We start from the raw sequence: 57,671 nt of genomic DNA on the forward strand, positions 1-57,671 counted from the left end.
TTCACACTGTTATTCCTTACCGTTATTCCAATCAGCAGGTATTCGTATTTTCCCGTTACCTGTCGATGAACATGGTATTAATCCGGATGATGTACAAGAGTTGTATAGAAAACATCGTATAAAAATGATCTTTTTAAATCCAAATTTCCAAAATCCTACGGGAACGATGCTGCATCCAAAACGTAGAAAAAAACTGTTATCACTTTGCGCAGATTTACGAATTGCGATTGTGGAAGATGATCCTTCTAGTTTACTTACACTAGAAAAGAAACAACCTTGCCCTACTTTAAAATCGATTGATGAAAATGGAACTGTCATTTATGTACATTCTTTATCTAAAATGATTGCACCAGGTTTACGAGTCGGCTGGCTTGTCGCTCCGCAGTCTGTAGTAGAAAGGTTATCAGACGCAAGGCACCAAATGGAATTAGGTATGAGCATTTTCCCGCAGTGGCTTATGCAACAATTTTTCGAAACTGTACCATTTCATTCTCATATCGTACCGTTACGAAAACAATTAGCAGAAAAAAGAGACGTTATCGTTCGCGCCCTAAACGAGCAACTTCATGATAAAATCTCTTTTTCAAACCCGACTGGTGGTATATACATATGGGGAAAATTAAAAGAACCAATAAATGAAAAGCAACTTATTATGCAAAGTTTAAAACAAGAAATCGCCTTTATGCCCGGTAGTATTTTCGGTGCGAAAGATGGTTATATTCGTTTATCTTATGGAAAAGTGAATATTGATCAAATTGAGGAAGGTATTTCTCGTTTGCGAGAGGCTATTTTAATTTGTGAAAAATAACTTTACATAAAGCTCTATCGTTTGACAAAAGAAAAATCTACCATTATTATCAACACGAACCTAGTTTTCCCGCATTAACGGGCAATAAAACTCCCACCTCAAAATTCAGCTGTAGCAAAGAAGTTAGGTGGGAGATCAACTGCCCGTAAATGCCCGATTGGTTCAATTAATAATCAGTGGAGGATGAACCCCCCACTGATTAAAGTTTCACTTTATAGGAGTGATAAAAATGAAAATTTACGTTGATGCAGATGCTTGCCCTGTAAAAGATGTAATTATTTTTGAGGCTACGAATGCAGAAATCCCTGTAACCCTCGTTACTAGCTTTTCTCATTATTCTAATGCTCAGCAACCTAAAGGTGTGGAAACAATATATGTTGATTCCGGAGCAGATGCTGCAGATTACCGAATTATGCAGTTAGCAAAAAAAGAAGATTTAATCGTAACACAAGATTACGGTCTTGCTTCGCTCGCTTTAGCAAAAGGCTGTATCGTTCTACACCATAAAGGCTATAAGTATACGAATGATAACATTGAACAATTGTTACAAACACGATATTTAAGTGCAATGGTTCGAAAAAGTGGTAAACGTACAAAGGGACCGAAACCATTTACAGCAGAAGATAAAGAGAAATTTAGAGAGCTCTTTAAAAGTATGATCGCACTTTAAAAATGAATCGTCTATTTGCAAGGAAAACTTCGCAAAACAAAGAAGAGAATATCGTAATGAACATTCTCTTCTTGAGGTTTCCCCTTTAAAATGAAGGTAAATTATCTAAGTTATTTTCTTTTATTCCATCAGGTTCACTACGTATAATATCTCTGCCATACTTATGAAATACGTCCACATGAGCTAACTTCCCTGATTTTGCTTCACTAAGAGCAGTCATATAATCTAACTCTCTCCCGCTACTTGTTTTAAAAGCAATCAAATCACCTTCATCATTTTTACGAACAGCAACAATTTGTTCTGCTCCTGAAGTAACTTCCTGAGCTATTTCAAATTGAGCTTGCTCTTCCCCTTGATGTAAATAATCATTATATACTTTTTCAAAGTCTTTTTTGTCCATTAAACTCACCTCCAAAACATTTTATTAGTATGGTTGGGAGGTGTTGGTTTTATGTAATTTTCTGTTAGAAAAACGAATTTTTAATACCTACGCAACCCCTTCAAAGTCTCCAATATATCATCTGTAAAGGCTGTACTACCTTCTGTCTCTAAAGCTCTGAAATAAAAACTTCTTAGGAAAGTTCTAATATTTTGTACTAAAATAGCATGCTGCGGATGTCGGATGTCTTCAACAGTTGCTATACTATGTAACCAGTTGCTCCACTCTTCTTCAGTTAAAAGATTTTGGTTACGTAAAGACATAATTGGCTTTACTAATCTCTCATCTTCAAAGTGTACATATACGTAATCACTTAATCGAACCTTTTGACGAACAGCTGCAAGAATCGCATACGAAAATTCACGATTTTGTATTGTACGTGCTAACGCATCAAGCGCATCTGCTGCATGTGCAGTAGAGTGTGCCCAGCCTTTTCCTTCTACGTAACCTCTTACATCTTCTTCTAAATATACATATTCCAGCACTTGTTCTGCTACACTGTACAGTTGTTCTTCGGATAACAACGGTTCTCTTTCATGAACAGATAAAATAAGTGGTGGAATTAATACGGAGAATGCACGTTTAAATACAGAGTCTGTTCCCTTTTCACCAATTTTATAAAATAAATAATCAGGACTAATTGCTTGTAACATTAATCCTCTTAACTCTTTTTGTCTAAATACATCATTTGTAATCCATGTGTGAAGCGTACTATAAATTAAATCATCACGTAATTCAGCATCAGGTGATCCGATATAATCTAGCATCCACTGCGCATATGGATATGCATCCACGTCTTCTGGTACAGCATAATTATTATTTTTAATTTGTAGTAGTTCTTCTTTTAGTTCTAGTACTTCATTCATTCTATTCCCTGTCCCCTTTTTACGTTTTTTTATTGCCTTATCCCCCGTTTTTTACTTTCTAAAGTTAATTTAATTATACGAGAATTATAACTATAAATAAAAGGCTATACATATAATTTTGATTATGTATTACTTTCGCTCTTGAAATATAACTTCTGGATTTGCTAAATCACTATTCCGAAATACAACATCCGCATAACTTTTTGGGTTATGCTCATTTATATACATTTTACAAGCCGCGTGATACCTGTTTAAAAACATCTTCTCTGCTTCTTCATAACTTCCAAAAGCTTCAGTTTCCCGCTTAGCACCACGTTTTCTCGCAATCTCAAAATTTGTATCTACAAAGATTTTGTAATCAAATAAATGCGCAACGTCTTTTTTCAATAGAAACGTTCCATCTACTATTAATATCATATTTTTCGTGGCCAATAGCGGCTCATTATGTACAGGCATATCCGTTATTAAGTTATGAGAAATCGTTTCATATTGTAAATTCCCGTTAGGTCCTAAAGGCATTAATAATCTTTCTTTGAAAGCTGTATAATCGTGTGCATCTTCATAATACCCTCTTGCAGATTCTTTTCCTTTTGCATAGCGAATCACTCTTGGATTATGAAAATCATCAATGCTGGCGCGTGTTACTGGTAATCCTCGTTTTTTTATTTCTTCCGCTAGTTCGTTTGCAAATGTTGTTTTTCCTGAGGCTGTAATACCGCTTACTCCAACTCTTATTGGATGGGTTAAGTTTAGCTTTACAATATGATCTGCAATTTCTTTGATTCGTTGTTTTCGGTTCATGATATCTCCCTTTATAATTAGTTGACATAATATAATTATAGATAATAATTCATGTCACTATTTGTCACTATTTGTCAGTAAATTGATATCCTTTCTCGAATCGCTGATATCTCGAAAAAATCATTGATATATTTTAAGTTATGATAGATATATTTGAAAAATCGTTGATATATTATTAGCTTACTTTCCCTTAAACCCTCGATATAAAGCAGTCCGTAATTCTTGTTTGTATTCTTCAATTTCTGGCATTTCGAGTTCTTCTGCTAGTCTGATAGCTAATTCAATATCATACGGTACTCGTACAAGTTGAATAGAAAAGCTCGCTGCTTCTTTTTCATTGTAAGTCCCTTCAAATATTAAATAGGAAGCTTGCGTTATTTCAAGCGGGTTTCCTACGCTACCGGCATTACATAACGTTTTCCCTCTGAAATTTTGAACGAACGCTTGGTGAACGTCACCGTAACAAACGACATCTGGTTTTCTTTCCCCTTCTATATTTTCCGTCAGATCACTATTTTCGAACATACTAATACGTTCTTCTCTTGAAGCGTGTGGTTGAATTCTTTCATATAAACTTCTCGGTGAAGCGTGAAACATACGAATGAATTTCCCACTCATATAAAACTCGATTGAAAATGGTAAGTTTCTTAAATAGTCATTTTGTTCTTCCGATAATTGTTTTTGATGCCATTTCAATGCTTCAAATTCAGTCGGCTTTGTAATAAAATCATCCCAGTTTCCCATTACGACTACTTCACATTCTTTACGAATGATTTCAATTGCTTCACTGGAATGAGGTCCTTTTCCTACTAAATCTCCAAGGCAAATAATGCGCTCGATCCCTCTTAATTTAATATCATTCAACACGGATTCTAATGCTTGAATATTACCGTGAATATCTGAAATTACTGCTATTTTATCCATATAAATTACTCCTTTATTTATTAAATTCGCTTGATTGATACCATTTTGGAATATAAGATGAAAAATGATTATGATCTTCTAAAATTCCATTTAATCTTTCCTTCATATCATCTACTAAATGCGGTGTACTTCGATTCGTCCAAACGATATCCGCTGGGAATGTCATCGCGACGTACAATGTATACAGTTTCCAAAAATGAAGCGATGGTTCGCCTCCGAAATAACCGTGAACTTGTCCAATCGCGAATGGTTTGCTTATATTCGTTGTAAATAGTGCTACTTTATGAAAATCATGAATAGGATCACCAATATCGAATCTAGCAAAATCAATGACAGCCCGAAACTCATTTTGGTCAATCATTATATTAGCCGGATGAAAATCGTCATGTAAAAATACGATGGGACGATTTTTTAATAAATCTTTATGATTTCCTACAAAATCTATCACTGTATTTAAATGAAAAAAGTCTACTTCATATTCTTTCAACGCTTCTAAGTATCTCTCATATTTACTCCATATAGACATTTCCCATGAATTACTTTTATCTTCTTTTTCAACTAAATGAATCTTTTTTAGTACTTCTCCAGCCTTTTTTCCAGCCCTATACTGCTCTTCTGTAGACAACGTTCTTAATATATCTTCACCATCTAATCCATCAATCCATTCAAAAACTTGTACACATTTATTGAATTTAGTAAGACTAATAAAATGAATTAATTTTGGCATAGGAATATGTAAAGAATCTAGCTGCTGCATATATTCATATTCTTCCTGCTTCCGTTCAAAATATGATGAATCGCATACTTTAATAAAATACGAGGCCCCACTCTCTAATTCAATTTTATATTTCTCATCGAATGAAAAGCCTTTTGAAATAACAGTCGCTTTTAACATGCGAGGCCATTCTAGTATTCTCTCTATCTCTCTAAGTATTTCTTCCACAACGTTCACCTCTATCAATATATGTACAAACTCCCTAGCACTTCATGCTCTCGTTTATTTCCCCCTTTAAACTCTACTGCAAATGGATATTCACCATTCTTATTCAAATGTTCTAGTACTAGCCCTTCTCCAATCGGTTCACAAAACTGCACATGAATATCTCCAAATACTACACTTTGACACTCGGCATTCCATTTTTCATTTTTCACAACTGAGCTTGTAGATAGCTCCATTACTTCTTTCCATTTCCGTACTATTTCTCGAACATTTTTTACTGCGTAATGAATCGTTTCAATTTGTTGCACTTTGTTTTTATGTTCAGTAATCGTCCCACTGTTACGTAAATCGTTTCTTCTTTCTTCGTCCGTTTCATTCCACTGTATAAAGAAAGGTAATTTCGGTCCGTTCTCTTCTTGCTTAACGAATAACATTTTCCATTCTAAAAGTCGGCCATCTTTTCTCATGCGTTTCCCTTCAAATGGCCCTATCGTATGTAAGCCGTACTTATTAAAGTTAACTGCTAGCTCCTCAATTGCATCTGTTCGGATTGCGATTTGTAGCATTCCTTCTCCATTTTGTAGTTTCACCACTGTTTCTTGTACTAATGGATTTTCTGCTTCTTTCGCTTTTTCTTCATGTTGAACTGCTAAAAATTCTATGTATGATAAGTCAAAATAACTTAAACTATTCCAAGTACCCCAATTCGTATGCTCTCCGCCTAATACAGTATGAAATCCAAGTTCCTGCATTTGTTTTGCCGCTTCCTCCGGTGTACCATGAACTGTGTGAACGAGATGATCAAATCGTAACATGTCTTTCTCCCCTTTCTCTCCATCCTTTTATTGTATATTTTATTTTTCTTTCATTCAATTCAAAAACTTTAAAACCTAGTTGATTTATACGATTAATATGTATTATAATGAAACAAATTTAATTATTGCTGATTGGAAAAACCAAAGGCACTTTTCTCATACGGGAAAAGTGTCTTTTTCATTTATTATTACAGGGGGATTATTTATGCAGAAATTAATTGTCTTTGCTATTATTGGATTTTTCGCTCAATTGATCGATGGGGCACTCGGAATGGCGTATGGGGTAACGTCTACTTCACTATTATTAATGTTTGGTATTGCACCGGCTGTAGCTTCCGCATCGGTTCATTTAGCTGAAGTCGTTACAACTGCAGCTTCTGGCGCATCTCATATCAAATTTGGAAACGTTGATAAATATACAGTTTCCAGGCTTACATTACCTGGGGCAATCGGCGCATTTATTGGAGCATGTTTTTTAAGTAATTTGCCTGGAGATGTAATCAAACCGTACATTTCCGTATTTTTATTTACTTTAGGAGTTTATATTTTATTACGATTCATCATTCAAAAACAAATTGTCACTTCAAATAAGCGTATGTCTGCCAAACAACTTGTGCCGCTTGGTTTATTCGCTGGATTCGTTGATTCAACTGGTGGCGGTGGTTGGGGGCCGATTACGACACCCGTTCTTCTAGCAAGAGGAAATGAAGCTAGAAAAGTTATTGGATCTGTAGATACGAGTGAATTTCCTGTTTCACTCGCTGCAACAATTGGCTTCTTCATCTCACTTGGCTGGGAACAAGTAAGCTGGGTTTGGGTATTTGCCTTAATGCTCGGCGGTATTGTCGCAGCTCCAATTGCTGCATGGTTAGTCCGCATCGTTCCGCCCCATTTACTTGGCGTATTAGTTGGTGGTCTTATTATCTTCACAAATATTCGTACACTGCTTACTACATTTAAAGTGGATCCAACTATTATTTCACTTTCTTACGTTGCAGTTGGTCTTGTCGTTATTATTTCTATTTTCATTGCTGTTCGAAATCATTCCAATCGTCCTAACGCATCAACGGCTGAGTATCCAAATGATCAGAAGCAAATGCTACCATAACTATAAAAAAATACCGCTCAATTTAGAGCGGTATTTTTTATTTTTCTATTTTCCAATTAATCATCGTTTCTGTAGCATTTACTCTCTTCATATGTAACTTTTCTAAAACACGCATCGAACTATAGTTATCTAGGAGTGTCTCTGCAATTATTGTTTCTACCTCTCCTGTTTTGAAAGCCCAATCGATTAGTTCTTTTACAGCTTCTGTTGCATAGCCCTGATTCCAATATTTCTCAATAAATCCATAGCCAATTTCTACTGTTTGATCCTCGTTTGGTTTCCCTTTAAATCCAATATCACCTAAAACGCTATCATCTTCTTTCCGAAAAACATACCACGCCCCCCATGGTAATAAAGCCTCATCTTGTTTCACATTCTCTACATGCCCTACAATATGCGGACCGCTATTATATCCTTGCTCGTTAGCGACTTGAATCCTCTCTTCTGTACACGGCACTATATAGAGCCTTTTTGTTTCTAATTTCATTTTGATTTCCCCTTTTTGCTTAAACGTTACTCTAATTATAACAAATAATATGACTTTATTATGAATGTCGAATTATATTTTTCTGAATTTTCTTTTTATTTAGAGGGTTTTTCAATATTTTTTGCGAAACATTTGTATAACAATTTTTTCTTTGCTTATTGCTACATAATAGTAGGTTCGGGTGGAGTTTTGCGAGCGTTTCCTATACAATAACCGATATTTTTTGACTTTTCCTAACAAAATATCTTGCAATATATTCAGAAAGTCATTACAATTGCCATATATTAAAAATCTTAGCAATATATAAATCCTCATCAATCCGATGAGGTAGAGGTTGCGACTTTTAATAGTAAAACGGACGAGACACAGAGAATGTCACCGACTCCGTTTGAAAGGAAAAGTTGCCGAAGTTTATATTTCTTCTCTGGAAATATGAGCTGGGGCTGTCTCCGAAAGGAACAGAACTGTCACGTTTACAAAATTACCGTGTAAACGTGGGGTGCTATCTTAACGGAAGGGTATGATGGGGTGGTTATTTGTGAAACGTTCCGCCAAATTCCTTTGGCGGTTTTTTGTATTTTTCTCCCCCGCTCCTTCCTAACCTACAAGAAAAGGAGTGTTGAACATGAATAGCGCAACAAATCAATCTACCTCTAAAACGCAAACTACACAAGGACAAGGTGAATTAAAACGCGGATTAAAATCGCGTCACCTTACGATGATTTCTCTCGGCGGTACAATTGGTACCGGACTATTTCTTGCCAGCGGTGGTGTCATCCATTCAGCTGGTCCTGGCGGCGCATTAATTGCATACGCCGCAATTGGAATTATGGTTTACTTCTTAATGACAAGCTTAGCTGAACTCGCAGCTTACATGCCTGTTACTGGATCTTTTAGTACGTATGCAACAAAATTTGTTGATCCATCACTTGGCTTTGCACTTGGATGGAACTATTGGTATAACTGGGCGATTACGATCGCTGCTGAACTTGCAGCCGTAACATTAATTATGAAATTTTGGTTCCCAGATACCCCTTCTCTTATTTGGAGCGGATTATGTTTAGCTATTATTTTCCTTTTAAACTATTTATCTGTTAAAGGGTTTGGTGAATCTGAATATTGGTTCGCACTTATTAAAGTAGTTACAATTATTATCTTTTTAATTGTCGGCTTTATGATGATTTTCGGAATTATGGGGGGCGAAACTGTTGGATTCAAAAACTTCACTGTTGCAGATGCACCATTTAACGGCGGTATCATGGCAATTATCGGTGTATTTATGGCAGCTGGTTTCTCCTTCCAAGGAACTGAATTATTAGGAGTAGCTGCTGGTGAAACATCTGATCCAGAACGTAATATCCCAAAAGCAATTCGTTCAATCTTTTGGCGTATTCTTTTATTCTATATCCTTGCGATTCTCGTTATCGGTTTATTAATTCCTTATACAACTGAAAGTCTTGCTGCAAGTGATGTAACAGTAAGTCCATTTACACTTATTTTTGAAAAAGCGGGCGTTGCCTTTGCTGCCTCTGTTATGAACGCTGTTATTTTAACGGCAGTACTATCTGCTGGTAACTCTGGTATGTACGCATCAACTCGTATGCTTTGGGATTTAGCTCGCCAAGGAAAAGCACCAAAATTCTTAGGCAAATTAGATAGCCGCGGTGTACCTGTAAACGCATTAATCGTAACGTCAATTGTCGGTAGTATCGCTTTCATTGCTTCTTTATTCGGTGACGGTGTTGTATACATTTGGTTATTAAACGCATCTGGAATGTCTGGCTTTATCGCATGGGTTGGAATAGCAATTAGTCATTACCGTTTCCGTAAAGCATATACCGTACAAGGCAAAGATTTAAAAGACTTACCATATAGAGCAAAATGGTTCCCATTCGGTCCAATCTTCGCATTTACACTTTGTATCATCGTAATTTTAGGACAAAACTACGGCGCATTTATAGGTGAATCAATCGATTGGAACGGCGTACTCGTTTCTTACATCGGTTTACCACTCTTCTTAGTACTATGGTTAGGATATAAATTTACGAAAAAAACAAAAGTGATTCCACTTGATAAATGTGAACTAAAATAAAGTGAAACGAGCAAACAAATTTGTTTGCTCGTTTTTTATTGCAAACCTCTTTGCTTCCCTATTACTCCTGTTTTTGCCATAATAGAAGAAATATAATTAAAGGTTGGGATACAATGAACATTCGCATTACTGATGAAGCAAAAGCAGCTATACATAGATTAGAACGTAAAGACAAAAAGATCATTCGCATTAGAGGGACAATGACAAACTCTTGTAGTATTTTCGTTGATGTCGATTTAATTTGGGATACATATAACGCAGATGATGTTGTATATGAAGATGCAGATCTTATCGTACAAATGGATTCATTCACGAAAGACTACACTGGTGATACGGTGAAACTTGATTATAAGACGACAGGTTTTAGTATTACGACTCCGAGTGAGACTTTAGTTTATGGATTGTCGATTAAAAAATAAAAATTGTTTTCATTTGACCACTGAGGTGAAAAAATGGGTAAATATGTTCCGTTAAAATTTTTATTTAACGAAGAATTAGCAGAAAAAATGGCTGATTCTATTTGTAAACACGATCCTACTTTCTCTAAAAGAAACTTTGTATCTTCTGTAACATGTAAAGTTGAAAATTTAGAGTTAAAGCATCGTATTGAAGTAATTGCAGATGAATTACACAATGCTTTACAAAAAGATTTTAATGCAGCCATACATATATTACTGAAAACATTAGGACCAGAAAATACAACAGAAGTAGGCACATTTACATGTATGAAATAACGAAAAGGAATACTGCTGAATATGCCATTCGGCCTTTTCTTCAAACATACCATGAAGACACACTAGACATATTGCAACAGTGGATTTATGACGAAAACAACCACATTAGAAGATTAGTTTCTGAAGGTACAAGACCAAGGCTTCCTTGGGCTAAAAAAATAGGAGCTCTAAAAGATGATTTTAAGTACAATTTACAGCTTCTTGAACCATTAATGAATGACCCTTCTAAATATGTTCAAAAATCTGTAGCCAATCATATGAACGATATTACGAAAGAAGATAAAGAACTCGTTTTTCAGTGGTTACAGCAATTACGTGATAAACAGCATCCTATTAATCCTTGGATTATAAAACATGGACTAAGAACAGTAATAAAAAGTGGTACTTTACCAAAAAATTTTTCTTTTTAAGTATTTTAAACAAAACCGCTTATGCTTCAAAAATGAAGCATAAGCGGTTTTCCTTTTGAATACAGAAATAACAAACATAAAAAGTACTTTAAATTTCTTCTTTATATCATTATTTTACTAACTCTTCTATGTTATTACTTTCCTTAATTTTTTCGGATGATAGCCAGAGTGAATAACTTGTTCCATCCTTGTTCCTTAAATATATGTTAAATTCCTTATTATATAGTTCTTCTTTAAGAATAGTGACTACCTTTCTCAAATCATCTATTACATATGGATCATTTCTATATTTTATCTCACTGTCATTGAAAACTAATGTCAATTCATACTCTAGACAATTGCCGTCTTTCGGGTGTGGACAAGTAATATCCTCAATTTCAAAACGATCATTTTGAATTTCATTTAACCTTACGCCTACTTTTGTTTCAGTTTGAACCAAATATGTCCAATAACCGCTTACTGTGTTTTTCATTGTTAAAAGCAGTTCTTCTTTCGTTATAGCTTTTTGCACATTTTGAAAAGGCAAGCCTATAGATTCACCATTATAATCCTCAATTTCAAGTGTTGTTATCTTTCTATTACTCTTCTGAATGAATTGGATTAGAGCATATAAACGATCTAATTCTTTTGATTCAAATTGACTGTAATCAATCTTGTCACTCATTTTTAAAGTTAATAATAACTTATCCGTTGGTTTCTCCTCTATATCATCATCCACTATATATTGAAAAACATTTTTATTTTCAGGTTCCACGTAACCTAATTTTTTAATTTCTTCTAGCATTGGTTTAAATTTCTTATATTCCTCATATGTTTTTTTCCGTATTGATATTCATCACCTTTTATTCTTGAATATAAGAAGCCATCTACCTCTACTCTAAATTGAATATTTTTGTTATTTTTTGCTTGAACAGTATGATATGTATGCCCCATATTCCCTTCGTTTATAGCACCCCAATGTGTTACAATCACATCAATTCCGTGCTTTTTTTTCACATATTTTTTCACCTGATCGTCATCTTTATAATTACACCCACTTAAACATAAGAAACATAACAATACTAACATTACATTTTTCATTCTTTTCATATAGCACCTTGCCCTCTTTTCGCATAAACAAAATATTCCATATATAAAGAATACTAAATCGCTGAATGTTTTCAAAGAATTAAAATATTTTTACACTCGGTTTATATATCTATTTCTTTTATTAATGGCTCTAATAAGTTTTAATATTGATAATCGAATATAATAAAAAGAAACCTAAATTTAAGGTTTCCCATTTTTACCAACAATTTAAATTTTAATAGATATTTTTTAGCCAAGTAATAATTCGTAGTACCCGAAACGACTCAAACCAAGTAATGAAAAACAGGACAACAAAGAAAGAGATAAGTGATATGAATTTTAATCTTCCATCTTCACGTCTAGCAATCGCTATAATACTCAGAACCACTCCAATTAAAAAAGAAATATACCCTAATAGGATAATAGGCTCAGAATAGCTATCTATTATCCTATTTAATCCAAATAATAACATTCCAAAAGTCATCAAGGTTATTGAAAATACACTAAATTTTTTCATAATTCAACCTCCAATATAATTTTACTATTTTATGGAGAGAATAATTTTTTTATGCGTATGAATGAACAATTATACTATAAAAGTAGATAACTCAATTTATTTTTTCATTAAACAACTGCCTTCTTTTATACCCTCAAAGGATTTTCACTCAATTAACCCGAATATATAAATAACAATTCTCACAAGGAGTAACTTTATATGAATCTATTCGAACACGAAACATAAAACCGTTCCACTTTAATAAGAGGTCCTCCCTTTTTCTTTTCTCATCATATCATCCATTAAAAAAATAGGAGGACATAATTATGAAACGTGATCCATTATTTTTAACTTTATTAGAAAGTGCAAATACACATTTTAGCGGCTGGGATTTTTCTTTCATTTCAGAAACAGGTCGAATGAAGAGCGAGCCTTTATCGTGGTCATACGGCAGTACTGCTTTTCAGCTTATGCAACGTGCAGAATCAATGCTCGATATGGGTACTGGCGGCGGAGAGTTTTTATCTATGTTACAACCGTTCCCGTCAACTATATTCGCTACTGAGGGCTACGCTCCAAATGTGCCAATTGCTCGAAAGAAATTAGAGCCTTTAGGGGTTACCGTTGTAGAAGTGACCGATGATACCGCTTTGCCATTTCAAGATGGTCAATTTAATTTAATTATAAATCAACATGAATCGTATGCTGCTTCTGAGGTAAACAGAATTCTTTCTCCAAGTGGCGTTTTTCTTACACAACAAGTTGGCGGTCTTGATTGCGCGGAACTTAATGAACAGTTTGGCTCACCACTAAATAGCGAATTTGCAAGTTGGTCTCTCGAAACCGCATGCAGTGAGTTAAAGCAAAATGGATTTACTATCTTAGATGCAAAAGAGGAATTCCCTTTCCAACGCTTTTATGACATTGGCGCTATCGTCTATTATTTAAAAGCGATTCCGTGGCAAATTCCTGATTTTACTGTTGAAAGGTATTGTGAGGAATTATATCGTATACATGAAATCATCTTACAAAAAGGTTATTTTGATGTGAAGCAACATCGTTTTATGATTAAGGCGATTTGTAGCTAACAAAAAGAGGTGGCAAAGCCACCTCCTTTTTGCTCCGTTTACATATGTTCTCTACTCTTTCATAATAAGAAAAGTTATATCATGCATATTACAATTATGACCAATGAATTGTATTTCTGAAACATATAATCACCTCGCATATATGATGAGAGCAAAAACGTGATTTTTCACTTTCCTCTTCTATTGAGAAACAAGTTGTTTTTCATATCGTTTGTTCGTATAATCTTCTGTCAAACATGCAGTTGTGTAATGAATAATATTCCGGTTATCATACGTAAACATATGTTCTAACTTATTTTCTTCTGTTAATACTGTCGGTAAGTATTTTGGTAAATTGCTAACTACTCCTCTATTATCACCATCTAATATCCAATCAATTTCTTTCCATTCTAATAAGCCTTCAGCCGTACGTAATGGTGTATTCATTTGCATTCCATCTGGTAAATCAGCAACGAACACATACATTCCTTCACTAGCCTGGGGCTCATCTTTACCTTTAAAACCAACAGTCCCTTTATACGTTACACTTGAAAGTTCTATGCCCGTTTCCTCAAACGTTTCTCTAATTATTCCTTCGTATGGCGTTTCATTATCTTCTATTTTTCCTCCAACACCGTTCCACATCCCCATATTCGGTTTTTTATTTCTATTTAATAGCAGTATTTTATCGCTTTTTCTAATAAAGCAAATTGTGTATTTGTACATACGATCATTTCCTTTCATTTTCCACATGAGTTATTTGGCTTATTTTCAAGTATCGACGAGTCTAAACATAAATTTTTCATATCATTTAATCCAAAAGGTTTTTTAAAGAAAATAAAGTGAAACTTTAATAAGTGGGGTTTTGCTCCTCTCCCACTTATTCTATTATTTTCATTTTTGAAAAAGGATAATATACAAATTCTACCTTGCCAATTATGTTATCTTCTTCAATATATCCTAAGCCATTTCGACTATCTCTACTTACTTCGCGGTTATCTCCCATTACAAATAACTTATTTGGCGGAATTTTTGTCTTTTGAAAGTTATAAAACACTTGTGTGTTGTTAAATAAATCTTTGTTTGTATATGGTTCTTCTTGCTTTTTATCGTTCACATATACCTTTCCGTTCGTTATGTTAATTACATCACCAGGAAGCCCTATTACACGTTTCACATAATATTTCGATTCATCCGCTTCCTTTATAATGACAATTTCTCCGTGTTGTAAATTAGAAAGACGTACTACTGCTTTATTTACAAATACGTAGTCTTCTTCATATAAAGTCGGCTGCATCGATTCCCCTTCCACCTTACATAAAGTAAAAGAATGGTAGCCTATGACTATCACCAATATAAATAGTATGTACTTTCCCCAGCCTCTCTTAATCTCCTTTTTCATATCCATTCCCACCTTATAAAGCGCTTTTTAACTCAAAAAATATATCACTGCACAATATGTTTCCATGCAGTGATACTATTTTTACTGTGCCTTGTTCGGTTGTTCTACTGGAATTGAATTTGTATTTGATCTATTTGTTTTTAATTCAAAATACGCATCCAAAATGTCTTTACCAATCGCAGAATTAATTCCTGATTTATCATCATTCACCCATGGTACAACAACTGAAAAAGCTACTTCCGGATCAGCATCATATGGTGCATAACCGGCAAGAGTTAAATTATAACATTTTTTCCGGTTGTTGTTCTCATCTCTTCCAATATCACTTTCTCCACCATATACTGTCTCAGCTGTTCCTGTTTTTCCCGCTGGTTTATATGGTAGACCTTTAAACGTTCCGGTACCTGTTCCGTCAGCTTCTTGAAAAACTCTTCTAAATCCTTCTTTTACATGATTAATGTACGAAGTGTCCATATCCACTCTATTTAATACAACTGGTTCAATCGACCGAACGACTTTTCCTACATCCTCTGGTCTATTCGGTTGCTCTCTAACTTCTTGTACAATTTGTGGCTTCATTCGGTAACCGCCATTTGCAATGGTTGAAATATATTGTGCAAGCTGAAGCGGCGTATATGTATCATACTGTCCAATCGCGTAATCAAGTAAAAATCCGGGTATGTTATCAGTTCTACCTACTTGACCAATTGATTCATTTGGCAGGTCAATACCAGTCGACACACCTAGGCCAAATTGTCTAAAATAGTAGCGCATTTTATTAAATGTTTCTTGTTTAATATCTAATGGATTGTTTGGGACATAATTAATGCCTGCCATTTTTAAAGCCGTATTAAACATATAAACGTTCGATGACACTTGCAAAGCTCTTAAATCATCAATATCCCCAAATTCTTTCCACGATTTCTTCGGCTTAGAACTTCCTTTAAAATACATTGGTGCATCAAAGAAATGTGTATACGGCTTAATCGCTTCTGTTTGATATCCAGTTAATAAAGTAGCACCTTTTACAGTTGACCCTAACTCATAAGAACTTGTCATCGTTCCTAATGCATAATCTTCTATTTGCATACCGCCATCTTTATTTACAATTTTCTTTCCTGCCATTGATAAAATTTGACCGTTTTTCGGATTCATCATTACTACGAACGCACGATCCATCATCGGCTCTGCAGCATGAAAGGCTCGTAAATTCTTTTCAAGACTTCCCTCTACTCTTTTCTGTAAATCCATATCCACTGTTAACATCAAGTTATTTCCACTTTTTCCTTCAGTCACTTTTTCTGTTCGAACAATCTTCCCTGCTTTATCCATAATATTTTTAGACTGTTCTTTCGTTCCATGTAGTGCATCTTCGTATTGTTTTTCAATGTAACTTTTACCAATACGGTCGTTTCGATTATAATCACGAACTAAATAATAATCTAATTGTTCTCTTGGCAACCCTTCATTTTCATTAGAAACGCTACCTAGTATAGAGCGCAGTATTTTATCATTTGGGTATTCACGTTCCCAATCTACTGTCGTATCTACCCCCGGTAAACTTGCCAACCTTTCACTAACGACAGCATATTCATTTTCACTTACATCTTTTTTAACGATTTGCGGCGTCATTTTATATCCCGCATTCATTTTGCTTTTAATGGCTAGTACTTCTAGGTCTTCTTTTGAAAGTTCACTTAATTCTTCTTGTGTAATTCTTTCCCGGCGCAGTTCTTCTACTTTTTTATCTAACTCTTTTCCTTCTATTTCTTGCTTTCTAAATTTACTCTCATCTTCTTTCGTTACTTTCGCCGCTGCCCGCTTTTCATTTAACTGCATCCAAAAATCCTTTTTATCTGTTTCTGTTAACTTGTCTATGTCCTCTTGCGACATTTCAATTAGTTTGGCTAAATCTCTTGCTACTTGTAAAACTTCTTTCGAGTCTACTCCTCTCATTTTCGTATATGTAACGGTTCGCAATGGTTTATTATTTACAATAACGTGACCTTGCCGATCAAACATTTTCCCTCTAGGAACGGGAGTGCTTACCGTTACATCTTCCTTTTTATTTACTTCATTTCTATACGTTTCTCCATCAATGATTTGTACTTTACCTAATTGAATTATAATAGCTGAAAATAAAAGAAAGACAATAAAAAATAGTACATTTAACCGAAATGGAATATGAGTCTTTTTCTTTTTCGATAGTTTTTTCTGTTCCTTTTTCTGTCTCATTTCGCTCCCTCGCTTCATTCTATTAACATTTCTACGCAAAGTCATTATGTATCAAATTTATTTATATGATATATATAGAATTTTATATTAATTATAAAAGAAATAAAAGATTTAATTTTCAGTTTTTTATTTTTATATCCTATTTATTACCATTCCCTTAATGCACAATAAAATGAATATTATTCTAAAAGAAAAATGGGGCAAATTGATTTTTATAAATTATAGAGATGTTGTTACTACATTATCGACCTGTTTTCATGTTGCTTAATACAGCGATTACCCAAATAAAAAACTGAGGTAGATACCTCAGTTTTTTCGTTAACTTATTTCATTGAAGATAACCCTTCAACAAACTCACCAATCTTATTTTGAAAAACAAAGTCAAAGTTATATTCCTGTCCTGTTAACTCTTCATTTACTAAAATAGTTGTTGCCCCTACTTCTCTCTTTGCGATTTCCGGGAATGAAGCGACAGGTTGTACTTTTAATGACGTTCCCATAACGAGAAGTACATCTGTTTCATATAAACGTTTCATCGCATTTTGATATTTAGGCAGTGTATCTCCGTATAAAACAACGTCTGGATTTAAAATGAAATTACACTTCTCACAGCGCGGCACTTCATGATCAATCATATACTGTAAATCATATCCCGCTTTACACTTCGGACAATGTGCTGTTTGAAGTGTTCCATGTAAATCAATGACATGTTCACTGCCACCTAATTGATGTAAACCGTCAATATTTTGCGTTAAAATCGTAATATCTTTCCCTTGTTCTTCTAGCTCAGCTAAAAAACGATGTCCACGATTTGGTTTATATTGATGGAACGTATTAATTTGAAAGATTTCTTTATAATGCTTCCAAAATTCTTTCGGACTTCGGTTATAGTACCCTCTTGATAAATACATCTCCACATTCGCATCAGCATACAATCCATTTGCTGAACGGAAATCTGGGATACCACTTTCCGTACTTGCACCAGCGCCTGTTAATACTGTAATTTTCTTCGCTTTTTCTAAAATTAAACGTACTTCTTCAAATTGTTGCACAAAAATCACCTCTATGTATTTTCCTATTCTTATTATACCAGTTGTTTACAGGAGGTGTTGTACAATTCATTTTACTTAATGCGTTGCGCCCCCAATCTCTACAATATCTACTTCAACTGTCATCGTTACTTCAATTGCCAATTCTATTCCCTTACTAATAGTAGAAAGTGACATACTCGGTTGCCCTGGATAATTACTCGCTTGTTCTGGTAAAAACGGAATATGAATGAATCCGCCTTTTATTTTCTTATCATGTTTCTCTAATTCATGCATAAGTCCATAGAATAAGTGATTACAAACGAATGTGCCTGCCGTCTGTGAAACAGATGACGGTATGCCCTCTTCGCGAAGTTTTTTTACGATTGCTTTCATCGGAAGTGTAGACCAATACGCAATCGCTCCTTCTTCTACAACCGGTACATCTACTGGCTGATTCCCTTCATTATCAGCAATTCTTGCATCATCAATATTAATTGCGACACGTTCTATCGTAATATCTGGTCTGCCCCCAGCTTGTCCGATACATATAGTAATTTCCGGCACTAGTTCTTCTATATACTCTTTTAATACGCTTATTGATTTATGAAATACAGTTGGTATTTGTTTGCTTATTATCTTGTATTCTCCAATTGTTTTTTCATGCAAACCTTTTGCTACTTCCCAAGCTGGATTGATATTTTCTCCGCCAAACGGATCAAACCCTGTTAATAATACTGTTTTCATAGTTTTATCCTCCTAATTAAAAACGATATACAAGGCCGTACATAATAAACATATTTATGATAAAAATTGAAAGAGCAATTGGTACTTGCGCTTTAATAACCGCATTTTTATCCTTTAGCTCTAAAAGCATCGCAGGTACGATATTAAAGTTTGCTGCCATTGGCGTAAGCAGTGTTCCGCAATATCCAGCAAACATACCGAGTGCTGCCATAATTGCTGGGTTTCCGCCGTGCATTTGAACTATTAAAGGTAAGCCAATTCCGCCAGTAATAACAGCAAACGCTGCGAATGCATTTCCCATTACGACTGTAAATAGCATCATGCCTAAACAGTACGCCATAACAGCAACGAACGGATACTCTGTCGGTAACACTTGTCCGACTAAATCAGAAACGACTTGTCCAACGCCCGACTTCGCGAAAATACCGCCAAGTGCCGCTAACATTTGTGGTAAAATAACAGCCCAGCCGACAGCTTGTAATAGTCTGCTTCCTTCTTGAACAGGCGTTGTTATTTTCGATTTTGTAATACGCATCGCCGCGACAAATGCGAGTAATGCACCAAGCGCTAATGCAACTAAAGTTACTTTATCTGGATCAACAAGAGAGACATTTCCCCATTTAATTTTCCCTAACGTCAACGTACCGATAATTGTAAAAATAGGAATTAATAGTGCAGGCATAAAAATTTTATTTTTTAATTTCTCAGCATGTTTTACACGTTCTTGTACTGGAACTTCTTTTTCCTCTGATTTTGTCACTTTATTTAGCGAGGCTAAAACGACCATAGCGAGCACGATACAGCCAACGTAAAACGAAGGAATTACATTTCCAAATAAAAATGTAACTGCAAACAATGCCCAAAATAAACTAGAACCGAATCTGTTTGGATGTTCACGATCGAATGCGATACGAACAGCGATAAAAGCAACAATTATCCCTAATACATAATAGATTGTATCCATTGTGATGATGTTCATATTAGATTGCCTCCTTCTCTTCTTTTCCTTCTGCCTTCATTGTTTTCTCTATATATTTATCAAACCTTCTAAATCTAATCCAGCTTACAATAAGTGCAGATATTGCTGTCGGAATGCCCCAAAGTGCCATATCCCATACACCGACATGCATACCTACTGAATCGAAGAATCCTTTCATTAATAAAATAGCACCAGTTGCGATGAAAATATCTTCTCCGAAAAACCAAGCTGTATTTTCCGCAGCAGCTGCGTTTGCTTTAATCTTTTCTCTTAATTTTTCAGGAAGTTTACCGTATTTACCTTGCGCAGCCCCTTCTGCCATCGGTGCAACGAGCGGTCTTACTGTTTGTGCATGACCACCAATATTAAGACCTAGTGCTGCTGATGATTCTCTTATCGTAAAATATGACATTAATACTCTTCCAGTTGTTGCTCCTTTTGATTTCGTTATAAGTGCTTCGGCTCTTTCTTTTAAACCGTAACGCTCTAAAATTCCGATTACCGGTAAAGTTAATATAATTGGCATAGACATATATCTATTTTCTATGAAAAATTTACCGAACATGCTGATCACATCATAAAAACTTAATCCTGAAACCATACCAGTAACAATACCTGCAACCATAACTACTAAAAGTGTATTTAATCTAAATAAAAAGCCCACTGCCACTAATAATATCCCGATTAATTTCACCAATTCCAACACTTCCCCTCATTTTTTATTTCGGTGCACATATAGAAATACCATTATGTTCGAATGTTCTGTATATTCTCCCTGCAAATTGCACTGCTTTTTCCCCATCACCGTGTAAACAAATCGTTTGCGCCTGAACTGCTACTTTCTCTCCATTGACCGCATTTACATGGCCTTCTTTCACCATTTGAAGTACTTGCTTTATCGCTTCGTCTTCATCTTTTATAAGCGCATTTTCTTCTGTACGGCTCGTTAATGTACCATCTTGCTTATATGTACGATCCGCAAAAGCCTCTTGTACGAGAGTTACTTTGTATTTTTCTGCAGCCTGTATAAATGCCACGCTATTTGCTAATCCGTAAAGTAATAGACTTGGATTTATATGATAAATTGCCTTTGCGATTGCATCTGCAATTTCCGGATTAGACGCCGCCATATTATATAAGGCACCGTGCGGCTTTACGTGCTGCATTTTCCCGCCTGCCGCTTTTACAAATGCTTCTAATGCGCCTGTTTGATATAAAACATAATCGTATACTTCACTTGCTGAAACATTCATGTTTCTTCTACCAAATCCAATTAAATCAGGAAATCCAGGATGCGCCCCTATTGCTACGTTATGCTCCAAAGCTTTTTCAACAGTTTGACGCATAATAGACGGATCACCCGCATGAAAACCGCAAGCAACGTTTATAGAGGAAACGAACGGAAGAATTTCATCATCATTCCCCATTTTATAAGCTCCAAAACTTTCTCCTAAATCACAGTTTAAATCGATTGTAGTCACAATGTATTCCTCCTAATTCCAGCTTCGTAAAGCGATGAATTTCTTTAATAGATTCATATTTATTTCTTGTTCTATGTACAATTGTTCCGCTTCTTCAAGCGTAATTTTCTCAAAAGAAACATAGTCCCCCGGCTTTAGCTGGGCAAGAAGAGGTAAATCTACTAAAATGATATTTCCCATTCTCGGATAGCCACCTGTCGTTTGCCTATCTGCCATTAATATAATCGGCTGTCCGCCATTAGGAACTTGAATGGTTCCAAATGTAACAGGACTCGATAAAATCTCTTTTTCTTCAATCCTATTTAAAACTTCTCCCTCAACCCTATAGCCCATACGGTCAGCATAATTAGATACCTTATACTCTTTCGTAAAAAATGCCTTTCTACTTTCTTCTGTAAATTGATCGTATTCAAAGTCAGCTATGACACGAAGCTTAGGATGTTTCTTATACTTTGGTAGTACGCTGTTGTTAATTGCCCATTTCGTTTTTATACGCTCATCTTTTTGTAAGTCTTGAATGAAACGATTCGCCATTTCTGGTTGTGCACCAATTTGGAAGTAGTCACCCTTTTTCAGCATTCTTCCTTCTATACCACCAATCGCAGCACGTATGTACGTACTTTTGCTTCCCATTGTACGCTCAATATGTATACCACCCGCAAAAGTCACATACGCTCTACAACCATTTTTCACTTTTCCAAAACAAAGCATACTACCTTCTTCCGCTAAAATGGGACGCCATAATGGGATACGTTCTCCATTTAACAACGGTTCCATATCAACCCCACCAATTGCGAGTAAAGTCGTTTTCTTTATTAACAATTTAGGACCTAAAATCGTCATTTCTAATCCTGCTTCATTCTCTTCATTACCGACTAACATATTGATGAGCCTAAGCGCATTTTTATCCATAGCACCCCCAACAGGTACACCAAACTGTTGATAATAAGATCGCCCTAAATCTTGGACTGTTGTAAACATTCCTGTATGCAAAACTTCTACATCCATTCTTTAGCCCCCTCAAGCGATACGTACTCTTCCTTCGTTATCGGGATAAATCGTAAATACATACCACTTTGAATATATGTTGGTATTTCTTCTTTCGGATTAAATAGAGTAATAGGTGTTCGGCCGATAATATTCCATCCACCTGGTGTTTCAAGCGGATAAATACCTGTTTGATTTCCGCCAATACCTACTGAACCAGGAGAGATTTGTAATCGTGGTGTTTCTTTTCTAGGTGTTTCTAATTCTTTTGATAGTCCTCCTAAATACGGGAACCCTGGTGTAAAACCAAGCATATATACAAAATATGTAGTTTCACTATGTATTCGAATCACATCTTCTACTTGTAAACCGTGATAATGCGCGACCTCTTCTAAATCAGGTCCATATTCTCCCCCGTAGCACACTGGTATAGAAATATGTTTCACATCCTGTTTTACTTCTTCTTTATAAGAATCACACAGCTCCTTTATATACTGGCGAACGTAATCATATGACCTTTCACTTCTCTCATTTCTCTTCCATACTTCGTATACATTGTAGTAAACAGCTAATGAAGTAAACGACGGAACACACTCAATCATTCCTGCAAACGGATGTTGCTGCAGTGCTTTAAATAACCGCTGTACTTTCTCATATATACCCATCTTAATTTCTTCACCAAATGTAACAATAATTGCTTGATCCCCTAACGCAGAAAATTTCATCCTACTCCCTCTTTCTATGCCAAAAAGCCGAGTTCTTTCGAAATGCGATGCGCTGTTTCTTTCACCTTCGCAATAAAATATGAAATGTTACTTTCGCTGTACTCAATTGCTAATCCTGAAATACTAATGCCTGCTACAACCGTTCCATCGCTCGCGAAAATGGGTGCTGCTATCGCGGCTGTATGATTTTCTAACTCAGAATAACTAATTGTGTAGCCTTCCTTTTTTGCCATTTGCAACACTTCTAACAATTGTTCCTTATCCACGATTGTTCCATCTGCAAACTGTTTTAAATCCACTTCCTCTATGTATCTCCGTTTCTCTTCCTCAGAGAAATGCGATAGTAAAATTCTTGGACATGCACCAGCATAAAGCGGTGCTCTTCTTCCAACCGCCGTATACACGCGTACCGGCTGAACACCCTCCATCTTTTCAACGTAAATTGCGTCATTACCATCTTGAATTATTAAATTAACTGCCTGTCCTAAACTATCTCTAAGTTCTTTCATATAAGGAATTGCTATATTTCTTACTGATAATCGTTGTGAAACAAGTTGACCGAACCGTAAAAATACGACCCCTAAACGATATTTCCCCTTTTCGTTTTTTTGTAAAAACGCCATCTCTTCTAACGAGCCAATTAAACGATAAACAGATGTTTTCGGCATATTTGTAAGCCGAACCATCTCAGTTAAACTTAGCTCTTCATGCTCATAAAACAACTCTAAAATATCCATTGTCTTAACTGCCGTTTTATTTATACTCATTCTATCTCCCTTTCGTTCCAAATTACGGAACTTAAATTCCATTTTTCGAAACAAACATATAATTTAAAATTATAAAATATTCTTTCAATTCAATCAATAGATTTTAAGCAAATAAAAAAGTATGGAAGAATATCTCTCCCATACTTCACCACACTTTATAACGCTCTTACTTGTTCCAACGGCCAGAAAACAGCTTGTCCTTTTCCGACAATTTCATCTTCTGAAATAAAGCCAAACATGCGACCATCCTTAGAAACTTCACGATTATCGCCTAAAACAAATACTTGGCCTTCTGGCACTTTCGTTTTCCCAGTGATTTGTTCTAACGTAAAGTCTGGAGTTAATACACGACCTACTGCTTTTTCTTTAAACTTTTTTAAATATGGTTCTTCCATCGCTTTTCCGTTTACATATAAAACATCATTTTTATACTCAACTGTATCGCCTGGCAAACCAATTACTCGTTTTACTAAATCGTATCCTTCTTTTCCGTGGAAGACGATAATATCAAAGCGATCTAATCCACTTATACTATAACCAATCTTATTCACGAGAACTCGTTCGTTATTTTTTAAAGTAGGCATCATTGATTCACCTTGCACTAAAGAAGGTGTAAATAAAACACCGCGAATAATAGCAATTAATACAAGGGTAAAACCTATCGTTTTAGCCCAAGAGAATAATTCTTTCTTCGTATTTTCCTTCATCGTTTCTCCTCTTTCTTAAGCACTTATTTTATTATTTCAACTAATTCTTGTACTAAATTAGGATCTATTTCAGAAAAACATGATTTTCCTTCTCTTACCGCTGTACCGACATGCGCCTGCGTGATTCCAGTTTCATCTAGCAATCGCTTTATATTTTCTTTCGTCACGCCAGCTCCAGCTACAAGCTGAATTTGACCATCGCTTACCTTTTGCATTTCTGTAAGCACCGGAATATTCTCTACTATATTTCCTTGTCCACCTGAAGTTAAAACGTGAGTCACTTTATGAAACTTCTTTAAAGTTCTCATCGCTTCTACTGGATTTTCTATATCATCTATCGCACGGTGGTACGTTACATTTATTCCATCTACAACAGATAGTAAGTCCGCTAATTTCTCTTCATCCACTTCATTTCGTTCATTTAATACGCCTAATACTACACCAGCTGCTCCTAACTTCTGTGCAACTATAATATCTTCTTTCATCATTTCAATTTCTTCTTCCGTATATGTAAAAGACTTCGCATGCGGACGAATCATAACATGAATTGGTATACTTACCGCTTCTACCGCTTTTTTTATAAAAGCATAACTCGGTGTTAAACCACCTTCTGTATAAGATGAAATTAATTCAATCCGCTTCCCGCCAGCGCTTTCAATTCGTTTTACATCTTCTAAACATGTTGCAATAACCTCTAGCATGAGATGACCTCTTTTCGTGCTTTTTTCTTATTATAACATTAGTAAAAATAAGAAGCCTAGCTTTCTCCTTTAAAACTTAAAAAAGAAGAATGAAAAGAAAGATTTTTTTATTGGCAACAATTATTGGTAACATCCTATTATTCATGTACACTCCTACCATAATGAAAAAACCCGTCATTTTGACGGACTTTTCTAATTTCAAGCTTTTCTTTCCTCAGTTTTCATATCAATGCCTAATTGATCTTCCAATAACTTTACACCTTTCTTTGTAAGATGGACAGCTCGGTTCTTATCCATTTTCGTAATCCATTCCTGTTCAAAAAGCAGTTTTGCAATTGCAGACCCTAACCAACCAGAAATATGGTAACGCCGTTCACTCCAATCAAGGCAAGGTTTTGCAAATACCCTCCTTTTTGTATCTGCCTCATCAATATTTATTCCAAAATTCAGAAACCATCGCTTACCTTGTTCCGTTACAATGTATTCTCCATCCTCTAAAATTATAAATTGCCTATCTAGTAATTTTTCAGTTATCTCTACACCGAGTTTGCCTGCAAGATGATCATAACAAGTTCGAGCATAACGAATTTGTTTTAGTTGACCTGATTGTTTTAAAGAGCGAACTTGAACTGTTGGTGCAATTGTCCCTAACTTTTCAAGCACTTCTGCAACTTCTTGATTAGCAAGTCGATAGTAACGATGTCTACCATGTTGTTCAACTGTAAGTAAATTCCCTTCTACTAATTTAGAAAGATGCGAACTAATTGTTGGATGTGACACTTTTGCCATATAAGCCAATTCACTAGCAGGTAGTGCCTGATTATTCATTAGACAATCTAATATGATTGCTCTTGTAGGTTCAGCAATTAGTTTAGCTATATATGAGATATTCGGATATACATTCATATTTCGATGATACCCTAACTATTAAATTGATACAATTATTTTAAGTTTAATAGTAAAGGAGAATGTATTATGAATGCAATTGATCTTAGTATATTAAATTTGAAAGAAACAAGAAGGCGCTCAGAAAAATTATGGAATTCTCTTCCTAATAATTTTCTTAATTGGAAGCCTGATCCTGAGGCTATGTCTTTTGGTGAGATGATTCGTCATGTATGGAGTTCAACTTTTTACTACCATATGATTATAAAAAACAACGGTTCAATAAACGACATACGTATCCCGTATGATGACGAGCCAATTACTTGTGTAAAAAAAGAAATTGAATTGGCACAATCATACTTTACTGACTTCATAGAATATATTCAATTAATAAACATAGCCGAGCTAGATTCAAGACTTATTGATAGAAGCGATGTTGGCTATCAACGATATTTAGGTGATATGCTATTACGAATTGCCTATCATGATGCGGTCCATGCAGGTCAATTTTTACAATATTTACGAATGGTAAACTTAGAAAGACCATTAATTTGGGATTAAATACGAAAAATGTTTATACAACCTCCAAACCGGCATTACAATAAGAATTTTTCAACAAGAAACAATCAAAAAACCATGATAATCATTTATATTAAAAACCTACATCTCAACTAAGTACTTCATACACATAAAAAGCACGGGTTTGATTACTAATCAAACCCGTGCTTTCAAAACAACTATAATATCCATAAACAATAAAATGTAAGCTTTAAAAACTACGACCGAAACGCCGCATCCGCCAGCATAGACAATGTTGCATCATCCATCGGTGGATTATGCAGTCCTGCTCTGACGTTTAAATAGTAACGATGGAGCGGATTTTTTTCTGATAAACTTTTTGCTCCTACGATGCGCATCGATTTATCCACTATAGATATCGCCGCATTTGTTACAGCATATTTCACGGCTGCTAATTCTGCTTGCAGTGATAGTTTATCTTCTGCCTCATCGTACTTTTTCGCAATTTGATATAAAAAGACGCGAGCTTGCATAAGCTCGAGTTCTAATTCTCCAACTAATCTTCTAACATTCGGCAATAAACTAATAGAATGGTTTAAACTGTTTGGCTTGTATGATTCCGCAAATTGAACTGCATAATTTCTTGCTGATTGTGCAATTCCTAAATAACATGCTGGTATATGTAGCAACCAGCCAACACCCTTTTGTTTTACTTTCCCGCCTTTTATATCTGTAAAAAAGCGACTTTCTATCTCTACATTTTGTAAGACAAGGTCGTGGCTAGCAGTCCCTCGCATTGCAACGCTATCCCACGTTTCTTCAATAGATACACCGAGTGTATTTCTTGGAATAACAAACTCACCAACTTCTTCTTGGCCTTCCATACTTGCTGAAATAATAAAATAATCAAGTACTGGCGCCATCGTTGTAAAAGTTTTTCTTCCATTTATAACCCACTTCTCGCCTTGTTGAACCGCTATTGTTTCTGGTTTGCCGCCACGCGTCGGACTCCCTGTTTTCGGTTCTGTTGCTGCCCTGTTAAAGAGCGCACCATTACGTACTTCTTCGCAAAACCATTTGAACATCTCATCATTCCAAGAGCGATTTTCCGCTAGCTCTTTCACAATGCCAAGATGCCAGCCAATCGATAATGCAGTAGCTCCGCAGCCTTCCGCGATTTTCTCTTGAAATAAAACAAAGTCATATAAAGAAATCGCACTACCACCAAATTCCTTCGGTAACGTTAATTTCGTATATCCGATATCTTTCAAATCATTTATATTTTCATACGGAAATGATCCCAATTCACTTAGCTGATGCTCCCTTTCCATGAACTTCGGAATCAATTTATTTATTTGTGCAATAATGAAAGATTGTTCTTCTGTTTCAACAAATGAGAGTGCCATACTATAATCTCCTTTATGTTCGATTCATCAACCGCTCACTTTTTCATTATGATTATATGAAGCTACCTCTCTATTGTTTCACTATTCCGATAAAAATACAATGTTTTTGACTAATAAGAAAAGTTCCTATTTAAGGATAGGTTCTTTTCTTATGTTAATCTCCCTTCAATGCCTTTAATGGCAAAGAGGTTACATATCCAATATACGAGAATAATTCTTTAAAGAAGAATGGAATTTCTGTGTCTAACGTTTTATATGCTGATGTCGGCGTTGGTGAAGCATACGCTTCAATATTAATATGTTTTGCAATTCTCATTGCGCGTTTCATATGAAGTGGATCACTTACAATCGTGTATGTGCGTATTCCGTTCTCTATTCCAACTTGCTTCGCATTTTTTAAATTTTCTTCAGTGAAAAGGGATTTAGTTTCAATTAAAATATCTTCCTCTTTTACACCTTGTTTCATTGCATATACTCTTGCAGTACGTGCTTCCTCAAGTTCTGCCTCGAACTTTGTACCACCTGTAAAAATAATCTTTTTAATATTTCCGTTCTTATATAAAGAAATCGCATGATTAATTCTTTCTTTAAATACAGGAGATGGTTTTCCGTTCCACGAAGCTGCTCCTAGTACGATACCAGCATCCGTTTTCACGTCATCATTTGCTTTAAAACGATAACTCCAAATATCGTAAGCTGCATAACTTACATATAAAATAGCAGAACAAATCATTAGTAAAAATACTTGAAAGATTCGTCTTTTCTTACTCTTCTTATTTTCTTTCATTTGTAATTGCCTCCGTACATCATCCATACTTCTATAAAAAACATTTATATCAAATCGTTTTGTTTGAGTTTATTTAAAAGAAGGAACTTTACTTGTTATTTATGTATAAAAGGGTTTTCATTTAAAATTGAGGATTATCAATTCATTTTCATTTGCGGTTTTCATTACATTTTTTAAATTCATAAGTTTATTACCATACAACTACATTGTAACGAATTTTTTCTCAGAAGGGAACGATGAAACAAAAGGAATTAAAATAAAGTAGCATTTTGTAAGAAAAAAGGTATATTTTTCATGTCTCACGAACAATATACCTTTCAAAACACGAATTATAACTTTTCTTTATATAACTCTAATTTTTCTAACAATTGTTCTTTTACGCCTGGCCATTCACTCGAGATAATACTGTACACCACCGCATCTCTCACATAACCATTCGGTAATTTTCTTTCATTTCTAAGCACACCTTCTTTTACTGCGCCTAATCTTTCAATTGCTCGTTGTGCTTTTTCATTTCTTGCATCCGTCTTAATTTGCACTCTCAGCATATGCAGTTTTTCAAAAGCATACTGGAGAAGCATATACTTACACTCTGTATTTATACTCGTACGTTGTACACTCGGATGATACCACGTTTGCCCTAACTCAACTGTCTTATCTTCTACTGAAATATTATATAAACGTGTACTTCCTACAATCTTATTCGACTGTTGATCTACGGTTACGAAAGGTATTTGATTACCTCTTCCGTAGCCCTTTATCGCTTTTTGAACGTATTGTTGCATATCTTGCACACTATCCATTTTAGAGATTAAATACGCCCAAATATCCCGATTTCCTTCTACAATCGAAAACAAAGTTTCGACATCAGTATTATCCATTAACCGCAACTTTGCTCTTTCGTGAATAATTTCCATTTTTAAGCCCCCTTTGCTGTTACTATATCATAAGAATCAAAAACGTATTATAAGAATAAAAAAATATAACGAAAAGAATTCTTTTCAAATATATTCTTCTCGTATAAGGTAGGAAGACCCATCAGTAACCCTTAAAAAAATAATTTTTTGATAATTTCCAATAAATTCTATATAATGATAAACGGGAGGGGATAAAAAATGCTAGATCAAATTACTTGGGGAACGCCAGGCAGCTTATTATGCTTAGGGTTCTTTTTTGCGGGACTAGGAATCTTCTTAAGAAGCGTTACGTCGTATACGAAAAATAAATAAGAATATCCCGCTTTTAAACAAAAAAAGCCCTCTTTTTACAGACGGCTTCTTTTGTTTAACTTTATCTTATTAAAACTTCAAAGCAACAAATAAGCAATCGGCGTAATAATAAGCAACGTTGAAATCGTTCTCTGCACATATAAAATAATAAGTTCAGATACTTTTAACGGAATATCTGTTGATAATATACAAGGAATGGAAGCGGAGAAAAACAAAATAGATGATACGGAAACAACTGCAATAACAAACTTTGTCACGAGTGGTGCACTTACTACTAATAATGACGGTAAAAACATTTCTGCAATGCCAACTGATGCGGCTTTAGCAGCTAAGTCTGCTTCTGGTAATTGTAATAGCCATGTAAATGGATAGAAAATATAACTGATCCAATCAAATATTGGCGTAAACTTCGCTAAGACGATACCAATTAATCCTACTGACATAATGGATGGTAAAATTCCCATCGTCATAATAAATCCATCTTTTAAATTTAATGCAATATTTTTCATAATGCTCGGTGCAGACTTTGATACTTCTAACGCATCTTCCCAAGCACATTCTAACATTTTCTCTTTATAAACAGGCTCTGGGAACCCTTCTTCTGTTACATATGTATCTGGTTTTCTACTGAGGGGCGGGATTCTTACGGTGATAGCAGTCACGATGAATGTTACAACAAGTGTAGTCCAAAAATAAACATTCCATAAATGCATAATATCTAATGTTTTTGCGATGATGATCATAAATGTAGCGGATACTGTAGAAAATCCTGTAGCGATAATCGCCGCTTCTTTTGTCGTATACTTTCCTTCTTTATACACGCGATTCGTAATAAGGAGAGCAAGCGAATAACTTCCAACGAAGGACGCAACTGCGTCGATTGCCGATCTCCCCGGCGTATTCCATAATGGCCTCATAATCGGCCGACAAAATGTACCGATAAATTCAAGCAATCCATATCCGACTAATAACGCTAAAAACGCCGAGCCAATTGGAACGAGCAAACTTACTGATATGACTAGCTTCTCATACAAAAACGGTCCAACATCTGGCGCAAAGAACCAAGCTGGTCCTACTTTTAAACAATATAATATGCCAAATACAACGCCAACTACTTTTAAAATAGAAAAACAAATGTCTACGATAGATGCATTCCATTTCTTCGTATAAAATGGATAAATCACACCAATCGCCATAACGAACAATGCATAATAAGGTACTACGCCTGGAACCGAAGCCCTAATCCACGATACGATATGATCAATCATAATAGACGATGCACCGTTTATCGTAACAGGAACGAAAAACATAAACACTCCAACGAGACTAGCAAGTATAAACCGAAGAATAATCCCCTTCTCTCGCCCTGTCTTAATTACATTACTCTTTAATTCAATTTCACTCAAAATTCGACACCTCCTATTATCTAAATATTCTGTATAATTATGTTATATTCCTTCTTTCCATTTCTACTATTTAATCATATGAAAAAGCCTATTTTAAAATAGGCTTTTCTATTACCTCTCATAATCATCCACAATCACTTGAATGATACGATACGATTCTTCTGCTACTTTTTCATTACTATCCCTATTCGTATCATATGTAATTAACGCCTTCCAAAGTGCCCATCCTCTTGCTCTATTCCATGTTTCTTCATTCATACGTAACACTTCTTTAAATACGTTTCTGCTATTCTTATCAAAAAAAGTCCATGCCATCGCTGCATCACAAGCCGGATCCCCTACTCCTAAAATACCAAAATCAATTACGGCACAAAGCTTTCCCTCTTTAACGAGTAAATTCCCCGGTGCTACATCTCCATGAACCCAAACTGGCTTACGGTCCCATGTTGAACTAAGTGCTACATTCCAAAGGTGCTTTAATAATGCCTCGTCAAAAACATCCTTATTATTTTCAATAGCAACTCTCGCCTCTTCATCATATACAGATATAAGTCCGCCTCGGTAAAAATTATGTGTTCCAGCTAAAGGTCCGTTACTCGCATTGATAGATTGCAATTCTACTAAAAAAGATCCTAAGTCCGCCGCAAATTCATTTAAATCCCGAACGTTTTGTTTCGTAACTGTTTCTCCCTCTATCCACTTATTAATAGACCAAGGCAATGGATACGCTTCAGACGGATTTCCTTTCGCAAGTGGGGTAGAAATCGGTAAAGAAAGCCCCTTACTTAATATAGGAAGCCAACTATTTTCTTTCTCTACTTGCGGTGCATATGCCGCATCACTTGGCAATCTTACACTCATCTCATACCCTAAGTGAAACGTCCTATTATCATGCCCACTAAACTTTACAGGTTTCACTTCTAAATGGGCCCATTCGGGAAACTGTTCCTGTATTAACTTTTCAACTAAACTTACGTTAATTGGATGCATTCACATTCTCCTTTTCTTTTGAAACTTACTAAGCCCATCCGTACTTCCAACATATTCAAAACCATTTTTCTTATAAAAATCATTTAACGTACGATTATGCCCCACGCAATCTAACTTCAAATACTCTTTGTCATGTTGCACATTCTCTTCTATCCACTGTAAAATCCATTCTCCAATTCCGTTCCCCTTATACTTCCGTTTCACCGCAAATCTATGAATATATAATGAATTAGAAACTTCCTCTTTACCAAAAATATGTTCATCCCATTCATTTTGTTTAGGAGAAACTGTAATCGTACCAACTATTTCATCTTCTTTCATAACAATATACGTATATTTCTCTCTTATACATTCTAGTATTTCAGCCGTAGCTTCCTCTCCTAAAAGATACTGCCACTGATCCACTTCTTTATATTGTAGCCATTGTGCTACTTCTTTTAATAAAAGGATAATACTATCACTTTCATTTTCAGTAGCAATTCGAATTGCATATTCTTTACTTATATTGCTCTCCATATTGCCTTTCCCCTTTCAAATTGCTACCATACTGACAAACGAGTCCTTCCATCATTTTCATCTGTAATATATTCTACATAAAACCCTTGATTCACTGCGTTTTCATACATCATTTCAATCTCTTCTTGGTTTTTCGCATAAATTTGTATATACTCACCATCCGCTACTAATACGACTACTTCACACTTACTCTCCTTAAATTCTTCAAATGTTGCAATTTCTCCTAGTACCTCTCCTTTTGGACATGCTTTTAGATCTAAAAATAAAAGATAATATATGTTATCTTTTATTAGCTTTTTTAATTCTGTTCCTTCCATGATCTCGTTATCTTCTGAAAATAATTCTGGACCTAATTCATTCCCTATTATTATATAAGCTTCCTCCCTTCCCATGACTTGCCAATCAAATACAGTAATATCAATTGGCTTTAATACTTTCCAAAGTAAATTATCATATCCATCTAGAATATCTACTGTAATCCCTCTTTTCATATGCTTGCTCCTAACTTATTCATTTTCGTTTCATACATTATATATCAAATGTAATTACTATATTTTGTCGATACATATGTACATCATAAAAAACCGCTCCACTACTAGCGAAACGGTTTCCTTTTGCTTACATTTAAATATTTCATTCAATTGTTGCACTGCCTTTTAAAATAATTTCTAATATATGCACCACATTAGCCGTTCATTCTTAATGCTCACTTCGACTTTACAAAGTAATATAAAAACCATACTGCATGATTTTGTTCATCCGCAGCTATTCTCCGTAACAACTCTTTCAAATGTACATCCGATGTCTCATCTGAAATTTCCAAATAAAAATCTACTGTTTTTTGTTCATCTTGTATAGCAAACTCTAATCCTTGTAAATACGTATTTGGGCAGTCTTCAGTAATTTGTGGTTTCGGCTGCCTTCCAGTTAAGTTCGTATAAATTTGTACAAAGTTGTGGAAATGCTTTATTTCATCATTACGAATTTCAAGAATTTGTTTTTGTTCTACTTGATTTGGAGCCATATTCGCTAATTTTGCATAGCAGCTTATGGCGCTATACTCTCCATTTATAGCTTTTTCAATATCACTAATCAACTTATCATTTTGCCTATACCAATCATAATAATTTGAATTATACATCGTATCCCCCCATACTTTCGCTTAACATTTTATGCATTTAGAAATAGTAGGAGCCTGTGTATTTAACGGGACGGCTTTAGAATGAAAGAAAAGTTTGAGAAAAGGGTCTATTTTGCAAAGGAATTGCTTATGCATAAAATAATACTATTGTATACTGTTGCTATAAACTCTCGCGGGAGTTAAGAAAATAAATTCGCGAATCAACGATTGGTTCAACATGATGCGGTGCGAAGCTATTATGAGTTAAGTGACATAATTAGGAGGTTCCACTATGCCATCTTTATTTAAAACTATGGAGTTCCAGCTAAAAACCGAACGACTTGACCTGAGTATGTGGGAGGAATCCGATTCAGTTTGGATGAGGAAATTAATTGGCGAACGTGGTGTGGACATGCCGACCCTCGACTCCGTTCGTAAACGGCTTATTGAGATGCGTAAGAAGGCAGATGAAAATGGCATTTCCCTTCTCACTATTCGAAGAAGAGACGAAGGCGATTTCATTGGATACTGCGGCTTGATTATCGGTCGTTCCACACTTGAAGAGCCGGAGATTGCATACGAGTTGTTCCGCAGCGCTCATGGTAAAGGTTATGCGACTGAGGCGGCATCTGTTGTACTGGACGCGGCGATTGCTACTGGGCGCCAAAGACTTTGGTCGACTGTAGGTGCTTGGAATATCGCTTCCCTCCGGGTACTAGAAAAGATAGGATTTAAGCGTCATCACAGTACGTGGGATGACGAACGTGGTGAGATTGTCTGGAATGTACGTGACCTTTAGAGATCCCGACTTAATTCTAAACATAACACTTTTCAACAATTAGGTGTTTACATTGAGGAAAAGCCAGAAAAATTAACAAACTTTATTATCAGCAAATATTCATTCTTCAGCTTATAGATTTCATCAAAAAAAGCCGTTTCACTAATTAGTGAAACGGCTTTTTTTTAAGCGTTCAATTCTGTTTTATGCCCTTTTACTACACTACGTTTGAATGCAGTTGCTAATATAGTAACCATACTTACTATACCAATCCAAACGAGTACAGTAACAGGAGTATTCCAACTTAACCCTTTTCCGAAGAAGAAGATTTCTCTTAGGCCTTCAATCATAAATTTCATTGGTAACCATGAGTAAACCCAGTCTTGATAAAACGGAGACAACATCTCAGGTGCTAATGATAGTAACGGTGCCCCGAAGAATAGTAATAAAGCGAATAAACCGATTCCTTTTAGCCCAACCAATGAAAGTACCGCAGATATCATTAAGAAGAAACTAAAAGAAGTAATGGATAAGAATAGAGCTGTATCCGTGAAGTTCGAAATATTTAACCCTACCATCCCATCCGCAATCCATGTAAGACCAAATCCAATTACAAGTGTCGCAATAGCTCCTGTTACGATTTGGTTTACTTTTAACAGAAAGTTTTCTTTTCTTGAGCTTACTGGCATTTTACTAATCGCAATAAAAATAATCGCTGCACTAGCTAAACTTGCAATCCATAACGGCTGGAACAATGATATTGGTGAGTTACCGTTCGCACTATTTTTGCCGACCTCATTCATATTTTTCACGTTCTTTACAATAGGTGTTACTAATTTCGCAGCTTGATCTGTTGTTAATGTACCTCCTTTTTCCTTATATCCTTCTAATACTTGCGCGCGAACAGTATTGTTCATATTATCAACAATCGCCTGTAATATTTGTCCTGCCATAGTTGATGCAGCCGTATTCATTCCTTGATTAATATATATTTCTATCTCAGGTGAAGATGGCTGTGGTGTTCGTAACGACGCTTGTTTTGCGCTAAATTCTTTCGGGATGACTAATGCCGCGTAATACTCTTTATTGTTTAATCCCTTTTGAACGGCTTCTTTATTTTTTACTTCTACCCACTTCACTGCGGGTTCTTCCTCTGATTTCGCTGTTTTTTTCATGTTATCAACGATCGTTTGCCCCATATTCATTTTCGGTTGATTTGGAATTTCTACACCTTGATCCTCATTTACAATTGCAATTGGCAAGTTTTTCGGCTTTGGTTGAACAGTTGGAAATAACGTTAATGAAAAAATAAAAACAACAAGTAGTGCAATAACTGGTGATAACAATAAAAGTTTATTTTTAAACATTTTCTTTTCTCCTCCCTTAATTTGATCTATAATAACCAACAACGTGTTGTTTATTTATATTTTGAATTATATGTTCGAGTTGAACCTTATACAATAATCAAAAATCGTGAATGTGTTGGTTATAAGACACATTTTCTAAATGTGTTGAGTAAAATTAAGGAGGGATATGCTTTGCGCGATAATAATTTAGATTTGCGTGTTGTTCGTACAAAAACTGCCATACGAAATGCATTGGTGGAGCTAATTGAAGAAAAAGGTTTTGACGCCATTACAGTGAAAGATATTACAACGAAAGCAAACATTAATCGCGGTACTTTCTATGCGCACTATCAAGATAAATTTGATTTAATGACAAAATGCCAAGAAGACATTATGTACGAGTTTTCTAACATTGCTAAACAGAAATTCCCAGAAGTTATTGCTGACCTTGGATCAAATCCTTCTCCAACAATGCCATTTATACTTATCACTTCTATTCTTGCATTTCTAAATGAAAATAGTGATTTTATGAGAGCTGTACTAAGTCCGAAAGGAGATTTATCTTTCCAAACAAAACTGAAAGACTTTATGTGGAAAACATTATTTGAAGATACGAATGGTCCTCTCATTAATAAGGAGAATTTACTTGTTCCAAGCGAATACTTAACTTCTTATATGGCATCTGCGCATATAGGTGTCATCCAACAATGGTTAAATAATGGACAAAAAGAAACACCTGAGGAGATTGCTCGCTTTTTATCAACAATCGCAGTTCATGGACCTTTTTATGCGGCTGGCTTAAAGAAATAATTCAGCTATTAAGTAAAAGAACACCCACTATAATAGTGGATGTTCTTTTACTTAATTACAACACTTCAATATACCCTTCTGTTCCATGTACCCGAATTTGTTGTCCGTCTTTTATTAAATTCGTAGCATTCTCTACTCCAACAACTGCCGGTAATCCATATTCACGTGCAATTACTGCTCCGTGCGTCATAAGTCCGCCGACTTCAGTAACTAATCCTTTTATAGATACAAATAATGGTGTCCAGCCAGGGTCAGTAAAAGCTGTAACTAATATATCGCCCTCTTCTAAATTCGCTTCTTCCATGTTTAAAATAACGCGAGCTCTCCCCTCAATCACTCCTGAAGAAACAGGCAAACCTACAATCGCATCATCTGGGAGGTTTTCTCGTTTATATTTACCTGTAATGATTTCTCCATCAGACGTCATGATACGAGGAGGCGTTAGTTTTTCATATAATTTGTAATCATTTTTTTGTTTTTGTATCAGTTCGTAATCTAGTTTATTCGTGCAGACTACTTCGTGAAGTTCTTCAAAAGTTAAATAGTATATATCATCCACTTCACGAATGACACCGCTCTGCACAAGTTGCTCAGCTTCTTTCAGTAACGCTTGCTTATATATGAAATAACGATTAATCATACCGTATTTTGGATATTCACGATAGCCGATAAAATTACGGATATTACGAATCATTCGCTTCGTTTCTTCTACTTTTTGTTTTCCACCCGATAAGTGCTGTAATCGATCTACTAACTCTTCTTCTTTTTTCAAAGCTTCTTGCAGTCCTTCTTCAAATTTCCGCTTACTCGCACCATATTCAAAATCTCTTATATTATTTAAAATCATCGGGATAATTGTAGTTGGCTTTTCACTCCAGCGCGTTTTCGTAATATCTATTTCTCCGCTACATCTCATTCCGTATTTATTTAGAAAAGTTAGAATAGCATCTCGAGCTTCTTCTCCACCCTTAAACTGAACTAGTTCATTTAAAAAGCTATCATCTTCTACATGTTGTAAATACGTAATAACTTCTTTGTACGGCCGAATCACATCAGCGACATCCATTAATGCTAAACCCATTTCAGATGTAATATTATTTTGTACGGATTGAGAAAGCGTGTCTGCTGCATTTTTTTCACCTAACCATTGCTCCATCTTTTCATTTATCCATGTTGAAGCATTCATACCAGCCATAATGACAGCGATACTTTGCGGGTTAAACAATACTTTCTTTAATTGCTGAATATCTTCCAAAATAAAATCAAGTACGTCCACTCCTGATTTCAGTTGCATATTTTGTTTTAACTCTTCAAGTGATGCTTGACTATTCTGTATTAAATTTGTAACGATTGCCGGATCATTTTCAATTTCCGGTTGAGAATTTGCAGGTGGCACACTTTTACCAACACTCTTCCCTTTTTCATCATCTGGTAATAATTTAATAAAATTATCTCGCTTAACTATAGTCGTTAATGCATCTCTTACGAGTGGATCCGATTTTCCTAAAGTGTTTATTAAGTAATCTCTGCTAGCAGGTAAAGCTAATTGTTGCGTAGCATCGACAAATAACCTGCCTCCCGCTTTACGCATAGGGGCACTAGTCGTTAACAGGAAAAAAGATAAACCTAATGGTTTCATCGCATCGGTCATCATTTGTTGATGGCCAACCGATATATACACATGATTTCCCTCATCATTTTCTTCAGGAATTGGATATAAAGTCGTAATGGGGCGACTTTGGACAATATAAAATGTATCATGGGCTAAGCACCATTCAATATCTTGCGGACAACCAAAATAAGCTTCGATTTGTCTTCCGATGCGTGCTAGTTGTAAAATCTGTTGTTCAGTAAGTGTTTGAACTTTTTGCTTATTAGGAGCAATTTTCTTTCTCTCTGTTCCGCCTTCTTTTCGTCCATAGATGGCTAATTTTTTCGTTGCGATGATCTTTTCGACGATTTCCTCTTCTTTTACCTTATAATTATCGGCAGAAACCAATCCAGATACTAGCGCCTCGCCAAGTCCAAAGCTGGCATCGATTGACAACACCTTCCTATTTGAAGTAATCGGATCCGCAGTAAATAAAATCCCTGAAGCCTCAGGGAAAACCATTTTTTGAACGACAAAACATATAGAAACTTGATTATGATCAAAACCGTTTTGCATTCGGTATATAACCGCTCGATCTGTAAATAAAGAAGCCCAGCATTTTTTAATATGCTGCAAAATGTTTTCTTTTCCAATAATATTTAAATACGTATCTTGTTGACCAGCAAACGAGGCATACGGTAAATCTTCAGCCGTAGCACTAGAACGCACTGCATACGCATGTTCATTTCCAAAACGTGAGAGATAATGAGCTACTGATTCCACTACATCAGAAGGGATTTGTACTGCCATAATCACTTCTCTAATCTTCTTACTCATTTCACCAATTTGAGCACGCTCTTCCATTTTCAACTTTGTTAGCTGCTGCAACAAAGTTTGAAGCACTTCATTTTGCTCGATAGCCTTTTCATATCCTACCGTTGTAACACAAAAACCTTCGGGTACTTGTATACCTTGAATGTTTGTTAACTCCCCTAAATTCAAACCTTTTCCACCGACGAGCGAAAGCTGCGTGTTTTCTATTTCCTGAAAATTGAGAACGAAAGAACTCATATAACATCTCTCCTTACTATGCATGTGTTCTTGATTGTAGCAGTAGTAAATACGAATAAACAGTCTATTTCGAACTTGATTTACATGATATAATTAAGTTAGGAAGAGATATTCCCCCTCTAATTCACTTCAACTACATCACCAAACTTAAACATCCTTTGATTATGAAAAGCATCCTACAAGTAATCGTCTTATTTACTGGATTTATACCAGCTACTGTTATGTAATTTTTATATAGATAGCTATTGTAAGTAAAACCTCTTCTTCACCTAAATATGAAGTTAACAGCTTATTTTCAATCCTTTCTTTTACATCTTGCGTTAAGATTGGGCGTGGGATCTTTGTTTGCTCCTGTATCATTTCTTTAATACAGACGAACTGCTCTGGCATACTAGCAAACGGTTAAATATACTACAGTATTTTTCCTATCATTTGGTTAGCTGTTATTGAAGTATATACGTTCGTATTTTAATAATGATATGTAATGATTTGTTGAATATTTCTTACACTAATAAAAAAGCCAATTCCCTTAGCGTACAGGGAATCGGCCTTTTCTATGTTAAAAATTGCTTAGCGTACGAAATTCACGTTTTGTTGATGCTTTCCCTCCAAGTAAAAATGGACAGTTTTATTTGGAGACGTTATATAATTCTTAAATTGATGGACATATAAATTTAAACTAAATTATATACTCGACACTCTTCACTAAATAAATTTGTATCATATGTATGCTCTATATAAATTTGATGCCATACCATAAAGGTTAGTACTGTCCAAATTTTACGACTATGATCACCTTTATCTGTGCGATGTGCCTCCAGTAAGTTTAATACATATTTTTTATCAATTAAATGTTCGGTTTTACTCTCTTTAATAATATTGAGAGCCCAGTCATACATTTCATCTTTTAACCAATGACGGATTGGCACTGGAAAACCGAGTTTCTTACGATCTAGTACATGATCTGGAACGATACCACGTACGGCTTCACGTAAAATAGCCTTTGTAGTTCTATTGGCAATTTTTAATTCTGTTGGGATTTTAGAAGCTACATCAAAGACTTCTTTATCTAGAAATGGAACACGTAATTCTAGTGAGTGAGCTGTAGACATTTTATCTGCTTTTAATAAAATATCTCCACGTAACCATGTGTACATATCAATGTATTGCATTTTACTTACATCATCATAATCCTTAATTTCATTATACAGTGGTTTGGTTACATCCTTATAGTTAACACTTTCATTGTAAGACTTTATTAACTTAATTTTCTCTTCTTCACGGAAGATCTTTGCATTACCATAATAACGTTCTTCAATTGGTGTACATCCACGCTCTAGAAAGCTTTTCCCTTTAAACCCTTCTTTAAGTACTCCACTTAAAGCTTTTAAAACCGTTCTCCCAGAAGTGGGAATGTATGAGAACATTTTTAAAGAGTTTGGCTCACGATAAATATTATATCCGCCAAATAGCTCGTCTGAACCTTCACCAGACAGAACAACTGTTACATGTTTACGTGCTTCTTTTGCAACAAAGTACAATGGTACTGCTGCTGGATCTGCTAATGGATCATCCATGTGCCACATGATTTTTGGGAATTCATTCATAAATTCTTGTGGTGTTACCAACACACTATAGTTTTTTACTCCTAATTTCTCAGCAGTTTCTTTCGCTACATCTATTTCACTAAATCCACGGTACTCAAAACCAACAGAGAATGTTAGGAGATTTGGATTTATTTCTTTTGCAATAGAAGCAACAATAGATGAGTCAATCCCACCAGATAAGAATGCACCTACTGGAACATCGCTGCGCATATGTACTTTTACTGAGTCATATAATACATCACGAATTGCTCGAATGTGTTCCTCTTTTTTGATATCTGAAGCATTGAAATATGGTTTCCAGTAGCGATAAACCTCTATCTCTTTTCCAATTTCTTTTATGAAATAATGACCAGGTTCAATTTTATTAATATCATTTGTTAATGTTTCTGGTTCTGGTCCGTATTGGTATGTAAAATAATGTTGGAGAGCAGTTGGATTTACACCCTTATCTTGCATTACATGTAGGATACTTTTCTTTTCAGATGCGAAGAAAGTTATATCGTTCTGTTGTGCAATGTAAAGTGGTTTAATTCCAAAATGATCGCGAGCACCAAATAATTTTTTCTCTTGACGGTCCCAAATTACAAAAGTATACATTCCACGAAGATAATTTACACATTCTTCTTTTACTTGGGCATATAATGCAACAATAACTTCCGTATCTGACTGAGTTGAAAAACATGCTCCCTGTTTAATTAACATTTCACGTAATTCTATATAATTATAAATTTCACCATTGAACATAAGTATATAGCGTTCATTATCATATGCTAGCGGTTGATGTCCCGCATCCAAATCAATAATACTTAACCGTCTAAACCCAAATTGAACATGCTCGTCACGAAAATATCCTTGGTCATCCGGACCACGGTGGTATAACAGATTCGTCATATTTTCAAATTTTATTTTTTCTGTTTCTGAATATCTTTTTGCAGTATTATACAAGCACCCTACATAGCCACACATTTTTTTACCTACTTTCAAATTATCTACTCTCTAAAATTTTTATAGTGTAATCCACTTTCAATAAAAGTCAAAAAAATACGCTCGTCAATTAAAGCTTCACAAATAAGTTCTAAGAAATTTAGATAAAAAAGACATTTTTTTGATGATCTAAACTAATTGAAACTTTAATTAAATTATATATCTATAACAAGATAGAGCAATGTTACTTTTTCTATTATAATGATAGATATGTTCTATCTCCCCTCTAATAGTTATTCGAAATTCAATCACTATTTAATTAATTTTCTAATCTGTTCTTTACTTTGTTCAGAAATAGGAAATCCTAATTTTATAATTTCATTTGTAAGCAATTCAATAAAATTTCTAGTGCCAAACCCAATAAATTTATCTCTACGTAAAATAAGGTTAACTTTCCTACTAATTGTAGGATTTACTATAGGAATTGCTAATACATCATTATCTACAGTAATATCAAGTAAAGTTTTAGAGACAATTGTCACTCCAAATCCATTTCTAACAAGATCAAATAACGATTCGATACTAGAGGTCTCAATAATTGGAGACAAGTTTATTTTTTGTGGTAAACATGTATAATTCAATAACTTTCTACATTCATGACTGTCTGGGAACAAGATTAATGGTAATTTATTCAATCCTGAGAATTGTATTTCTTGTTCATTAACTAGTGAGTGGTTATTTGATACCACTAAAAATAACTCTTCTGTGTATAATGGTATTTTTACAATTTTTTCATCTTCGAATACGTACTCGGAAGAATCAATTGTAACAGCAAAATTAACCTGATTCTGGTTTATTAATTCTAGTATTTCATCTGAACTTATAATTTTTACTGTTACCTCCGGATAATTTTTATGAAAATCTAATAATAAAGTGGAGACTAAGTCTGTTAGTTCGCCAGGCAAAGTGGCAATTGCAATGTTACCTCCTTTTATCTCCTTTAATTCACTGATTTGTTCTTTTACATTATCTAATGCATTAAAAATATTTTTACATTCGTTGGCTAAAATAGAACCAACGTCAGTGATGGCTATTTTCTTTCCCATGCGGTCAAATAACGGCATACCTATTTCGTCTTCAAGAGCTTTAATTTGATGGCTTAATGTAGGTTGCGTAATACCTAGCTTATCTGCTGCTTTTGTAAAATGAAGTTCTTTATAAAGTGTCATGAAATACTCTAACTGTCTTAATTCCATATAAAAATAATCTCCTTTTTAAAAAAATAATTATATTTTTTGCATATCTTTATTCATATTATAAGAAATCCTTAATTTTTCAGCTTTATAAACGCTCCATACTCTCCCTTTACTGTATTATTGCCTAAATGTTCTATTCCTTCATTTATAAAAAAACGTAATTTTCTCTAATTAAATTTACTAGAGAAAATTACGCTTTTGTTACTTGAGATTCGATAATAATTTTGCTTAGTGGGTATATTTAATGTCCTATAGCCTTTCCCTTACAAAAATTTCGTTGGCTATATATGATTTATTTCACCTTTCAGCTTAAAAATTTCTATATATTGAACAGTGAGTACCCTTATTTTTCAATTTCTAAAGGGATGTTGTGACTATAAGTTTGACTAGAGCTTCTAATTTGAAATCCTTCAAAGAAATCAATAGTTAAATTATCATCAAGAAAAGCTAAAGAGGCTTTGTTTATATAAAATGATTTCCAGTTTGTTTGAATTTCTTCGAAACCTACATCTGATTTAATTAATTGTATTCTTACAACCCCATCCAATGGACGCCCGCAGCCTCCCATTTCATATTGTAGAAATCGAAAATGGTTAGGATATTTAGTCTCTAAACTTTCGAAATGTTTAATAGCCGCTTCTGTAACAGTGATATTAATTTGCATATTATTTTCCCGCCTTTTCTATTTTGGATTGAAAGTAGAATAATTCAAGAACTCCCAATTATAAGATTCATAACAAGGTACTTCAAGTACTTCAAGTATTTGAAATTGTACTAAACGTTGTGCATCAGGGAACTTTGAGAGAATATCTTGATCAATGTTCCAAATGATACTTGCTTCTCCTGTGATTTGTAATGTAGCACCAGTATTAAAATCAAAAAACAGTAACCCAACATTGGGATTTTGAACAATATTTCCTAAGGTATTGAACAACATGTTTCCTGAGTAATCTGGAAATATAATTGATTTTTCATTAATGACATGAACAAATCCTGGCATCCCACCCCTATGGGAAATGTCCATCTTTCCCTCAAAACTTGCACTTGCAATAATAAAAGTATCGGATTCACTAATCCAATTCTGTTGCTTTTTATTTAAAGTGTTAAGCGGATGAAGTTTCTTATTTACAATTTCTTCAACAGCTTTATATTCGAATCTTCTCGCCTGTATATATTTAGGACAATTACCGAATACTTGTTCAATTTTGATTTCAAAGTTTCCATCTGGATAAACTATCGAAACCTTACCATTTATTCGTATTCTTATTCTGGAAGCAAAATCAATTACTAAAATCCCTACTTCTTTATGTTGTAAAATATTTAGAAATAAAGGGTCACCTTCGTTTATTTTTGTATTGATTTTAACTATGTCGGCTTCAATAGCTTGTATGATACCAGGATTTCCTGCTAAAAATGAACTCCAAACTCTTCCTCTTTGATCCATAGAAGACATCACGAATGAATTCTGTCCATTGAGAAAATTCATGAACTTCTTTGGGAGTGTCTGTTGAATCATTGTACTTGCAGAGTTTGCAATCTTTTGTACACCTAGTAAATCGTGTACAGTACGCTCTCCAGAATGAAAAACCTCCATTTATTATTCCTCCAATCTACTTTGCAATAGCGAACTAGCTAAAACACATTCAAATACTTAAATGAAATAAAAAACATTGGCTTCCTAAAAAACATAAAGCAAACATTGATAATATAATCTTTGCCATCAACAAGCTTTCATTACTTTTATTAATATACATAGAAGAATGAAAGCCATTCACTACAAGAAAATAACTTCATTTCACACTAGTCCTCTTTTGCAAAAGCATAATGGATTCAAAGGATTACCTTTAAGTTCTAACCTAAACATATACAGATATCCTTACGTTTAAAACCACGCTTTACAAGATACTTTATATACCCCTTATCGTGAAATTTTTATCTATTAAAGTTACTTATCATTTCGTATTGCTATCTTGTAAAGCAACTTCAGTTTAACTCTCAGTTAACTATTAATCAATTCTATAATTTCTATAGTTAACATAGATATCATCTATTATTTTGAGTACATAAAACATTTATATATTAAGGATAAATTTAATTCGTGAAATAGGAGGCGCCAAAATTTTTTAAGTTAAAAGTAGTTATTTGAGTTTGTTTCTTGATGATTTATTGAAACCTTAATCATAGATACTTTCTATGAAAACGATAGAAACGATTACATTGATAAATAATAGATGCTTTATATAATTAAGTTAAGCTCATGAGCTAGCAAGAAAATTAGACAATATCAATTATTTATAGGAGGCAATTTATATGCAAAAAACAGTTGCAGGTATCGTAATTCCAGATAGTAAAATAGCTGTAGAGGCGCAAGAAATTCTTCGTGAATATGGTAACGATTTACTTTGGAATCATTCAAATCGTGTTTACTTATTCGGTGCCCTTCAAGGGAAAAAGGCTGATCTTAAGTATGATGAAGAGCTATTATATGTTAGCGCTCTATTCCATGATCTTGGACTTACAAAGAAATTTAGTAGTCCAGACAAACGTTTTGAAGTAGATGGTGCAAATGCTGCACGTAGTTTTCTTCAACAACATGGCATGGATAATGAGTCAATTAGACTGGTTTGGGATTCGATTGCACTTCACACAACGATTGGAATTGCTGAATATAAAGAACCCCAAGTTTCATTAATTTATTCTGGAGTAGGATACGATGTTATGGGGGATGGATATGACGAAATTTCAGAGGAAATTCGCGAGCAAGTTGTATCTGCTTTCCCTCGAGATAATTTCAAACAAAAAATCCTTCCTGCTTTCCTTGAAGGTTTCGCTCATAAACCTGAAACTACTTTTGGAAACATTAAAGCAGATGTTTGCTCGTTACTTCTTCCAGGCTTTAAACGCAAAAATTTCTGTGATTGCGTTTTACATTCACCTTGGAAAGAATAGTCATTACACTTATGACTATTAGAAAAAGGAAATATATACAAAATAAGTTAATTACGATTTTGCTTCCTTTTTATATAAAAATTAGAACGAGCTAATTAATTTCTAATTTAATGTAGTTAAATATTACTCATAGAGATAAAAAGCTTGCCATTTTCATTAATGGCAAGCTTTTTTAAGCAAATAATATCTAATAATAGAAGGATCAATTTTGGAGCACTCCATACATGCCCACCAACCTAAGGTTTTGAAGTATCCACAAAACGAAAATTTTATCCTTTCATAGTTGTCCATAGAAATTCAGTTCATTTTTTTCGTGTTGAGAAAGAATGTATTTCTTAGCTTAATAGCGATGTAGTGCTACTCCATCTTAAACATATTATTAGGTAACACAATATAAAATCATACAGTTAAAGGAACAATAATCTATGTTAAAACTTGTGCATAACGAGACCCACCCTACATTCTTTGAGCAATTTTCCTTTGAAAATCCTGTTCAAAATGATGTTTTTATAATTGAAGTTAACAAAAAACATTTCTTTTTCGAATACGATGCTGTGATTAATATGATCAAAAAATCAAACTCAAAACAACAAGAATATGTTAAAAGACAACTGCAAATGTATCACTAGAACTTGTTTACAATCAATCGCAACAGATTACATAAGAAGAATTTTCGAAGAGAATAAAAAAATGGAATGCAGGATCGGAGCCTCACACTCCCTCCAACACATGAATTATAGAAGAAACTTATCCAAAGTGGAAAAATGGAGAACTAACGGGAATTAAGTTCGGGGCTATTGAAACTAAAGAAAAATACTTTTTATAAAATAGTGAAAGAATATGGAGAAAACGAAGTGGCAACTAACTTATAACGAATTGAAGGCGAAAGTTTCTTAAAGTAGAAAATTCGGCTTCTTTTATATCGAAATTTGCTTAGCGTATATTTTCGTTAAAATGCGGGTAGTACCCCAGCTATCGAGCTAAGCTCATACAATATCAATTATAGTTGAGATCGTTTCTTTTTTCTAAAGGCTACGTGTAAGGAATTTAAAAACCCCTTAGGGATCAATGAATTCCTAAGGGGTTGCCTACGTGATATAACATATTTACAATTATGTTACGTTTAAAATACGTATCTTTTTCATTTACCTTATAACCACCCTATTTAAGTTTATAAGAATTATGCTTTTGAGATAAAAGTCATTACTTGTTTTATAAACTCATAACCAAAATAACCACTAAATCCGAATAGGACTATTGCGGCAAATATAGATACTCTTTTAATAAAGGTTGGATTTAGAAAACGTCTAGTAAAATGAACAAAGCTTAATAAGATCATATCATGCATAAAGATACCTAATAAAATACCTACAGCTATTAATATAAATGTAGATGTACTTGCATTACCTAATGAAGAAACGAGAACCGGGCCAAAGACCCCTATCCAAAATACAATATTAGCCGGTGATATAGCAATCATAAAACCAGATAAATAAGCTGATAATAAAGATTTATTAGGATCTTCTCCATCTATGTTAACTTCCGACTTTGCTTCTTTAATGCTTTCTATTCCAATAAACATTAAAAATATAAAACCTAGGAGCCACATAACTGTTTCTACCCATGGATTGGTTAATACACTAGAGAACCCTAGATAAATCAGGACGATTAAAGATAAATCTACAGTCATTCCTCCTATACCTACAAACCAACCATGTACGAAACCATTTCTCATTCCTTGTTTAGTCATTTGGACTGTCATAGCACCTGCGGGTATTGCTAAAGATAAACCTAACAAAATATATGTGAAAAGTGTTATAATCATAAAAATTCTCCTATTATAAGTATTGTAATAATAAAACCCTTTTTCTTTTTCCTCGGGTTCAGCAAATAGAACTAGAGCACGGCGACTTTTCACATTACTTCTAGCAAGCATCAAAAACTCATAAGAAGATAAATGCCTAAAATCCCATAAGATCCTTTACATGTTCAGCATTCTTTTTAGATGTTAATTTTTCAAGTAATAAAAACGCAACATCAAAAGCTGTGCCTGGATTTGATGATGTAATAATATTTCCATCTTGTACTATTAAATCATTTTGTACTATTGCACCAAAATTCTTTAACTGCTCTTTTCGTTTACTCGTTGGATGACTGTATGTGGTAGCTTTTTTACCTACAAGAATTCCACTTTTTCCAAGCGTTAATGATGCAACACAAATACTGGCAATAGGCTTCTGCTTGGCATAAAAATGTTGAATAACATGTAAGAATTCTCTACTGTATGCATCCCGATAAAAACCAGCCTCTTCAAATCCTCCTGGAATAGCTAGTGCATCAAATTCATCTAATTGAATATCATCAACCGTTTTTTCCGGTATGACAGTAAAATTCCAAGTACAAGTTAATTTATTCCGAAGACCAACTGTTACGACCTCGGTTGATCCATCTCCCTCCCATTTATTCCAGCCTAGTACATCTGTAAATACACTAGCTTCTACTGCTTCAAACCCGTCAGCTAATAATAATAAAATCTTTTTCATATCGTAAACCGCCTCCTTCTACCCTTATTTTATACAAGTATAGAAGGCTGATAAATAAGTTCAATAAGGATATTTGATTGTTTTTCTTTATTTTATAAAGAATTTAGGTTATTCTATTTTATAAAAAAAGGTTGGATAATTTATGGATCAAATTGATAAAAAAATTGTGGGACTATTACAGTCAAATGCAAAAATTTCAATGAAGGATTTAGCGGAAGCGGTTCACTTATCTTCCCCGTCAGTAACTGAGCGAGTACGAAAGTTAGAGGAACAACAAATTATTGAAGGTTACCATGCACATGTTTCTCTAAAAAAAATAAATCGTCCAATTTCTGCACTTATACTGTTTAAATCAACAAATTGTAAATCATTATCTAACTTTTGCTACAATCATCCAGATGTACTTGAGTGTTACAGAGTAGCAGGAGAAATTAGCTATATTGTCAAAATAGCAACACATTCTGTAGAAAGTTTAGAACAATTTATTGATGATTCAATGCAATATGGTACGCCATCAACGAATATTGTGTTATCTTCTTATGAAAAAAAGATAATTACTCCTTTTATTAGTGAAGAATAAAAATACTGGCATAATCAATTAACTATTGCTTATGCAGAAGGATAATTTTTGTATGTTATATTAAAAAATAAAGACGTTATATTTTTTTAAAAGGAGTGTAATTACAATGGATTTTTCTAATAAATCAGTGATCATAACAGGGGCTGGAAATGGAATCGGGAGAGGAATTGCTTTACATTATGCAGAAAAAGGGGCCAATGTTATTTTAGCAGATATAGACGAAAAAGCAGGTGCAAAAACAGTTACTAAGATGAAAGAACAGGGTAAAGAAGCACTTTTCGTACAAACAGATGTAAGGCTGGAAACAGATATTATTCGATTAATGGAAGTAGCTAATCAAACATACGGTCAGATAGATATTTTAATTAATAATGCAGGAAAAGAGTTATTCAAGTCTCCTTACGATATTTCGCTAGAAGAATGGGACGATGTAATAAGCACAAACCTAAGAAGCGTTTTCTTGGGTTCACGTGAAGCAGCAAAGTATATGCGTCATAACAAAGAAGGTGGATCTATCGTGAATATTGCCTCTACAAGGGCGATTATGTCTGAGCCAAATTCAGAATCTTATGCTGCCACAAAAGGTGGGATCGTTGCTATTACACATGCGCTCGCAGCCTCATTTAGCGAAGATAGGATTACCGTGAATGCTATTTCCCCAGGTTGGATTGAAACAGGAGATTATTCAAAATTAAGTAAAATTGATCATGAACAGCACCTATCAAAGCGTGTAGGAACACCAGATGATATTGCACGAGCCTGTCTGTATTTAACAGCCAACGAAAATGATTTTGTTACAGGTATAAACCTTGTCGTAGACGGTGGAATGACGAGGAAAATGATGTATGAGGAATAGGCAGTAATCAATCAAGAAATACAGATTCGCTATCAATAAAGCCTACTTTATCCAAGGTGATTTACCGAATCATCATGTGAATTTGAAATACAATTGAACTGTTTATAAAAAAGATGAACCGGAATTTCCTATCTCTAATAAAGAAGGGATTTCCGTTTTTCTTTCGGATGAAACATGTGAAAATGAATAAAAACCATGAAGTACTCAATGCAAGGACACCAGCTACACTAAGAGCGTTAGTTAGATAAAAAATAGAATATATCATATAGCTAGTAAGAGATATTAGTATCACTTAAAGGGCTGTTAATAGCTATTGAAAAGCATAATTTAATCAATCTCAATTACATCACAAAACTTAAATATCCTTTGATTATGAAAAGCATCGGTACAAGTAATCGCCTCATTTAATGAATTTCTATTAGAAACTGTTCTGTATTCTTTATAAACCTACGTTAAAATATTCAGATGAACCTTTTATTAACTCATAACCCCTCCTCAAAAAATAGTAAAAACTACACTTGTGAAATCAATATTTTCTGTTTGCACTTTATATAAATCGATATGTCTCCACCTTAATTTTTGTTTTTTGTAATCCCCACTAATTCTTTTCTCAAATCCCCCAAAATGGATTTGAGAAATTAGGGAACTATAATGTCGTATTAAAACATATTAAGGGGGACAAAAGGTGAACAAGGAAATGAATTATGGAAGTGATTACAAGTTTATTCCAGCAACTTCAATTGAAAGTGGTCATGGCCTCGAAGTATTACCTGATTTATTTTGTTACACGATTCAAATCGTCAATATATGCTTTGTTGGAAATCCTAAGACCAATGATTTTGTTTTAGTTGATGCTGGAATGCCTAAATGTGCAAATGAAATTATCTCTGTTACTGAGGAGCGATTTGGTACAAATAGCCGTCCAAAAGCAATTATTTTAACTCATGGGCATTTTGATCATGTTGGAGGAATAATTGAACTCATTAAATATTGGGATGTTCCAGTCTATGCCCATCAAATGGAGATACCGTTTTTGACTGGACAACAAAGCTATCCAGAACCAGACCCTACAGTTGAAGGTGGTATGGTAGCGAAAATGTCTCCCCTGTTCCCTAATGAACCGATTGATTTAGGAAATAGCGTAAAAGCACTACCTACCGATGGAACTGTTCCCCATATGCCAGAGTTTAGATGGATTCATACATCAGGGCATACTCCTGGGCATATTTCATTATTCAGAGAGAAAGACCGAACTTTAATTGCTGGGGACGCTTTTGTTACAGTGAAACAGGAGTATCTGTATAAAGTAATAACTCAAGAACAGGAAATAAGCGGACCCCCTCGTTATTTAACAACAGACTGGAAAGCAGCTAAAGAATCAGTCATTAAATTAGAAGAATTAAAGCCTCTAGTCGCTATTACTGGACATGGGATACCAATGTCAGGTGAATTGCTATCAACAAGCCTCAAAACACTCGTTCAAGAATTTGATAAAATTGCTGTACCTGATTACGGAAAATATATAAATAAAAAGATGCATTAAATGCGGAAATATTTTGTTTATTTTTATATTAATGAATCAAAACACCAACGAATATTAAGTTTAATATGAAAAAACACTGTACTTAGGCAACATCTCTATTATAAGAATGGAACTACCCTTTATGAATAAAGCTCGATATTCCGCAAATACTATCCATAGTATAAGCCTGCTTCTTACCCAGGTTGTACTTCTTACCATTAAGGGGTGATTAAAACGGGTTACGCTATATAAAAGCATAATCCGTTTTTAATGAAATATTGTATTCCATATACGTTTAAACAATGGAGGAAAATGATGAAACATATTGTTGCCTTATTAATTAAATACACAGCGATAACTGCAGTATTGCTAATCATGCTCAGTATCTTTCAAGGTATTTCAATTCCTAGAGTATTACTAATTTCTCTTTTTCTTACGGGAGCTGCCTATTTAATCGGAGACCTCTTCATTTTACCTAAATACGGAAATATGATTGCTACAATGGCAGATTTCGGCTTAAGCTTTTTCGGAACTTGGTTACTAACATCCTTGTTTACTAATTTAGATGCTACTCGTAACATTGGACTTTCTTCATTTATAGCCGCTTTAATTATTGGTGGAACAGAAGTTTTCTTCCATATTTATATGAAGAGGCTAGTGCTACGTAACGACGATGAATTAAAAAATCGCAATCATATTCATCATGATAAATATGCTATGGAAATATCAGATGAATATATAGATTCTTCCACAATAAATAAATCCAAGCTTGAGGATACATCTCAAAAATAAAAAGTGGCCAATGCCACTTTTTTATTTTTGTTTATTAAGCTTGATCAGAATTTCTTACATGTAACGGAGGTGGAACTACCCACCCTTTTTTCTTACTTAAACGTAGCAGAGTTACACCTGCCTGCGCTTTTTTCATATGAAATTGGCCAAATAGCATCCCTACATCTTCTCGAAGACATTTTCCCATCACTTGACTACATGTCACAAGTCCAGCTGCTAATCCTGCAGAAACAGCAGCAGCAATTTCAACATCATTAATACGTGCTCCCGGAGGAATGTCTTCGATAGATGCAACTGGTCGTTCTGGAGGAGCAGGCGGTAAAGCGACCCCATTAATCTTTAAAAGAGCTTTTAATTCTTCTATTTCCGAATTCATATCATTTTCAATTAAGCCTTCTAAAAACTTCTTCAAGTCTTCATCACCTGTATGATTCATAAATACTTGATGGCTTGCAATCGCACCCTGTGCAGCAAGAAGATAGCTCCAAATGTCAAATACTTCACCGTAATGTAACGGTTCATTTTGAGGATTTCCACTTAATATACCCATTTTTAAATTCCTACCTTTCGAAAATATCATAATAAATATTGATTTCAATATTGAAATCAAATTTTTAAGTATGCTTTTTCCTGCAAAAGATTTTCTACTATGCATGGAAAACACCTTTCCAACACCGCGTGTTTATTGTTTAGGAAAGTAGTTTACAAATTAAATACTCAAAGATTATGAAAGAAGATTATCAATAATCTTTGAGTGAGTATCTGTTTAATATAAGTTTTTTTATTTTTATGAATACACAAAAGAAATTGATTTACATATTTGCTATATTTTAAGCCAATTTACTTAGCGGTTAGCTCTACCACCAAGTTGTTGTTCAGCCATTGCTACTAAACGTTTTGTAATTTCGCCACCAACAGATCCGTTTGCACGAGCTGTTGTATCTGCACCAAGTTGTACACCAAACTCTTGTGCAATTTCATATTTCATTTGATCAAGAGCTTGTTCAGCACCTCGAACTAACAATTCATTACGACTTCCACTATTATTGTTTGCCATCTTATTTCACCTCCGATGTTTTTAATATGCTACAAATTATGAAATAATAATTATCCTTTTTATGGAAATTAGATTATGAATAAAAATTGATTTTTTTCTTAAAGTAGGGCAAAACATATAAGAAAGAATAACTGATATAACATACTTTCATAACAACACTATGTATACTTCCTAATTCCCTTCAGTAAATAAAAGCAAGATTTCTATTTCAACAAGAGATTAAATAAAATTATGTTTTGAGACATAATCCAAAAGGAGATATGAGATGAAAGCTGTAACCTATCAAGGACCAAATCAAGTACAAGTTAAACAAGTTGATGATGCAAAGTTAGAGAAAAAAGATGATATTATTGTAAGAATTACTTCAACCGCTATTTGCGGTTCTGATTTACATTTATATCAAGGTAACATGCCCTTACCTCAAGGATACATTATCGGCCATGAACCAATGGGAATCGTTGAAGAAGTCGGCCCAGATGTCACTAAAGTGAAAAAAGGCGATCGTGTTGTCATCCCCTTCAACGTTTCTTGTGGACATTGTTTCTATTGCCAACATGAAATGGAAAGTCAATGTGATAACTCAAACCCTCATTACGATTCTGGTGGATACTTTGGTTATACGGAGAAATTTGGTAATCATCCAGGCGGACAAGCAGAATATTTAAAAGTTCCATTTGGAAATTTTACTCCATTTGTTATACCGGAATCATGCGAGCTTGAAGATGAATCCCTACTATTTTTATCAGATGTTTTACCTACAGCCTATTGGAGTGTAATAAACGCAGGCGTTAAGCCAGGTGATACTGTTATCGTCCTTGGTTGTGGACCTGTTGGATTAATGACACAAAAATTTGCTTGGATGCAAGGTGCTAAACGTGTAATTGCAGTGGATTACTTAGATTATCGGATGAATTATGCAAAAAAGATTAACAACGTTGAGGTATTTGAGTTTACAAAATTTCCAGATATGGGAGAACATTTAAAGGAAATTACACATGGCGGTGCTGATGTAGTCATTGATTGCGTGGGAATGGATGGAAAAAAATCGCCACTAGAATTTCTGGAACAAAAATTGAAATTACAAGGCGGAACTCTCGGCCCTATTCAAATTGCTACGAAAGCTGTAAGAAAATATGGAACGGTTCAAATAACTGGCGTTTATGGTGGCAATTATAATGCATTTCCACTCGGAGCATTTTGGGTTAGAAATATTAATCTTAAAATGGGACAAGCACCTGTCATTCATTTTATGCCAGAACTATTTGAAAAAATAACAAATAAAGAATTTGATCCAAAAGAGATTATTACACACAAAATCCCCCTTGAAGAAGCGAGCTACGGTTATCAAATTTTTAATAATCGTGAAGATGATTGTATAAAAGTCATTCTGAAGCCTTGAAGCTACAATTCATTATTCTTAATGAAAAGATAAGATTACATTTCGTAATCTTATCTTTTTTTATTAAATGCTAAGTATCTATCCCCTATTTTCATCTCACATCTAAAATAGTTATTTTCAAAAATTTTGCATTTTGAGATAATAATTAATTGGTAAAAACATGAATTAAAGTATTAAGTAACCAAATAGCGGACACGATAACAATGTTAACTAACTTAAAAGAGGTGTACTTCATGTTTTATTATAAAGAAGAACTGATTAATATTATCAAGCCGGACAAACCAGATCCAGCTGCCGCAAAAGTTTTACAAGAAATATTAGGTGGGCATTATGGCGAAATGCGTACAATGATGCAATACTTCTTCCAAAGCTCAAATTTTAGAGGTAAAGAGAAGCAATATCGTGATTTACTTCGAGGTGTTTTTTTAGAGGAAATAAGCCATGTAGAACTTGTACAACATACAATTAATCAACTATTAACTGGATCTGGTGAACCTACGCCAGGAAATGCTGGTATTGACAACGCACCACTTGATGAAGCGGTTAAACATGCAAATCCTCACCACTTTATTGTAGGTGCTCAAAGTTCATTGCCTGTTGATGCAGCTGGCAACCCATGGAATGGATCTTGGGTATATAGTCATGGGAATTTAATTAGCGATTTATTAGATAACGTAGTACTTGAATCTACAGGTGTACTTCAAAAAACTAGAATTTATGAAATGAGTTCCAATCAAACTTTTAGAGAAACACTTGCATTTTTAATTGTACGTGATAATGCACATCAAAATGCTTTCGCAAAAGCTTTAGAGACATTGGGTGTTGAATGGGGGAAACTCTTCCCTGTGCCGAACTATGATATTAATAAATACCCAGAGTGCAGAAAGTATGTAGACATGGGATTCCATAACGCACAATTTAATTTTAGTTTAGATCCAACAAGAATGGGAGAAATATTCCAAGGTGAATCACCAAGTAGAAACAAAGGAACATTAGCAGTAACTGACCCGCCAAAAGGTTTTCCTGTACCAGAACTTCCTGAAATGCCAAATGAGCATAGTCCTGGATTAAAAGATATGGATCTTTAAGATCATTATGGCCAACTATTTATTCATGGTTGGTCATAATGCTTTATAAAGGTTCATGTGAATTTGTTGTTAACATGATAGGATATTTTAATAAATCCTCTTTATTTAAAAGTGATGTTGATTATATTGCTGCTCCTCTTAATTTTGTTTCTATAAACCATTAAACGCCACTGTATACTTACTTATAATCTCCCTATATTGTAAACAAAGAGAAGGGACTTGTCCCCCCCCTCTTCTTTTAATTTTTCTTTAAAAGAATTGCTCCTGCAATCCCTGGGTGTGTCATTTCGAATGGATCTAGAATTAACTCTAAGTCTTCTTGTGACAATACACCATTTTTCACACAAAGTTCTCGAACGGATTGCCCTGTTGCAATTGCTTCTTTCGCAACGCAGGCTGCTGCTTCATAACCGATATGAGGGTTCACGGCTGTAATAATTCCTACACTTTTCTCAACATACTCTTTTAAGCGATCTTCATTCGCTTCAATTCCTTTTAAGCAATTATCTGTAAAAGCACGGAAACCGTTATTCATAATGCTAATCGATTGCAGTAAGTTGAAAACAAGTACTGGTTCCATAACGTTTAATTCTAATTGTCCTGCTTCTGAAGCAAGGCAAATTGTATGATCATTACCTATTACTTGGAACGCAATTTGATTAATAACTTCTGGCATAACAGGGTTTACTTTCCCTGGCATAATAGATGAACCTGGTTGACGAGCTGGTAACATAATTTCCGCTAAGCCAACACGTGGACCTGATGCCATTAAGCGAAGGTCATTCGCGATTTTAGACATATTCATCATACATACTTTAAGTGCTGCAGATACTTCAGTATAAGCATCCGTATTTTGCGTCGCATCTACTAAATCTTCTGCACCAACAAGCGGTAGTTCACTAATTGCAGCTAAATGTTTTACAACTGCTTCAATATATTCTGGATCTGCATTTAAGCCTGTACCAACTGCAGTTGCCCCCATATTTACTTCATATAAATGTTGACGCGATTGTTGAATTCGTTTCATATCACGTTCAAGTACGCGAGAGTATGCTTTAAACTCTTGTCCAAGGCGAATTGGCACAGCGTCTTGTAAATGTGTACGTCCCATTTTAATCACATGATCGAACTGTTCGGCTTTTAATTCAAATACATCATGC

General features: G+C 34.6%; 57 protein-coding genes, 4 pseudogenes and 1 riboswitch (2 of these 62 only partly in view). Of the genes and pseudogenes, 18 read left to right on the top strand and 43 right to left on the bottom strand.

What is annotated here, in order from left to right; translation table 11 throughout:
- Together pdxR and AC22L0_RS11460 are read left to right on the top strand one after the other, a co-directional pair.
- Window positions 1-808, top strand: the 3' portion of a protein-coding gene (pdxR, locus tag AC22L0_RS11455) for a MocR-like pyridoxine biosynthesis transcription factor PdxR (protein ID WP_087966922.1). 635 nt of this gene lie to the left of the window's left edge; 808 of the gene's 1,443 nt are visible here — the last part of the coding sequence; its start codon lies off the left edge, out of view; the stop codon is at window positions 806-808.
- 229 nt (window positions 809-1,037) lie between these two features.
- Window positions 1,038-1,478 (top strand): YaiI/YqxD family protein, encoded by a 441-nt coding sequence (locus tag AC22L0_RS11460; RefSeq protein WP_000708769.1) that lies wholly within the window; start codon window positions 1,038-1,040, stop codon window positions 1,476-1,478.
- Window positions 1,479-1,563: 85 nt separating this feature from the next.
- Here AC22L0_RS11460 and AC22L0_RS11465 read toward each other — a convergent pair whose 3' ends face one another.
- The 6 genes from AC22L0_RS11465 to AC22L0_RS11490 all read right to left on the bottom strand — a co-directional run bounded on the left by AC22L0_RS11465 (window position 1,564) and on the right by AC22L0_RS11490 (window position 6,263).
- Window positions 1,564-1,878 carry a DUF3892 domain-containing protein gene (locus AC22L0_RS11465; RefSeq protein WP_000358163.1) on the bottom strand — a complete coding sequence of 105 codons (315 nt, stop codon included), beginning with the start codon at window positions 1,876-1,878 and terminating at the stop codon, window positions 1,564-1,566.
- An 80-nt stretch (window positions 1,879-1,958) separates the two neighbouring features.
- On the bottom strand, window positions 1,959-2,783 hold the full coding sequence (locus AC22L0_RS11470) for a DUF2785 domain-containing protein (protein WP_001006688.1): 825 nt from the start codon (window positions 2,781-2,783) through the stop codon (window positions 1,959-1,961).
- Window positions 2,784-2,912: 129 nt separating this feature from the next.
- The gene (locus tag AC22L0_RS11475) at window positions 2,913-3,584 is read right to left on the bottom strand and encodes a nucleoside/nucleotide kinase family protein (RefSeq protein ID WP_087966919.1); all 672 of its coding nucleotides are present in this window, start codon (window positions 3,582-3,584) and stop codon (window positions 2,913-2,915) included.
- 180 nt (window positions 3,585-3,764) lie between these two features.
- On the bottom strand, window positions 3,765-4,508 hold the full coding sequence (locus tag AC22L0_RS11480; protein WP_000357653.1) for a metallophosphoesterase family protein: 744 nt from the start codon (window positions 4,506-4,508) through the stop codon (window positions 3,765-3,767).
- Between the two features lie 13 nt (window positions 4,509-4,521).
- Complete coding sequence (locus AC22L0_RS11485; protein ID WP_098567289.1) at window positions 4,522-5,451, bottom strand: aminoglycoside phosphotransferase family protein; 930 nt, start codon at window positions 5,449-5,451, stop codon at window positions 4,522-4,524.
- 14 nt (window positions 5,452-5,465) lie between these two features.
- Window positions 5,466-6,263, bottom strand: coding sequence for a VOC family protein (locus AC22L0_RS11490; protein WP_087966917.1), 798 nt, complete (start codon window positions 6,261-6,263; stop codon window positions 5,466-5,468).
- Window positions 6,264-6,468: 205 nt separating this feature from the next.
- On the opposite strand from AC22L0_RS11490, the gene AC22L0_RS11495 reads away from it, so the two are divergent.
- A complete protein-coding gene (locus AC22L0_RS11495; protein ID WP_001170728.1) occupies window positions 6,469-7,371 on the top strand; it encodes a sulfite exporter TauE/SafE family protein in 903 nt (300 codons plus the stop codon).
- A gap of 37 nt (window positions 7,372-7,408) precedes the next feature.
- Here AC22L0_RS11495 and AC22L0_RS11500 read toward each other — a convergent pair whose 3' ends face one another.
- Entirely contained in the window at window positions 7,409-7,858 is a 450-nt protein-coding gene (locus AC22L0_RS11500) for a GNAT family N-acetyltransferase (protein WP_000764643.1), read from the bottom strand.
- A gap of 320 nt (window positions 7,859-8,178) precedes the next feature.
- Window positions 8,179-8,371, top strand: a riboswitch (Lysine riboswitch).
- 112 nt (window positions 8,372-8,483) lie between these two features.
- On the opposite strand from AC22L0_RS11500, the gene AC22L0_RS11505 reads away from it, so the two are divergent.
- From AC22L0_RS11505 to AC22L0_RS11515, 3 genes and pseudogenes are all read left to right on the top strand, one after another.
- On the top strand, window positions 8,484-9,950 hold the full coding sequence (locus AC22L0_RS11505) for an amino acid permease (protein ID WP_087966915.1): 1,467 nt from the start codon (window positions 8,484-8,486) through the stop codon (window positions 9,948-9,950).
- Window positions 9,951-10,063: 113 nt separating this feature from the next.
- Window positions 10,064-10,369, top strand: a complete 306-nt coding sequence (locus tag AC22L0_RS11510) for an iron-sulfur cluster biosynthesis family protein (protein WP_001026196.1) — start codon at window positions 10,064-10,066, stop codon at window positions 10,367-10,369.
- A 33-nt stretch (window positions 10,370-10,402) separates the two neighbouring features.
- Window positions 10,403-11,094, top strand: a pseudogene (locus AC22L0_RS11515) (DNA alkylation repair protein).
- Window positions 11,095-11,203: 109 nt separating this feature from the next.
- Here the strand turns inward: AC22L0_RS11515 and AC22L0_RS11520 are convergent.
- Window positions 11,204-12,183, bottom strand: a pseudogene (locus AC22L0_RS11520) (hypothetical protein).
- 214 nt (window positions 12,184-12,397) lie between these two features.
- The gene (locus AC22L0_RS11525) at window positions 12,398-12,679 is read right to left on the bottom strand and encodes a hypothetical protein (protein WP_000714732.1); all 282 of its coding nucleotides are present in this window, start codon (window positions 12,677-12,679) and stop codon (window positions 12,398-12,400) included.
- 305 nt (window positions 12,680-12,984) lie between these two features.
- Between AC22L0_RS11525 and AC22L0_RS11530 the strand changes: the two genes are divergently transcribed.
- Entirely contained in the window at window positions 12,985-13,746 is a 762-nt protein-coding gene (locus AC22L0_RS11530; RefSeq protein ID WP_074625304.1) for a class I SAM-dependent methyltransferase, read from the top strand.
- A 180-nt stretch (window positions 13,747-13,926) separates the two neighbouring features.
- On the opposite strand, the gene AC22L0_RS11535 is transcribed toward AC22L0_RS11530, so the two are convergent.
- Window positions 13,927-14,451 carry an NUDIX hydrolase gene (locus AC22L0_RS11535; RefSeq protein WP_087966911.1) on the bottom strand — a complete coding sequence of 175 codons (525 nt, stop codon included), beginning with the start codon at window positions 14,449-14,451 and terminating at the stop codon, window positions 13,927-13,929.
- Between the two features lie 51 nt (window positions 14,452-14,502).
- Here AC22L0_RS11535 and AC22L0_RS11540 point away from each other — a divergent pair.
- Window positions 14,503-14,571, top strand: a pseudogene (locus AC22L0_RS11540) (cephalosporin hydroxylase); the annotation flags it as partial.
- Window positions 14,572-14,605: 34 nt separating this feature from the next.
- On the opposite strand, the gene lepB (AC22L0_RS11545) reads toward AC22L0_RS11540, so the two are convergent.
- The 13 genes from lepB (AC22L0_RS11545) to AC22L0_RS11605 form a co-directional block, all read right to left on the bottom strand.
- Window positions 14,606-15,127 carry a signal peptidase I gene (gene lepB, locus AC22L0_RS11545; RefSeq protein WP_001986493.1) on the bottom strand — a complete coding sequence of 174 codons (522 nt, stop codon included), beginning with the start codon at window positions 15,125-15,127 and terminating at the stop codon, window positions 14,606-14,608.
- A gap of 81 nt (window positions 15,128-15,208) precedes the next feature.
- Complete coding sequence (locus tag AC22L0_RS11550; protein ID WP_487272267.1) at window positions 15,209-17,362, bottom strand: peptidoglycan D,D-transpeptidase FtsI family protein; 2,154 nt, start codon at window positions 17,360-17,362, stop codon at window positions 15,209-15,211.
- Window positions 17,363-17,685: 323 nt separating this feature from the next.
- Window positions 17,686-18,414 carry an NAD-dependent protein deacylase gene (locus AC22L0_RS11555; protein WP_140160739.1) on the bottom strand — a complete coding sequence of 243 codons (729 nt, stop codon included), beginning with the start codon at window positions 18,412-18,414 and terminating at the stop codon, window positions 17,686-17,688.
- Window positions 18,415-18,489: 75 nt separating this feature from the next.
- Entirely contained in the window at window positions 18,490-19,137 is a 648-nt protein-coding gene (gene pcp / locus AC22L0_RS11560; protein ID WP_070756644.1) for a pyroglutamyl-peptidase I, read from the bottom strand.
- A 16-nt stretch (window positions 19,138-19,153) separates the two neighbouring features.
- Complete coding sequence (locus AC22L0_RS11565; RefSeq protein ID WP_001021658.1) at window positions 19,154-20,116, bottom strand: DUF979 domain-containing protein; 963 nt, start codon at window positions 20,114-20,116, stop codon at window positions 19,154-19,156.
- 1 nt (window position 20,117) lies between these two features.
- Window positions 20,118-20,813, bottom strand: coding sequence for a DUF969 domain-containing protein (locus tag AC22L0_RS11570; RefSeq protein WP_000239809.1), 696 nt, complete (start codon window positions 20,811-20,813; stop codon window positions 20,118-20,120).
- Window positions 20,814-20,835: 22 nt separating this feature from the next.
- Window positions 20,836-21,597 carry a 5-oxoprolinase subunit PxpA gene (gene pxpA, locus AC22L0_RS11575; RefSeq protein ID WP_087966905.1) on the bottom strand — a complete coding sequence of 254 codons (762 nt, stop codon included), beginning with the start codon at window positions 21,595-21,597 and terminating at the stop codon, window positions 20,836-20,838.
- Window positions 21,598-21,609: 12 nt separating this feature from the next.
- Window positions 21,610-22,605, bottom strand: a complete 996-nt coding sequence (locus AC22L0_RS11580; protein WP_087966903.1) for a 5-oxoprolinase subunit C family protein — start codon at window positions 22,603-22,605, stop codon at window positions 21,610-21,612.
- The gene (gene pxpB, locus AC22L0_RS11585; RefSeq protein WP_000672276.1) at window positions 22,596-23,309 is read right to left on the bottom strand and encodes a 5-oxoprolinase subunit PxpB; all 714 of its coding nucleotides are present in this window, start codon (window positions 23,307-23,309) and stop codon (window positions 22,596-22,598) included. Before pxpB ends, AC22L0_RS11580 begins: the two co-directional genes overlap by 10 nt.
- 14 nt (window positions 23,310-23,323) lie before the next feature.
- Window positions 23,324-24,076 carry an IclR family transcriptional regulator gene (locus AC22L0_RS11590; protein WP_087966900.1) on the bottom strand — a complete coding sequence of 251 codons (753 nt, stop codon included), beginning with the start codon at window positions 24,074-24,076 and terminating at the stop codon, window positions 23,324-23,326.
- Between the two features lie 155 nt (window positions 24,077-24,231).
- Window positions 24,232-24,783 (bottom strand): signal peptidase I, encoded by a 552-nt coding sequence (gene lepB / locus AC22L0_RS11595; protein ID WP_000662498.1) that lies wholly within the window; start codon window positions 24,781-24,783, stop codon window positions 24,232-24,234.
- A 23-nt stretch (window positions 24,784-24,806) separates the two neighbouring features.
- On the bottom strand, window positions 24,807-25,484 hold the full coding sequence (locus AC22L0_RS11600) for a copper homeostasis protein CutC (protein ID WP_000895111.1): 678 nt from the start codon (window positions 25,482-25,484) through the stop codon (window positions 24,807-24,809).
- Between the two features lie 198 nt (window positions 25,485-25,682).
- Entirely contained in the window at window positions 25,683-26,390 is a 708-nt protein-coding gene (locus tag AC22L0_RS11605; RefSeq protein ID WP_087966899.1) for an ArsR/SmtB family transcription factor, read from the bottom strand.
- A gap of 69 nt (window positions 26,391-26,459) precedes the next feature.
- Between AC22L0_RS11605 and AC22L0_RS11610 the strand changes: the two genes are divergently transcribed.
- Window positions 26,460-26,930 (top strand): DinB family protein, encoded by a 471-nt coding sequence (locus AC22L0_RS11610; RefSeq protein WP_087966897.1) that lies wholly within the window; start codon window positions 26,460-26,462, stop codon window positions 26,928-26,930.
- 215 nt (window positions 26,931-27,145) lie between these two features.
- Here AC22L0_RS11610 and AC22L0_RS11615 read toward each other — a convergent pair whose 3' ends face one another.
- The 8 genes from AC22L0_RS11615 to AC22L0_RS11650 form a co-directional block, all read right to left on the bottom strand.
- Window positions 27,146-28,294, bottom strand: a complete 1,149-nt coding sequence (locus AC22L0_RS11615; RefSeq protein WP_001218341.1) for an acyl-CoA dehydrogenase family protein — start codon at window positions 28,292-28,294, stop codon at window positions 27,146-27,148.
- A 154-nt stretch (window positions 28,295-28,448) separates the two neighbouring features.
- Window positions 28,449-29,081 carry a YdcF family protein gene (locus AC22L0_RS11620; RefSeq protein ID WP_000662216.1) on the bottom strand — a complete coding sequence of 211 codons (633 nt, stop codon included), beginning with the start codon at window positions 29,079-29,081 and terminating at the stop codon, window positions 28,449-28,451.
- A 329-nt stretch (window positions 29,082-29,410) separates the two neighbouring features.
- Window positions 29,411-29,998, bottom strand: a complete 588-nt coding sequence (locus tag AC22L0_RS11625) for a GNAT family N-acetyltransferase (protein WP_000402584.1) — start codon at window positions 29,996-29,998, stop codon at window positions 29,411-29,413.
- A 389-nt stretch (window positions 29,999-30,387) separates the two neighbouring features.
- Window positions 30,388-31,716, bottom strand: coding sequence for a YjiH family protein (locus AC22L0_RS11630; protein WP_487272268.1), 1,329 nt, complete (start codon window positions 31,714-31,716; stop codon window positions 30,388-30,390).
- Window positions 31,717-31,827: 111 nt separating this feature from the next.
- Window positions 31,828-32,706 (bottom strand): aminoglycoside phosphotransferase family protein, encoded by an 879-nt coding sequence (locus tag AC22L0_RS11635; protein ID WP_000553371.1) that lies wholly within the window; start codon window positions 32,704-32,706, stop codon window positions 31,828-31,830.
- Window positions 32,707-33,222, bottom strand: a complete 516-nt coding sequence (locus AC22L0_RS11640; RefSeq protein ID WP_061655644.1) for a GNAT family N-acetyltransferase — start codon at window positions 33,220-33,222, stop codon at window positions 32,707-32,709.
- 23 nt (window positions 33,223-33,245) lie between these two features.
- Window positions 33,246-33,713 carry a DUF2691 family protein gene (locus AC22L0_RS11645; protein ID WP_087966894.1) on the bottom strand — a complete coding sequence of 156 codons (468 nt, stop codon included), beginning with the start codon at window positions 33,711-33,713 and terminating at the stop codon, window positions 33,246-33,248.
- A 215-nt stretch (window positions 33,714-33,928) separates the two neighbouring features.
- Entirely contained in the window at window positions 33,929-34,363 is a 435-nt protein-coding gene (locus AC22L0_RS11650; protein WP_000282831.1) for a ferritin-like domain-containing protein, read from the bottom strand.
- 271 nt (window positions 34,364-34,634) lie between these two features.
- Here AC22L0_RS11650 and AC22L0_RS11655 point away from each other — a divergent pair, with 271 nt between their 5' ends.
- On the top strand, window positions 34,635-35,141 hold the full coding sequence (locus AC22L0_RS11655; RefSeq protein WP_001139529.1) for a GNAT family N-acetyltransferase: 507 nt from the start codon (window positions 34,635-34,637) through the stop codon (window positions 35,139-35,141).
- Window positions 35,142-35,305: 164 nt separating this feature from the next.
- On the opposite strand, the gene AC22L0_RS11660 is transcribed toward AC22L0_RS11655, so the two are convergent.
- Window positions 35,306-36,487: a YhgE/Pip domain-containing protein gene (locus AC22L0_RS11660; RefSeq protein ID WP_053512484.1), complete on the bottom strand. Its 1,182-nt coding sequence runs from the start codon at window positions 36,485-36,487 to the stop codon at window positions 35,306-35,308.
- Between the two features lie 171 nt (window positions 36,488-36,658).
- Here AC22L0_RS11660 and AC22L0_RS11665 point away from each other — a divergent pair, with 171 nt between their 5' ends.
- Window positions 36,659-37,276, top strand: a complete 618-nt coding sequence (locus tag AC22L0_RS11665) for a TetR/AcrR family transcriptional regulator (RefSeq protein WP_001205503.1) — start codon at window positions 36,659-36,661, stop codon at window positions 37,274-37,276.
- Between the two features lie 55 nt (window positions 37,277-37,331).
- Here AC22L0_RS11665 and ppsA read toward each other — a convergent pair whose 3' ends face one another.
- From ppsA to AC22L0_RS11695, 6 genes and pseudogenes are all read right to left on the bottom strand, one after another.
- Complete coding sequence (gene ppsA, locus AC22L0_RS11670; protein ID WP_087966892.1) at window positions 37,332-39,938, bottom strand: phosphoenolpyruvate synthase; 2,607 nt, start codon at window positions 39,936-39,938, stop codon at window positions 37,332-37,334.
- 119 nt (window positions 39,939-40,057) lie between these two features.
- A pseudogene (locus AC22L0_RS11675) lies at window positions 40,058-40,328 on the bottom strand (YolD-like family protein).
- 284 nt (window positions 40,329-40,612) lie between these two features.
- Window positions 40,613-42,511 carry an asparagine synthase (glutamine-hydrolyzing) gene (asnB, locus tag AC22L0_RS11680; RefSeq protein WP_087966890.1) on the bottom strand — a complete coding sequence of 633 codons (1,899 nt, stop codon included), beginning with the start codon at window positions 42,509-42,511 and terminating at the stop codon, window positions 40,613-40,615.
- Between the two features lie 269 nt (window positions 42,512-42,780).
- The gene (locus tag AC22L0_RS11685; RefSeq protein WP_000423360.1) at window positions 42,781-43,725 is read right to left on the bottom strand and encodes a LysR family transcriptional regulator; all 945 of its coding nucleotides are present in this window, start codon (window positions 43,723-43,725) and stop codon (window positions 42,781-42,783) included.
- A 343-nt stretch (window positions 43,726-44,068) separates the two neighbouring features.
- Window positions 44,069-44,389, bottom strand: a complete 321-nt coding sequence (locus tag AC22L0_RS11690) for an iron-sulfur cluster biosynthesis family protein (RefSeq protein WP_001166648.1) — start codon at window positions 44,387-44,389, stop codon at window positions 44,069-44,071.
- 18 nt (window positions 44,390-44,407) lie between these two features.
- Entirely contained in the window at window positions 44,408-45,319 is a 912-nt protein-coding gene (locus AC22L0_RS11695) for a pyridoxamine 5'-phosphate oxidase family protein (RefSeq protein ID WP_087966889.1), read from the bottom strand.
- Window positions 45,320-46,035: 716 nt separating this feature from the next.
- Between AC22L0_RS11695 and AC22L0_RS11700 the strand changes: the two genes are divergently transcribed.
- Window positions 46,036-46,674, top strand: a complete 639-nt coding sequence (locus AC22L0_RS11700; RefSeq protein WP_001174222.1) for an HD domain-containing protein — start codon at window positions 46,036-46,038, stop codon at window positions 46,672-46,674.
- Between the two features lie 1,180 nt (window positions 46,675-47,854).
- Here AC22L0_RS11700 and AC22L0_RS11705 read toward each other — a convergent pair.
- Window positions 47,855-48,499 carry a LysE family translocator gene (locus AC22L0_RS11705; RefSeq protein ID WP_000587494.1) on the bottom strand — a complete coding sequence of 215 codons (645 nt, stop codon included), beginning with the start codon at window positions 48,497-48,499 and terminating at the stop codon, window positions 47,855-47,857.
- A 136-nt stretch (window positions 48,500-48,635) separates the two neighbouring features.
- Complete coding sequence (locus tag AC22L0_RS11710) at window positions 48,636-49,217, bottom strand: DJ-1/PfpI family protein (protein ID WP_000722336.1); 582 nt, start codon at window positions 49,215-49,217, stop codon at window positions 48,636-48,638.
- A 142-nt stretch (window positions 49,218-49,359) separates the two neighbouring features.
- Between AC22L0_RS11710 and AC22L0_RS11715 the strand changes: the two genes are divergently transcribed.
- The 4 genes from AC22L0_RS11715 (at window position 49,360) to AC22L0_RS11730 (ending at window position 52,967) form a co-directional block, all read left to right on the top strand.
- Window positions 49,360-49,797: an Lrp/AsnC family transcriptional regulator gene (locus AC22L0_RS11715; RefSeq protein ID WP_000372089.1), complete on the top strand. Its 438-nt coding sequence runs from the start codon at window positions 49,360-49,362 to the stop codon at window positions 49,795-49,797.
- A 106-nt stretch (window positions 49,798-49,903) separates the two neighbouring features.
- A complete protein-coding gene (locus tag AC22L0_RS11720) occupies window positions 49,904-50,653 on the top strand; it encodes a glucose 1-dehydrogenase (RefSeq protein ID WP_000347900.1) in 750 nt (249 codons plus the stop codon).
- 685 nt (window positions 50,654-51,338) lie between these two features.
- Window positions 51,339-52,196, top strand: coding sequence for an MBL fold metallo-hydrolase (locus AC22L0_RS11725; RefSeq protein WP_048568566.1), 858 nt, complete (start codon window positions 51,339-51,341; stop codon window positions 52,194-52,196).
- Window positions 52,197-52,490: 294 nt separating this feature from the next.
- On the top strand, window positions 52,491-52,967 hold the full coding sequence (locus AC22L0_RS11730) for a YndM family protein (protein ID WP_140160738.1): 477 nt from the start codon (window positions 52,491-52,493) through the stop codon (window positions 52,965-52,967).
- 34 nt (window positions 52,968-53,001) lie between these two features.
- On the opposite strand, the gene AC22L0_RS11735 is transcribed toward AC22L0_RS11730, so the two are convergent.
- Both AC22L0_RS11735 and sasP read right to left on the bottom strand, forming a co-directional pair.
- Window positions 53,002-53,517 carry a DUF3231 family protein gene (locus tag AC22L0_RS11735; RefSeq protein ID WP_002101091.1) on the bottom strand — a complete coding sequence of 172 codons (516 nt, stop codon included), beginning with the start codon at window positions 53,515-53,517 and terminating at the stop codon, window positions 53,002-53,004.
- Window positions 53,518-53,811: 294 nt separating this feature from the next.
- Entirely contained in the window at window positions 53,812-54,024 is a 213-nt protein-coding gene (gene sasP, locus AC22L0_RS11740; protein ID WP_000002840.1) for a small acid-soluble spore protein, SasP family, read from the bottom strand.
- A gap of 265 nt (window positions 54,025-54,289) precedes the next feature.
- On the opposite strand from sasP, the gene AC22L0_RS11745 reads away from it, so the two are divergent.
- Window positions 54,290-55,423: a zinc-dependent alcohol dehydrogenase gene (locus AC22L0_RS11745; protein WP_087966885.1), complete on the top strand. Its 1,134-nt coding sequence runs from the start codon at window positions 54,290-54,292 to the stop codon at window positions 55,421-55,423.
- 233 nt (window positions 55,424-55,656) lie between these two features.
- The gene (locus tag AC22L0_RS11750) at window positions 55,657-56,511 is read left to right on the top strand and encodes a manganese catalase family protein (protein ID WP_087966883.1); all 855 of its coding nucleotides are present in this window, start codon (window positions 55,657-55,659) and stop codon (window positions 56,509-56,511) included.
- 238 nt (window positions 56,512-56,749) lie between these two features.
- Here AC22L0_RS11750 and aspA read toward each other — a convergent pair whose 3' ends face one another.
- A protein-coding gene (aspA, locus tag AC22L0_RS11755; RefSeq protein ID WP_454430105.1) for an aspartate ammonia-lyase crosses the window boundary here: on the bottom strand, window positions 56,750-57,671 show its 3' portion. The gene runs 509 nt beyond the window's last position; only the last 922 of its 1,431 coding nucleotides appear in the window; its start codon lies off the right edge, out of view; its stop codon occupies window positions 56,750-56,752.

The organism is Bacillus sp. LQ01, assembly GCF_057624735.1.

What these genes read in the sequence shown, in the direction of transcription:
- AC22L0_RS11460 (WP_000708769.1), top strand. Translation starts at nt 1,038, where the DNA reads ATGAAAATTTACGTTGATGCAGATGCTTGCCCTGTAAAAGATGTAATT.
- AC22L0_RS11465 (WP_000358163.1), bottom strand. Translation starts at nt 1,878, where the DNA reads ATGGACAAAAAAGACTTTGAAAAAGTATATAATGATTATTTACATCAA.
- AC22L0_RS11470 (WP_001006688.1), bottom strand. Translation starts at nt 2,783, where the DNA reads ATGAATGAAGTACTAGAACTAAAAGAAGAACTACTACAAATTAAAAAT.
- AC22L0_RS11475 (WP_087966919.1), bottom strand. Translation starts at nt 3,584, where the DNA reads ATGAACCGAAAACAACGAATCAAAGAAATTGCAGATCATATTGTAAAG.
- AC22L0_RS11480 (WP_000357653.1), bottom strand. Translation starts at nt 4,508, where the DNA reads ATGGATAAAATAGCAGTAATTTCAGATATTCACGGTAATATTCAAGCA.
- AC22L0_RS11490 (WP_087966917.1), bottom strand. Translation starts at nt 6,263, where the DNA reads ATGTTACGATTTGATCATCTCGTTCACACAGTTCATGGTACACCGGAG.
- AC22L0_RS11495 (WP_001170728.1), top strand. Translation starts at nt 6,469, where the DNA reads ATGCAGAAATTAATTGTCTTTGCTATTATTGGATTTTTCGCTCAATTG.
- AC22L0_RS11500 (WP_000764643.1), bottom strand. Translation starts at nt 7,858, where the DNA reads ATGAAATTAGAAACAAAAAGGCTCTATATAGTGCCGTGTACAGAAGAG.
- AC22L0_RS11505 (WP_087966915.1), top strand. Translation starts at nt 8,484, where the DNA reads ATGAATAGCGCAACAAATCAATCTACCTCTAAAACGCAAACTACACAA.
- AC22L0_RS11510 (WP_001026196.1), top strand. Translation starts at nt 10,064, where the DNA reads ATGAACATTCGCATTACTGATGAAGCAAAAGCAGCTATACATAGATTA.
- AC22L0_RS11525 (WP_000714732.1), bottom strand. Translation starts at nt 12,679, where the DNA reads ATGAAAAAATTTAGTGTATTTTCAATAACCTTGATGACTTTTGGAATG.
- AC22L0_RS11530 (WP_074625304.1), top strand. Translation starts at nt 12,985, where the DNA reads ATGAAACGTGATCCATTATTTTTAACTTTATTAGAAAGTGCAAATACA.
- AC22L0_RS11535 (WP_087966911.1), bottom strand. Translation starts at nt 14,451, where the DNA reads ATGTACAAATACACAATTTGCTTTATTAGAAAAAGCGATAAAATACTG.
- lepB (WP_001986493.1), bottom strand. Translation starts at nt 15,127, where the DNA reads ATGAAAAAGGAGATTAAGAGAGGCTGGGGAAAGTACATACTATTTATA.
- AC22L0_RS11550 (WP_487272267.1), bottom strand. Translation starts at nt 17,362, where the DNA reads ATGAGACAGAAAAAGGAACAGAAAAAACTATCGAAAAAGAAAAAGACT.
- pcp (WP_070756644.1), bottom strand. Translation starts at nt 19,137, where the DNA reads ATGAAAACAGTATTATTAACAGGGTTTGATCCGTTTGGCGGAGAAAAT.
- AC22L0_RS11565 (WP_001021658.1), bottom strand. Translation starts at nt 20,116, where the DNA reads ATGAACATCATCACAATGGATACAATCTATTATGTATTAGGGATAATT.
- AC22L0_RS11580 (WP_087966903.1), bottom strand. Translation starts at nt 22,605, where the DNA reads ATGGATGTAGAAGTTTTGCATACAGGAATGTTTACAACAGTCCAAGAT.
- pxpB (WP_000672276.1), bottom strand. Translation starts at nt 23,309, where the DNA reads ATGAAATTTTCTGCGTTAGGGGATCAAGCAATTATTGTTACATTTGGT.
- AC22L0_RS11590 (WP_087966900.1), bottom strand. Translation starts at nt 24,076, where the DNA reads ATGAGTATAAATAAAACGGCAGTTAAGACAATGGATATTTTAGAGTTG.
- lepB (WP_000662498.1), bottom strand. Translation starts at nt 24,783, where the DNA reads ATGAAGGAAAATACGAAGAAAGAATTATTCTCTTGGGCTAAAACGATA.
- AC22L0_RS11600 (WP_000895111.1), bottom strand. Translation starts at nt 25,484, where the DNA reads ATGCTAGAGGTTATTGCAACATGTTTAGAAGATGTAAAACGAATTGAA.
- AC22L0_RS11605 (WP_087966899.1), bottom strand. Translation starts at nt 26,390, where the DNA reads ATGAATGTATATCCGAATATCTCATATATAGCTAAACTAATTGCTGAA.
- AC22L0_RS11610 (WP_087966897.1), top strand. Translation starts at nt 26,460, where the DNA reads ATGAATGCAATTGATCTTAGTATATTAAATTTGAAAGAAACAAGAAGG.
- AC22L0_RS11615 (WP_001218341.1), bottom strand. Translation starts at nt 28,294, where the DNA reads ATGGCACTCTCATTTGTTGAAACAGAAGAACAATCTTTCATTATTGCA.
- AC22L0_RS11620 (WP_000662216.1), bottom strand. Translation starts at nt 29,081, where the DNA reads ATGAAAGAAAATAAGAAGAGTAAGAAAAGACGAATCTTTCAAGTATTT.
- AC22L0_RS11625 (WP_000402584.1), bottom strand. Translation starts at nt 29,998, where the DNA reads ATGGAAATTATTCACGAAAGAGCAAAGTTGCGGTTAATGGATAATACT.
- AC22L0_RS11635 (WP_000553371.1), bottom strand. Translation starts at nt 32,706, where the DNA reads ATGCATCCAATTAACGTAAGTTTAGTTGAAAAGTTAATACAGGAACAG.
- AC22L0_RS11640 (WP_061655644.1), bottom strand. Translation starts at nt 33,222, where the DNA reads ATGGAGAGCAATATAAGTAAAGAATATGCAATTCGAATTGCTACTGAA.
- AC22L0_RS11645 (WP_087966894.1), bottom strand. Translation starts at nt 33,713, where the DNA reads ATGAAAAGAGGGATTACAGTAGATATTCTAGATGGATATGATAATTTA.
- AC22L0_RS11650 (WP_000282831.1), bottom strand. Translation starts at nt 34,363, where the DNA reads ATGTATAATTCAAATTATTATGATTGGTATAGGCAAAATGATAAGTTG.
- AC22L0_RS11655 (WP_001139529.1), top strand. Translation starts at nt 34,635, where the DNA reads ATGCCATCTTTATTTAAAACTATGGAGTTCCAGCTAAAAACCGAACGA.
- AC22L0_RS11660 (WP_053512484.1), bottom strand. Translation starts at nt 36,487, where the DNA reads ATGTTTAAAAATAAACTTTTATTGTTATCACCAGTTATTGCACTACTT.
- ppsA (WP_087966892.1), bottom strand. Translation starts at nt 39,938, where the DNA reads ATGAGTTCTTTCGTTCTCAATTTTCAGGAAATAGAAAACACGCAGCTT.
- asnB (WP_087966890.1), bottom strand. Translation starts at nt 42,511, where the DNA reads ATGTGTGGCTATGTAGGGTGCTTGTATAATACTGCAAAAAGATATTCA.
- AC22L0_RS11685 (WP_000423360.1), bottom strand. Translation starts at nt 43,725, where the DNA reads ATGGAATTAAGACAGTTAGAGTATTTCATGACACTTTATAAAGAACTT.
- AC22L0_RS11690 (WP_001166648.1), bottom strand. Translation starts at nt 44,389, where the DNA reads ATGCAAATTAATATCACTGTTACAGAAGCGGCTATTAAACATTTCGAA.
- AC22L0_RS11695 (WP_087966889.1), bottom strand. Translation starts at nt 45,319, where the DNA reads ATGGAGGTTTTTCATTCTGGAGAGCGTACTGTACACGATTTACTAGGT.
- AC22L0_RS11700 (WP_001174222.1), top strand. Translation starts at nt 46,036, where the DNA reads ATGCAAAAAACAGTTGCAGGTATCGTAATTCCAGATAGTAAAATAGCT.
- AC22L0_RS11705 (WP_000587494.1), bottom strand. Translation starts at nt 48,499, where the DNA reads ATGATTATAACACTTTTCACATATATTTTGTTAGGTTTATCTTTAGCA.
- AC22L0_RS11710 (WP_000722336.1), bottom strand. Translation starts at nt 49,217, where the DNA reads ATGAAAAAGATTTTATTATTATTAGCTGACGGGTTTGAAGCAGTAGAA.
- AC22L0_RS11715 (WP_000372089.1), top strand. Translation starts at nt 49,360, where the DNA reads ATGGATCAAATTGATAAAAAAATTGTGGGACTATTACAGTCAAATGCA.
- AC22L0_RS11720 (WP_000347900.1), top strand. Translation starts at nt 49,904, where the DNA reads ATGGATTTTTCTAATAAATCAGTGATCATAACAGGGGCTGGAAATGGA.
- AC22L0_RS11730 (WP_140160738.1), top strand. Translation starts at nt 52,491, where the DNA reads ATGAAACATATTGTTGCCTTATTAATTAAATACACAGCGATAACTGCA.
- AC22L0_RS11735 (WP_002101091.1), bottom strand. Translation starts at nt 53,517, where the DNA reads ATGGGTATATTAAGTGGAAATCCTCAAAATGAACCGTTACATTACGGT.
- sasP (WP_000002840.1), bottom strand. Translation starts at nt 54,024, where the DNA reads ATGGCAAACAATAATAGTGGAAGTCGTAATGAATTGTTAGTTCGAGGT.
- AC22L0_RS11745 (WP_087966885.1), top strand. Translation starts at nt 54,290, where the DNA reads ATGAAAGCTGTAACCTATCAAGGACCAAATCAAGTACAAGTTAAACAA.
- AC22L0_RS11750 (WP_087966883.1), top strand. Translation starts at nt 55,657, where the DNA reads ATGTTTTATTATAAAGAAGAACTGATTAATATTATCAAGCCGGACAAA.